This is a genomic window from Salinibacillus xinjiangensis (assembly GCF_009649735.1).
GTDB lineage: Bacteria > Bacillota > Bacilli > Bacillales > Alkalibacillaceae > Salinibacillus > Salinibacillus xinjiangensis.
This window is the reverse complement of the sequence record NZ_WJNH01000003.1, coordinates 228,834-286,504: the sequence shown is the minus strand read 5'-3', so window position 1 is coordinate 286,504 and position 57,671 is coordinate 228,834. Positions and strand designations below refer to the sequence as shown.

Annotated in this window: 60 protein-coding genes, 2 pseudogenes and 2 riboswitches (2 of these 64 cut by a window edge); of the genes and pseudogenes, 13 read left to right on the top strand and 49 right to left on the bottom strand. The window is 38.4% G+C overall.

Going from position 1 to position 57,671, the window contains the following annotated elements; all coding sequences use genetic code 11:
* On the top strand, positions 1-1,957 hold the 3' portion of the coding sequence (locus tag GH754_RS07060) for a beta-propeller domain-containing protein (RefSeq protein ID WP_153728009.1). Its footprint begins 281 nt before the window's first position; only the last 1,957 of its 2,238 coding nucleotides appear in the window; the start codon falls outside the window, past its left edge; the stop codon is at positions 1,955-1,957.
* Between the two features lie 43 nt (positions 1,958-2,000).
* Here the strand turns inward: GH754_RS07060 and GH754_RS07055 are convergent, their stop codons facing one another.
* Complete coding sequence (locus GH754_RS07055; protein ID WP_153728008.1) at positions 2,001-2,342, bottom strand: zinc ribbon domain-containing protein YjdM; 342 nt, start codon at positions 2,340-2,342, stop codon at positions 2,001-2,003.
* A gap of 120 nt (positions 2,343-2,462) precedes the next feature.
* Here GH754_RS07055 and GH754_RS07050 point away from each other — a divergent pair, with 120 nt between their 5' ends.
* The 3 genes from GH754_RS07050 (at position 2,463) to GH754_RS07040 (ending at position 6,333) form a co-directional block, all read left to right on the top strand.
* A complete protein-coding gene (locus GH754_RS07050; protein ID WP_153728007.1) occupies positions 2,463-4,019 on the top strand; it encodes an ABC-F family ATP-binding cassette domain-containing protein in 1,557 nt (518 codons plus the stop codon).
* Between the two features lie 77 nt (positions 4,020-4,096).
* The gene (locus GH754_RS07045; RefSeq protein WP_153728006.1) at positions 4,097-4,537 is read left to right on the top strand and encodes a S1 domain-containing RNA-binding protein; all 441 of its coding nucleotides are present in this window, start codon (positions 4,097-4,099) and stop codon (positions 4,535-4,537) included.
* Between the two features lie 329 nt (positions 4,538-4,866).
* Positions 4,867-6,333 carry an MFS transporter gene (locus GH754_RS07040; protein ID WP_153728005.1) on the top strand — a complete coding sequence of 489 codons (1,467 nt, stop codon included), beginning with the start codon at positions 4,867-4,869 and terminating at the stop codon, positions 6,331-6,333.
* 40 nt (positions 6,334-6,373) lie between these two features.
* Here the strand turns inward: GH754_RS07040 and GH754_RS07035 are convergent, their stop codons facing one another.
* On the bottom strand, positions 6,374-7,228 hold the full coding sequence (locus GH754_RS07035; RefSeq protein ID WP_153728004.1) for a DegV family protein: 855 nt from the start codon (positions 7,226-7,228) through the stop codon (positions 6,374-6,376).
* A gap of 164 nt (positions 7,229-7,392) precedes the next feature.
* Here GH754_RS07035 and GH754_RS07030 point away from each other — a divergent pair, with 164 nt between their 5' ends.
* The gene (locus GH754_RS07030; RefSeq protein WP_153728003.1) at positions 7,393-8,055 is read left to right on the top strand and encodes an HAD family hydrolase; all 663 of its coding nucleotides are present in this window, start codon (positions 7,393-7,395) and stop codon (positions 8,053-8,055) included.
* 37 nt (positions 8,056-8,092) lie between these two features.
* On the opposite strand, the gene GH754_RS07025 is transcribed toward GH754_RS07030, so the two are convergent.
* Genes GH754_RS07025 through GH754_RS07000 form a run of 6 tightly spaced genes read right to left on the bottom strand, consistent with a single transcriptional unit; the run spans position 8,093 to position 12,930 of the window.
* Complete coding sequence (locus GH754_RS07025) at positions 8,093-8,557, bottom strand: GyrI-like domain-containing protein (protein ID WP_153728002.1); 465 nt, start codon at positions 8,555-8,557, stop codon at positions 8,093-8,095.
* A gap of 7 nt (positions 8,558-8,564) precedes the next feature.
* Positions 8,565-9,320: a DUF5694 domain-containing protein gene (locus GH754_RS07020; RefSeq protein ID WP_153728001.1), complete on the bottom strand. Its 756-nt coding sequence runs from the start codon at positions 9,318-9,320 to the stop codon at positions 8,565-8,567.
* Positions 9,321-9,328: 8 nt separating this feature from the next.
* The gene (locus GH754_RS07015) at positions 9,329-10,951 is read right to left on the bottom strand and encodes an ABC1 kinase family protein (protein WP_323741891.1); all 1,623 of its coding nucleotides are present in this window, start codon (positions 10,949-10,951) and stop codon (positions 9,329-9,331) included.
* Positions 10,952-11,002: 51 nt separating this feature from the next.
* A complete protein-coding gene (locus GH754_RS07010; RefSeq protein ID WP_153727999.1) occupies positions 11,003-11,311 on the bottom strand; it encodes a hypothetical protein in 309 nt (102 codons plus the stop codon).
* A gap of 12 nt (positions 11,312-11,323) precedes the next feature.
* Positions 11,324-12,364 carry a serine hydrolase domain-containing protein gene (locus GH754_RS07005; protein ID WP_153727998.1) on the bottom strand — a complete coding sequence of 347 codons (1,041 nt, stop codon included), beginning with the start codon at positions 12,362-12,364 and terminating at the stop codon, positions 11,324-11,326.
* A 17-nt stretch (positions 12,365-12,381) separates the two neighbouring features.
* On the bottom strand, positions 12,382-12,930 hold the full coding sequence (locus tag GH754_RS07000) for a GNAT family N-acetyltransferase (protein ID WP_323741890.1): 549 nt from the start codon (positions 12,928-12,930) through the stop codon (positions 12,382-12,384).
* A 484-nt stretch (positions 12,931-13,414) separates the two neighbouring features.
* Between GH754_RS07000 and GH754_RS06995 the strand changes: the two genes are divergently transcribed.
* Positions 13,415-14,650, top strand: coding sequence for an MFS transporter (locus tag GH754_RS06995; RefSeq protein WP_228550178.1), 1,236 nt, complete (start codon positions 13,415-13,417; stop codon positions 14,648-14,650).
* On the opposite strand, the gene GH754_RS06990 is transcribed toward GH754_RS06995, so the two are convergent.
* The 6 genes from GH754_RS06990 to GH754_RS06970 all read right to left on the bottom strand — a co-directional run bounded on the left by GH754_RS06990 (position 14,588) and on the right by GH754_RS06970 (position 18,617).
* Entirely contained in the window at positions 14,588-15,397 is an 810-nt protein-coding gene (locus tag GH754_RS06990) for a helix-turn-helix transcriptional regulator (RefSeq protein ID WP_228550177.1), read from the bottom strand. The two genes, GH754_RS06995 and GH754_RS06990, sit on opposite strands and share 63 nt — an antisense overlap.
* Positions 15,398-15,429: 32 nt before the next feature.
* Positions 15,430-15,846, bottom strand: a complete 417-nt coding sequence (locus tag GH754_RS06985; protein ID WP_153727996.1) for a flavoprotein — start codon at positions 15,844-15,846, stop codon at positions 15,430-15,432.
* 396 nt (positions 15,847-16,242) lie between these two features.
* Entirely contained in the window at positions 16,243-16,770 is a 528-nt protein-coding gene (locus GH754_RS06980; protein WP_153727995.1) for a hypothetical protein, read from the bottom strand.
* A gap of 309 nt (positions 16,771-17,079) precedes the next feature.
* Positions 17,080-17,511 (bottom strand): S41 family peptidase, encoded by a 432-nt coding sequence (locus tag GH754_RS19640; protein ID WP_228550176.1) that lies wholly within the window; start codon positions 17,509-17,511, stop codon positions 17,080-17,082.
* Positions 17,512-17,537: 26 nt separating this feature from the next.
* A complete protein-coding gene (locus GH754_RS19635; protein ID WP_228550175.1) occupies positions 17,538-18,065 on the bottom strand; it encodes a hypothetical protein in 528 nt (175 codons plus the stop codon).
* A 54-nt stretch (positions 18,066-18,119) separates the two neighbouring features.
* On the bottom strand, positions 18,120-18,617 hold the full coding sequence (locus GH754_RS06970) for a GNAT family N-acetyltransferase (RefSeq protein WP_153727994.1): 498 nt from the start codon (positions 18,615-18,617) through the stop codon (positions 18,120-18,122).
* Positions 18,618-18,769: 152 nt separating this feature from the next.
* On the opposite strand from GH754_RS06970, the gene GH754_RS06965 reads away from it, so the two are divergent.
* The gene (locus GH754_RS06965; protein WP_153727993.1) at positions 18,770-19,546 is read left to right on the top strand and encodes an ArsR/SmtB family transcription factor; all 777 of its coding nucleotides are present in this window, start codon (positions 18,770-18,772) and stop codon (positions 19,544-19,546) included.
* A gap of 13 nt (positions 19,547-19,559) precedes the next feature.
* Positions 19,560-20,065 (top strand): annotated as a pseudogene (locus GH754_RS06960) (ATP-binding cassette domain-containing protein).
* Positions 20,066-20,270: 205 nt separating this feature from the next.
* On the opposite strand, the gene GH754_RS06955 reads toward GH754_RS06960, so the two are convergent.
* The 14 genes and pseudogenes from GH754_RS06955 to gdhA form a co-directional block, all read right to left on the bottom strand.
* The gene (locus GH754_RS06955; protein ID WP_153727992.1) at positions 20,271-20,915 is read right to left on the bottom strand and encodes an NADPH-dependent FMN reductase; all 645 of its coding nucleotides are present in this window, start codon (positions 20,913-20,915) and stop codon (positions 20,271-20,273) included.
* A pseudogene (gene sfnG, locus GH754_RS06950) lies at positions 20,912-22,000 on the bottom strand (dimethylsulfone monooxygenase SfnG). Before sfnG ends, GH754_RS06955 begins: the two are co-directional and overlap by 4 nt.
* A 93-nt stretch (positions 22,001-22,093) precedes the next feature.
* A riboswitch (SAM riboswitch) is annotated at positions 22,094-22,200 on the bottom strand.
* 90 nt (positions 22,201-22,290) lie between these two features.
* A riboswitch (SAM riboswitch) is annotated at positions 22,291-22,395 on the bottom strand.
* Positions 22,396-22,497: 102 nt separating this feature from the next.
* Entirely contained in the window at positions 22,498-23,637 is a 1,140-nt protein-coding gene (locus tag GH754_RS06945; RefSeq protein WP_153727991.1) for a mannitol-1-phosphate 5-dehydrogenase, read from the bottom strand.
* Positions 23,638-23,642: 5 nt separating this feature from the next.
* Positions 23,643-25,730 (bottom strand): BglG family transcription antiterminator, encoded by a 2,088-nt coding sequence (locus GH754_RS06940; RefSeq protein WP_153727990.1) that lies wholly within the window; start codon positions 25,728-25,730, stop codon positions 23,643-23,645.
* A 77-nt stretch (positions 25,731-25,807) separates the two neighbouring features.
* Positions 25,808-27,721: a PTS mannitol transporter subunit IICBA gene (locus GH754_RS06935; RefSeq protein WP_153727989.1), complete on the bottom strand. Its 1,914-nt coding sequence runs from the start codon at positions 27,719-27,721 to the stop codon at positions 25,808-25,810.
* A 623-nt stretch (positions 27,722-28,344) separates the two neighbouring features.
* Entirely contained in the window at positions 28,345-28,728 is a 384-nt protein-coding gene (locus GH754_RS06930; protein WP_228550173.1) for a hypothetical protein, read from the bottom strand.
* A gap of 16 nt (positions 28,729-28,744) precedes the next feature.
* Positions 28,745-29,203, bottom strand: a complete 459-nt coding sequence (locus tag GH754_RS06925) for an NUDIX hydrolase (RefSeq protein ID WP_153727988.1) — start codon at positions 29,201-29,203, stop codon at positions 28,745-28,747.
* A gap of 15 nt (positions 29,204-29,218) precedes the next feature.
* Positions 29,219-30,136, bottom strand: coding sequence for a hypothetical protein (locus tag GH754_RS06920; RefSeq protein ID WP_153727987.1), 918 nt, complete (start codon positions 30,134-30,136; stop codon positions 29,219-29,221).
* The gene (locus tag GH754_RS06915) at positions 30,133-30,945 is read right to left on the bottom strand and encodes an MBL fold metallo-hydrolase (RefSeq protein WP_153727986.1); all 813 of its coding nucleotides are present in this window, start codon (positions 30,943-30,945) and stop codon (positions 30,133-30,135) included. The genes GH754_RS06920 and GH754_RS06915 overlap by 4 nt, the downstream gene beginning before the upstream one ends.
* Entirely contained in the window at positions 30,942-31,211 is a 270-nt protein-coding gene (locus GH754_RS06910; protein ID WP_153727985.1) for a hypothetical protein, read from the bottom strand. The genes GH754_RS06915 and GH754_RS06910 overlap by 4 nt, the downstream gene beginning before the upstream one ends.
* Before the next feature lie 120 nt (positions 31,212-31,331).
* On the bottom strand, positions 31,332-31,721 hold the full coding sequence (locus tag GH754_RS06905) for an NUDIX hydrolase (protein ID WP_323741889.1): 390 nt from the start codon (positions 31,719-31,721) through the stop codon (positions 31,332-31,334).
* 3 nt (positions 31,722-31,724) lie between these two features.
* Positions 31,725-32,225, bottom strand: a complete 501-nt coding sequence (locus tag GH754_RS06900; RefSeq protein ID WP_323741899.1) for a GNAT family N-acetyltransferase — start codon at positions 32,223-32,225, stop codon at positions 31,725-31,727.
* A 346-nt stretch (positions 32,226-32,571) separates the two neighbouring features.
* Positions 32,572-34,224: an AMP-binding protein gene (locus GH754_RS06895; RefSeq protein ID WP_153727983.1), complete on the bottom strand. Its 1,653-nt coding sequence runs from the start codon at positions 34,222-34,224 to the stop codon at positions 32,572-32,574.
* A gap of 302 nt (positions 34,225-34,526) precedes the next feature.
* Positions 34,527-35,909, bottom strand: a complete 1,383-nt coding sequence (gene gdhA / locus GH754_RS06890) for an NADP-specific glutamate dehydrogenase (RefSeq protein ID WP_153727982.1) — start codon at positions 35,907-35,909, stop codon at positions 34,527-34,529.
* A 146-nt stretch (positions 35,910-36,055) separates the two neighbouring features.
* On the opposite strand from gdhA, the gene GH754_RS06885 reads away from it, so the two are divergent.
* On the top strand, positions 36,056-36,967 hold the full coding sequence (locus GH754_RS06885) for a LysR family transcriptional regulator (protein WP_153727981.1): 912 nt from the start codon (positions 36,056-36,058) through the stop codon (positions 36,965-36,967).
* Here GH754_RS06885 and GH754_RS06880 read toward each other — a convergent pair.
* The 15 genes from GH754_RS06880 to GH754_RS06810 form a co-directional block, all read right to left on the bottom strand.
* Positions 36,940-37,440 (bottom strand): hypothetical protein, encoded by a 501-nt coding sequence (locus tag GH754_RS06880; RefSeq protein ID WP_153727980.1) that lies wholly within the window; start codon positions 37,438-37,440, stop codon positions 36,940-36,942. The two genes, GH754_RS06885 and GH754_RS06880, sit on opposite strands and share 28 nt — an antisense overlap.
* Positions 37,441-37,468: 28 nt before the next feature.
* Positions 37,469-38,023 (bottom strand): NUDIX hydrolase, encoded by a 555-nt coding sequence (locus tag GH754_RS06875; RefSeq protein WP_153727979.1) that lies wholly within the window; start codon positions 38,021-38,023, stop codon positions 37,469-37,471.
* 100 nt (positions 38,024-38,123) lie between these two features.
* Positions 38,124-39,590, bottom strand: coding sequence for a sodium/pantothenate symporter (gene panF / locus GH754_RS06870; RefSeq protein WP_153727978.1), 1,467 nt, complete (start codon positions 39,588-39,590; stop codon positions 38,124-38,126).
* Positions 39,587-39,880, bottom strand: a complete 294-nt coding sequence (locus tag GH754_RS06865) for a YhdT family protein (protein ID WP_323741888.1) — start codon at positions 39,878-39,880, stop codon at positions 39,587-39,589. Before GH754_RS06865 ends, panF begins: the two co-directional genes overlap by 4 nt.
* 174 nt (positions 39,881-40,054) lie before the next feature.
* A complete protein-coding gene (locus GH754_RS06860) occupies positions 40,055-40,618 on the bottom strand; it encodes a GNAT family N-acetyltransferase (protein WP_153727977.1) in 564 nt (187 codons plus the stop codon).
* Positions 40,619-40,631: 13 nt separating this feature from the next.
* Positions 40,632-41,531 carry an aminoglycoside phosphotransferase family protein gene (locus GH754_RS06855; protein ID WP_153727976.1) on the bottom strand — a complete coding sequence of 300 codons (900 nt, stop codon included), beginning with the start codon at positions 41,529-41,531 and terminating at the stop codon, positions 40,632-40,634.
* A gap of 90 nt (positions 41,532-41,621) precedes the next feature.
* Positions 41,622-41,939 (bottom strand): hypothetical protein, encoded by a 318-nt coding sequence (locus tag GH754_RS06850; protein ID WP_323741887.1) that lies wholly within the window; start codon positions 41,937-41,939, stop codon positions 41,622-41,624.
* 44 nt (positions 41,940-41,983) lie between these two features.
* Positions 41,984-42,835: an aminoglycoside phosphotransferase family protein gene (locus GH754_RS06845; RefSeq protein WP_228550172.1), complete on the bottom strand. Its 852-nt coding sequence runs from the start codon at positions 42,833-42,835 to the stop codon at positions 41,984-41,986.
* A gap of 325 nt (positions 42,836-43,160) precedes the next feature.
* Positions 43,161-43,370, bottom strand: coding sequence for a hypothetical protein (locus tag GH754_RS06840; RefSeq protein WP_153727973.1), 210 nt, complete (start codon positions 43,368-43,370; stop codon positions 43,161-43,163).
* Positions 43,371-44,038: 668 nt separating this feature from the next.
* Positions 44,039-44,254, bottom strand: coding sequence for a hypothetical protein (locus tag GH754_RS06835; protein WP_153727972.1), 216 nt, complete (start codon positions 44,252-44,254; stop codon positions 44,039-44,041).
* A gap of 49 nt (positions 44,255-44,303) precedes the next feature.
* On the bottom strand, positions 44,304-45,251 hold the full coding sequence (locus GH754_RS06830) for a DMT family transporter (protein ID WP_153727971.1): 948 nt from the start codon (positions 45,249-45,251) through the stop codon (positions 44,304-44,306).
* A 385-nt stretch (positions 45,252-45,636) separates the two neighbouring features.
* Positions 45,637-47,997: a polyprenyl synthetase family protein gene (locus GH754_RS06825; protein ID WP_153727970.1), complete on the bottom strand. Its 2,361-nt coding sequence runs from the start codon at positions 47,995-47,997 to the stop codon at positions 45,637-45,639.
* Between the two features lie 72 nt (positions 47,998-48,069).
* On the bottom strand, positions 48,070-48,738 hold the full coding sequence (locus GH754_RS06820; protein WP_153727969.1) for a VOC family protein: 669 nt from the start codon (positions 48,736-48,738) through the stop codon (positions 48,070-48,072).
* Entirely contained in the window at positions 48,728-49,186 is a 459-nt protein-coding gene (locus tag GH754_RS06815) for a VOC family protein (protein WP_153727968.1), read from the bottom strand. Before GH754_RS06815 ends, GH754_RS06820 begins: the two co-directional genes overlap by 11 nt.
* A gap of 277 nt (positions 49,187-49,463) precedes the next feature.
* A complete protein-coding gene (locus GH754_RS06810; protein WP_153727967.1) occupies positions 49,464-49,997 on the bottom strand; it encodes a flavodoxin family protein in 534 nt (177 codons plus the stop codon).
* Between the two features lie 128 nt (positions 49,998-50,125).
* Between GH754_RS06810 and GH754_RS06805 the strand changes: the two genes are divergently transcribed.
* Together GH754_RS06805 and GH754_RS06800 are read left to right on the top strand one after the other, a co-directional pair.
* On the top strand, positions 50,126-51,028 hold the full coding sequence (locus GH754_RS06805; RefSeq protein WP_153727966.1) for a LysR family transcriptional regulator: 903 nt from the start codon (positions 50,126-50,128) through the stop codon (positions 51,026-51,028).
* Between the two features lie 426 nt (positions 51,029-51,454).
* Positions 51,455-51,892, top strand: a complete 438-nt coding sequence (locus GH754_RS06800; protein WP_153727965.1) for a cell wall hydrolase — start codon at positions 51,455-51,457, stop codon at positions 51,890-51,892.
* 408 nt (positions 51,893-52,300) lie between these two features.
* Here GH754_RS06800 and GH754_RS06795 read toward each other — a convergent pair whose 3' ends face one another.
* The 3 genes from GH754_RS06795 to GH754_RS06785 all read right to left on the bottom strand — a co-directional run bounded on the left by GH754_RS06795 (position 52,301) and on the right by GH754_RS06785 (position 54,323).
* On the bottom strand, positions 52,301-52,714 hold the full coding sequence (locus GH754_RS06795) for a hypothetical protein (RefSeq protein ID WP_153727964.1): 414 nt from the start codon (positions 52,712-52,714) through the stop codon (positions 52,301-52,303).
* Between the two features lie 123 nt (positions 52,715-52,837).
* Entirely contained in the window at positions 52,838-53,569 is a 732-nt protein-coding gene (locus GH754_RS06790) for an aspartate/glutamate racemase family protein (protein ID WP_153727963.1), read from the bottom strand.
* Complete coding sequence (locus tag GH754_RS06785; RefSeq protein ID WP_153727962.1) at positions 53,553-54,323, bottom strand: maleate cis-trans isomerase family protein; 771 nt, start codon at positions 54,321-54,323, stop codon at positions 53,553-53,555. Before GH754_RS06785 ends, GH754_RS06790 begins: the two co-directional genes overlap by 17 nt.
* Positions 54,324-54,521: 198 nt before the next feature.
* On the opposite strand from GH754_RS06785, the gene GH754_RS06780 reads away from it, so the two are divergent.
* Both GH754_RS06780 and GH754_RS06775 read left to right on the top strand, forming a co-directional pair.
* On the top strand, positions 54,522-56,174 hold the full coding sequence (locus GH754_RS06780; RefSeq protein ID WP_194841302.1) for an FAD-dependent oxidoreductase: 1,653 nt from the start codon (positions 54,522-54,524) through the stop codon (positions 56,172-56,174).
* Complete coding sequence (locus tag GH754_RS06775) at positions 56,174-56,479, top strand: 2Fe-2S iron-sulfur cluster-binding protein (protein WP_153727960.1); 306 nt, start codon at positions 56,174-56,176, stop codon at positions 56,477-56,479. Before GH754_RS06780 ends, GH754_RS06775 begins: the two co-directional genes overlap by 1 nt.
* Here the strand turns inward: GH754_RS06775 and GH754_RS06770 are convergent.
* The 3 genes from GH754_RS06770 to GH754_RS19625 form a co-directional block, all read right to left on the bottom strand.
* On the bottom strand, positions 56,472-57,242 hold the full coding sequence (locus tag GH754_RS06770; protein ID WP_153727959.1) for a class I SAM-dependent methyltransferase: 771 nt from the start codon (positions 57,240-57,242) through the stop codon (positions 56,472-56,474). The genes GH754_RS06775 and GH754_RS06770 overlap by 8 nt on opposite strands.
* Before the next feature lie 136 nt (positions 57,243-57,378).
* On the bottom strand, positions 57,379-57,540 hold the full coding sequence (locus GH754_RS19630; protein WP_228550171.1) for a hypothetical protein: 162 nt from the start codon (positions 57,538-57,540) through the stop codon (positions 57,379-57,381).
* 65 nt (positions 57,541-57,605) lie between these two features.
* A protein-coding gene (locus tag GH754_RS19625) for a hypothetical protein (protein WP_228550170.1) crosses the window boundary here: on the bottom strand, positions 57,606-57,671 show its 3' portion. Its footprint extends 174 nt past the window's final position; 66 of the gene's 240 nt are visible here — the last part of the coding sequence; the start codon falls outside the window, past its right edge; its stop codon occupies positions 57,606-57,608.

Genomic DNA, 57,671 nt, shown 5'->3' with positions numbered 1-57,671 from the left:
TCAGTTGGATGAAAGCTACCGCATAAACATTTCAGAACGGGTAGAGACAACAAAGGGCGACCAACTTTCTCAAGAATTTACCCATGTATTTCAAGCTGTTGAAGATCTACCAAAGATTGCAGGTGAAAGTCAACTTCTTACTTTGTTAGAGGAACGCATGGAAAAACGTCGACAACAATATGACGGAGTAGTGATGGAAAATGCAGAAGCCGATACTGCTACAGAAGAAAGTTCAGCAAGTGGTGAAGCGGGCAATAATGCTCCCACCTCAGATACCAACGTACAAGTAGATGGGATTGATGAAGGAGATACCATTAAAACAGACGGGGATTATATTTATTTTGCACGAGAAAATGACATTGTGATTGCTGCAGCCAAGGGAAAGAACAGCACTGTGGTCAGTAAAATTGACGAGGATCATTTCCACACCCAAGAGCTTTATTTGCATAAAAATCTTTTAATTAGCATCGGAATTACCGAGAAATCCATTCGTCCTGAAAAAGCACCTAACCGCTCGTTGCCGAACGCAGATACAGCCATTTATCCACCCGTTCATGCTCCCCAAACAACTGCTTACATTTACGATATTTCTGACAAGAAAAATCCGAAACGAGTCAGAGAATTTACTATGGAGGGGGCACTCATGGCCTCGCGAAAAATGGATGGATTCCTATACCTAGTTGGAAATAATCATCCTCCCTATCATATAATGAGCGATAAACAAGGCAACAAAGATGTAGAGGTTCGACCCTTTATTAAGGATACAGCCGTAAGTGAACAAGGTGAACCAGTTGATTATGAGGATATGTACTTTTTCCCTGAAAGCCATGATGAGCGTTTTATGCTACTCACCTCCCTTGATTTAAGTGACATGGAAAAGGAAGCGAATGTTGAGACCTATTTAGGGGCATCCAATCAGATGTATATGTCTAAAAATCATATATATACAGCCGTTAATAAATATCCAGTTAGCACCAATAACAATCAAAACAGTACAGCAGAAATTGCCATTGCACGTCCAGCTGATACAAAAATTATTCAGTTTAAAATTGACCAAGAAGACATTACGTACCATGCATCAACCATTGTAAAAGGCACCTTAATCAATCAGTTTGCCATGGACGAACGAAATGAAACATTCCGAGTGGCCACGACGAAGGGTTTAGCCTGGCAGGAGGAACAACCCTCCACTAATAATTTGTATACCTTTGACCTAGATTTAAAACCACTTGGTAAGGTGGAAGGTCTAGCTGAAGGAGAGCGAATATATAGTGTTAGATTTATGGATCATGTAGCTTATATGGTGACCTTTAAACAGGTTGATCCCCTATTTGTAATTGATTTACAGGATGCTAAAAATCCAAAAGTATTAGGCAAACTGAAAATTCCAGGCTTTAGTAATTACCTACATCCACTAGATGATCACCACGTCATTGGCTTTGGTCAGCACACAGAATTAAGGGATGTAGAATGGGATGATGAACCTCAAGTACAACAAGCTGGACTGAAAATATCAGTTTTTGATGTTAGTGATCCAACAAAGCCAAAGGAGAAATACAGTGAAATACTAGGTCAACGAGGCTCTCATTCGGAGATTAACTATAACCATAAATCACTGTATAAACATCCCGAGAAGAACTTATTTGGTTTTCCTGCGCAGCTATCTGAAACAAAGGTGATTCATAAGGGGGATGCCACCTATGAGGATATGTCTTTTGTTTACGAAGGAGCATTTTTATACGAAATTACACCTGAAAAAGGAATTGAACTAAAGGACACGATTACGCATCAGAAAAAAGATATACCGCATCCAAGATGGGAATCACAAATAAAGCGTATGGTTTCAGTTGGGGATATTCTTTATACCTTTTCCTTTGAACATATGAAGGTTTATAACATTAAGGAGGAAAATGTCATTAAATCTGTTGAACTGCCAGACTTAAAACGTCCTTATTGACCAGAAAAAGATAAGCTGAAACAACAGCTTATCTTTTTTCCATTTAAATCTTTTTCACAAATTTAGACTTTAATTGCATGGCACCCAATCCGTCAATCTTGCAGTCAATATCATGGTCGCCATCAATAAGTCGAATATTTTTCACCTTCGTCCCTCGTTTAACGACAGATGAAGTACCTTTTACTTTCAAATCCTTAATAACGGTGACAGTATCCCCATCTTGCAATACATTGCCGTTTGAGTCCTTATAAACCGTTTCGCTATCTTCCTGCTCTCCCTCTGATTCTAACGTCCATTCATGTGCACACACAGGGCACACGAAAAGATTCCCATCCTCATATGTATATTCGGATTGGCATTCTGGACAATTTGGTAGTTCACTCATTATGTACATCCCCCCTAGTGGATATTCTACCATACGAACTTGTAAAACACCCTATCGCTTTTCTAAAATAACCTTTATAATGGATAAACATGAGTTTTTATAAGAAAAGGTGTTTTGAACATGAGTTTATTAACTGTTAAGAACCTAAGTCATGGCTTCGGTGACCGAGCAATCTTTGATGACGTATCCTTTCGTCTATTACAAGGAGAGCATATCGGTCTTATCGGCGCAAATGGTGAAGGAAAATCTACATTTATGAATATGATTACCGGTAAATTAGAACCGGACGCAGGAACCATCTCTTGGTCCAAGCATACGCGAGTTGGCTATTTAGACCAGCATGCTGATTTAAAGCAGGGAATGACGATTCGGGATACACTCAGAACAGCGTTTCAATATTTGTTTGATATGGAAGAGGAAATGAATCGTCTGTTTGCGAAAATGGGTGAAGTGGGGCCAGATGAGTTAGAGCAACTACTTGAAGAAACAGGTCGTATACAGGATTCGCTAACCAATAATGACTTTTATACAATAGATGCGAAGGTCGAGGAAATTGCTAATGGACTTGGTCTGGATGAGTATGGTTTAGAACGTGATGTCCATGACTTAAGTGGTGGTCAACGTACAAAAGTGTTACTTGCTAAACTGCTGCTGGAAAAACCAGATATTTTGTTACTGGATGAACCAACGAACTACCTTGATGTGGAGCATATTGAGTGGTTGAAAACCTATCTACAGGAATACGACCATGCCTTTATTCTGATTTCGCATGATATTCCGTTTTTAAATAGTGTCATTAACTTGATCTATCATATGGAAAACCAGCAGCTCACTCGCTACCTTGGGGATTACGATGAATTCCTACGTGTATATGAAATGAAAAAACAACAGCTTGAAGCCGCATATAAAAAACAGCAAAAGGAAATTGCTAATCTTAAAGATTTTGTCGCTCGAAACAAAGCCAATGCCGCAACAAGTAAAATGGCCATGTCTCGTCAGAAAAAGTTAGATAAGATGGATATTATTGAGCTGGATTCGGAAAAACCGAAACCAAAATTCCGTTTCAAACAGGCCCGTACGCCAGGAAAATATTTATTTGAAACAAACCAATTGGTGATCGGCTATAAGGAACCCTTATCAAGACCTCTTGATTTAATGATGGAACGTGGACAAAAAATAGCTTTATCCGGTGCAAACGGCATCGGAAAAACGACTTTACTACGTAGCATTCTTGGTGAAATCGAACCCATCTCAGGCAGCGTTCAATTAGGAGAGCATTTGCATATCGGTTATTTTGAGCAGGAAATCAAACAGGAAAATCAAAACACCTGTATCGAAGAGGTGTGGGAGGAATTTCGTCACTTCACTCAATATGAAGTTCGTTCTGCCTTAGCCAAGTGTGGACTGACTCAAAAGCATATCGAAAGTAAGGTTCATGTCCTTAGTGGCGGAGAAAAAGCAAAGGTGCGTTTGTGTAAATTAATCAATAAAGAAACCAATTTACTCGTGTTAGACGAGCCGACAAACCATTTAGACCAAGATGCGAAGAATGAACTTAAACGGGCCTTGCAAGAATATAAAGGTAGTGTCATGTTAATCTCACACGAACCTGAGTTTTACCAAGACATTGTCACAGAGGTTTGGCATTGTGAGGATTGGACCACTAAAGTATTTTAAGTGACATAGTGGTTTGAATTTACGTATGTTATTTGTTATAATAAGTTGCTTTTAAAATTTCTGAGGGGGAAACTTTTTTGTCAATTGAAGTAGGTAGTAAGGTACAAGGAAAAGTCACGGGCATCACAAATTTTGGAGCTTTTGTTGAAATCGCAGAAGGCAAAACAGGATTAGTTCATATCAGTGAAGTAGCTGATAGTTATGTTAAGGATGTAAATGACCATCTATCAGTCGGTGACCAAATTGAAGTCAAGGTCATTAGTGAAAAGGACGGAAAAATTGCCTTGTCCATCAAAAAGGCCATTGATAAACCAGAAGGACAAAACTCTTATTCCAAGCGCCCGCGCCAAGGAAGAGATCATCGGAATTCTAAAGGTGGCCGTTCAAGAAACTACAAGCCAAAGGAATCCTTTGAGGATAAACTATCTAAGTTTTTAAAGACAAGTGAAGAAAATTTATCCACTATTCGCAGCAACACAGAGTCAAAACGTGGCGGTAGAGGCGGAAGACGCGGATAAACTTCTTTTCACTCATCATAAAGTTCAAGGCAAGCCTTTAAAGGCTTGCCTTTTTTGCTGACTAATTTAACTTCGTCTTCCTCTTATGCTGCATCTTAGATAAAGGAGTTTCATTCAGCTCTTTTTTGCTTTTGTTTTTTGTTTTTTTATGATCTTTAGACATTTAATCTCCCTCCTCTATTTTAGGTTTTCTCAAATGTAATAATTTATTGATCATAATAAGTTTACATAATTTACTTATCGTCAACTTACATCATTTTCTTTTTAAAACACGAAGTCTGACATAAAATTACATAAAACGTCCATATTACAAATAGGAGGTGACGAATTTGGCTGGAAAAGAAAAAAGAAGTAAGAGAAAAAGACAGAAATTACAAAAAGATGATATTACCGTGGTTGATTCAGACGCAGCCAAAAAAGCCGTTGTCGCTACAGCTATTGGAAATGGGATGGAATGGTTTGATTTTGGCATTTATTCGTATTTGGCAGTAACGATTGGGAAAGTATTTTTCCCAGATATAGAGGGACCCATGCAACTGGTCTATTCCTTTGCTACATTTGCCATTGCCTTTCTTGTCCGTCCTATTGGAGGAATTTTCTTCGGTATGTTAGGAGACCGAATTGGTCGTAAAAAAGTACTAGCCATAACATTGATTATGATGGCTGTTGCTACACTTAGTATTGGTTTAATCCCAAGCTACGCATCCATTGGGACAACAGCTACTGTCCTGTTACTCGTAGCCAGATTAGTTCAAGGATTTTCCACTGGTGGCGAATATGCAGGGGCTATGACGTTTATCGCTGAGTCTACTCCTGATAAAAGGCGAGGTTTTATGGCGAGTGGTTTAGAAGTAGGAACCTTAGTGGGATATATTTGTGGAGCAGGACTCGTAACTTTACTCACCTACATATTAGGTTCTGAAACGATGGTGGCATGGGGCTGGAGAATTCCGTTCTTTGTTGCTGCACCAATTGGTTTTATTGGTTTTTATTTACGTAGTCGTTTAGAGGAAACGCCGGCATTCCAAGCAATGGAAAAGGATAACAGCGACGTAGATGAACAAGCATCCGTGAAAGACATTTTGATCTATCATAAAAAACCTTTACTTATTGGGATGATTGTCGTTTTCTTTTACAATGTGGTCAATTACACCGTCCTCTCCTATATGCCATCTCACCTCTCAGCCGTATTAGGGTATGGTGAAACGGAAGGCTTGCTTTTAATCGTTATTGTTATGATTATTATGGTTCCAATGGTTTTGGTGATGGGCTTCTTTAGTGACCGGATCGGGGCCAAGCGTATCATACAGGGAGGGTTAATTGGATTAGTGCTATTATCGATTCCTACCTTCATGTTAATCGGAAGTGGGAATACATGGCTAGTCTTTTTCGGGTTATTAATTTTAGCCCTATTTTCTTCTTCCTTTCAAGGAACAATGCCAGCACTCCTCCCTTCCTTGTTTTTTACCCGAGTAAGAAACGGAGCGCTTGCTATTACCTATAATATATCCGCATCATTGTTTGGAGGGACAACTCCTTTAGTTGTTTCTTGGCTGATTAATCAGACGGATAATAGAATGATTCCTGCCTATTATGTCATTTTTGCATCCATTATAGGTATCATCGTCGTATCTTACTTTGTTAAAGAAGTGGCAGGCAAGCCACTTCGCGGTTCTCCACCCGCTGTCACCGAAAAAAGTGAAATTAAGGACGTTTTGGAAGAGCCGGAAGAAGCATTATGGTGGCAGGATGAACGAAAAAAAATAGACGAAATGAAAGAAGATGACAAACAATAACAGAGAATGCGCTGTTCATATTGAACAGCGCATTTCCCATTTACTTTTCAGTATGCCAAAAAACCGCCAAAGATTCTTCACCCGCGTGTACTGCTAAGGATGAGCTAATTTCTCCAATAACAATTTCTACATTAGGGATCACAGCTTGAATTCGTTGCTTCAGCTTTTCCGCTTTTTCTAGTACATTGGCATGCATAATACCCAATTGCTTCACTCGTTTTTCCTCACAGGATTGTTTCAATAAGTCAATTAATTTCGTTACAGCCTTCTTCTCAGATCTTACTCGTTCTAATAAGCCAAGCTCTCCTTCAGAATTAATCGTTAGAATAGGCTTAATTTGAAGAACATTTCCAAGTAAAAAGCTTGCCCCTGACATTCTCCCACCTTTATATAATTGCTCTAAACTACCGAGTAAAATTAAATTTTTCGACCTAGTTTTTTCCTCTCTGAGCACATTGGCAATCTCTTTAACATCAACACCCTCATCAGCAAGCTGAAGCCCTTTACTGAGTAATTCTGTAATCGAAAAGGAAAGAGATTTCGAATCAATGACTTCCACATCGAATCCCACTTGGTCCTTAGCAGTCATTGAGCTCGACACTGTCCCGCTTAGTTTACCTGAAACATGAATGGCAATCGCGTGGTCATAGTTTTTTTGTAACTGTTGGTATACCTCTTGAAACCTCCCTACAGATGGCTGGGATGTCTTTGGCACCTCTTTGCTATTGCGAATAATGTTGTATAGTTCATCGGAGGTCAAATCTATTCCGTCCTCATATTCACGACCTTCTGAAATGACAACAATTGGCACAACATATACATCAGGATGCGAACGCAATTCCTCTGTTAAAAAAGCTGTACTATCCGTTACAAATGCCACTCTTTTCTCTGCCATAAAGCTATCTTCCTCCCAATCAAATCTGATACATTATTATAAGTATATGATACCAAACATTATGACTAGGTGCTAATTTTTCTTAAAAGTCGGATAATAAAAGTTTCGTTAATTTACATCTTTTCCACCTTCCTATATAATGACGTCAAATGAGGTGATTACGTATGGCAATTGTAACAGTCGACTTTGACGGTACCCTATATCAAGGAAACTCCTTTAAGGTTATGTTTCAAGCAGGCAAAAAGACGTTTGGCCTCAAACAATGGGGAGTTGTATTCACTGGTATGCTCAAATCTCTTTGGCTGGGGTTAATCAGAGGGAAAAACGCATTACGCCTTCAATTTTTCAAGGCATTTGCAAAGACATTTAAAGGAAAAACAACCGAAGAATTAGAAGATTTTTTTCAAGAACTTGTACATATAGGGAAAGAGGAGGTCAATCGAGGTCTTGTACAAACAATAAAAGAGCATCAAAGGAACGGGGATACTATCATTTTATTATCAGGTGCCCTTCACCCTTTCTTAGAAGCATTCGCAAAGGAATTACAGCTAGATGTCCATATTATCAGTACGGAACTGAAGCTAGATTCAAGTGGTCTTTGTACAGGTGAAGTTGGACAAATTATAAATGGGGATGAAAAAGTAAGACAAGTAGAGAAATGGCTAGAAAAGGCCGAACTTAATCATACCAATGAAATTTGGGCCTATGCAGATAGTGAAAGTGATATTCCGTTATTGAACTATGTGGAGCATCCCATTGTAGTAAATCCTAATCAGGATATGAAGTTGATTGCAAAGAAAAATAAGTGGCCGATCTTTGCGTCGTAAAAGAGGACGGCTTCTTGTCGTCCCCTTTTACGTTCACTTAAGCATGAATGGAGTCACATAATTCCACTTCTAATTGCGCAGAACCAGGGTCCACACTTTGATAAAATTCTAAATTCCAGCCTCTTAACGACCGTTTCATCCCGTGTTCAGCAATCCATTTATGTAGCGTCTCATAGCTTTGACCAATAAGGTGACTCGAATCCTTGTGCATAATCGCAGCATATTTTTGAGGCGGAATGGTTAACGTGACCATTCCTTCTGGGATTTGAGCAAACTCCTCAACTTGAACACAAACCCAATATCCTTCATCCTCTGGTGTTGTTTCTTCAACAACAAATGCACCAACTTGTTTTCCTGAGTTTAAAACGTGCTGAATTTCACTGGTTCTATCTTGGAGTCGTTTGGCTGCTTTTGGAATTTCATTTATGTATTGATCACCCTCACACACAACACGAAAACCAACTAACTTTAGTTCCTCTAACTTTTTAATATATTTATTCATCTGAATATTATCCTTTCGATTTATTTAGGTACTCATTAGGGGATATCACCTCAAAAAGACCACTTTCCACTAAAAACTGTGACACTAAATGAACATGAGCTGCACCAATAATTAACAAGGTCCGGTCACATGATGCGTTTGTGATCTCTGCAAGATTTTTGTAAATCGTTAAATTTCTTTGATACCACCAACGAAGCCAATCCATTCCAATATATTCGATTCCTTTACCAATGCGGGCAATTGCCATATACATCTCATGATCCAATTTAATTCTGGATTCCGAGTTACATTCTCTGACCAATTCATGAATACTATTACCCTTTATATCAAGTTGAAGTTTTGGACGGTAATATTCATGTATAAGGTTGTACATATCGGGTTGCTCTTCCTTGGCCCAGTCTAAAACCTGTCCAAGCCCCATGTTTCCCACAGTATCCATCCAATCAATCGCATAAACCTGACGATGATTTAACTCCGCTGCTGTTTGAAATCCGAATTGATGGATTTCATTAACCCCGAGTTTAAAAGTTCCATCTAAATATTGTTGAAACTCCTTATTTAATGAGTCATTATCCTCTTTAACAATTTCAAATGCTATTTTAGTTGGGTTGTATTCTTTTAAGGATTCGACAACCTTTCTGATCTCCTTTTGCCTTTGTTGCACGATGCTCTCATCTATGTCAATTCTCTTTAAATCAGGCGTATAACGCATATGAAAAGTCCCTAAGACCATCACTTTTGACTTCTTGGAAGACCTGCCCATGTATTCCCCTACCTCCGTTTTTCATGCATATATTTCATCCACTTTTTTTGTTGATAGCTTAAAAATAAATACCCAACTGTTGAAAGTAGACTACCCCCGATGGCAAACTGCATCAAAAACTGATGTGAGGAATATAATCCTACTCCAACACCACCAATACTTAATAAAGTTAATAAAAATAACTGCCTTTTACCATTTTCATAAATGGTAAATTGAAATTGTCTCCGTTGCTCCTTTTCCTTTAAATCCTCTAACTTTTGCGGTAATGTTAAAAATTCTTTAAAGGAATAGAATAGCTTGAATAATGGCTGTGACTGCAACCAATGCCATACAAATGACCAACCATGATTTCCCTGTTTTTTTATCCAATTCGTAAAAGCCGGCTTTAATATAACGATAAATTCTTCTTCTGGAGCAAGGTTGTATATCATTCCCTCCAAAGTGACAAAGGATCGTCCTAGAAATACAAATCGTGTTGGAACCTGTATGGGAAGTGCTTGTATGAGATTATTCATTTCTAATTTGAATTTAAAAAGGTCCATGTCTTGCCATTGGTTTACTTCAAATGACATCATTTCAGCAAGCAACTTTTCCATAGTTCTTTTGTCTGCTTCTGGAAGTAAAAATCCTAATTGGGTTAGACATTCCACTGCTTTTGAAAAGTTTTTGGAAAGCATACTCTCTATTAGACCCTGAAAATTCGCAGCGTCCCTTTTCGATATTTCCCCTATCATCCCGAAATCTAGTAAGATAATGTGTCCATCCTCAGAGATCAGTACATTGCCTGCGTGCGGATCAGCGTGAAATAACCCAGGCTCTAGCCATTGAGGAAGAAATATTTCAATGAGTCGCTTAGCCAATTCAGTTCGACTGATTTCAAGTTGATCTAACCGAGACTCATCGGTCACACGGATACCTTCCATCCACTCCATCACCAATACCTTAGAGGAACAATAGTCGGAATATACCTCAGGAATTTTGACAATATCTACATCCTTAAATCGTTTTTGAAACGACAACAGTGTATCTTTTTCCTTCGAAAAGTCAAGCTCCCGTTCTATGACCTGTTTTAACTCATCAAAGAGCACCTTAAAATTGATAAATCCCTTTGGAACGGGAACAAAATGGTCTGCTGCAAACCAAATAATCATTCGTAAAGTCCGGAAATCCGTTTGAACGATGGACTCTATTTCCGTGCGCTGAACTTTAATAGCTACCTCTTCACCGTTAATCAAAACACCTTTATAAACCTCTCCAATCGAAGCGGAAGCGACTGCCTTTTTTTCAATCCATTGGAGGTGCTCTTCAATTGGGCTTCCCCATTCCTGTTCGAGAATCTGTTCAATCTCCTTCCATTCAGAAGGAGGGACATGGTCTGTAAGGTCTTGGATTTGTTGAATAAAGGATTTTGGGAGCAGGTCAGCTCTAATACTTAGTAATTGACCAACCTTAATTAAGAGACCCTCTAATTCAAACAGCGTCTCACGAAATTTCTTCCCTATTTTTCCCCATAGTACTTCCCATTCAGCATCCGTTTTATTTCGAAGTTTGTACCAATAGATTTGAATAAAGATTACAAATGCTAAAGATAAGACTTTTGCCATTCGCCTTAATTTACTATTTGTCTTCACTACCGATTCGCTCATTTCGTTTTATAAGTTAACAGTCTTAACGAGTATAATTTACACTTCCCCGTAATACTCAGCAAAATAAAGAAATCCAACTTCTTTTACAATGAAATTCCTTAATTCACTCTGTGTAGCCTCCTCAATCGGTGGTTCTGTTAATGTATACACTTTTGCATCTAATTTTTTGAGTTGATTTTTATCCGTTTCATTATGATAGTTGTCCTGAATAAGTTCCGATGTAACCGCCGCAACTGGATGCCCCATAAATACAACATGGGTTCTTAATGCCAGTTTGGGAGATAGATGTAGCAAAATAAATAAAATAACGAGAACAATAGGTACCCATATTCTTTTCTTTTTCATGGAATGCCTCCCTTATAGCTTCATAGATTGATATATTTCACCAATAATCCCCTTCAATTGATGAACACCTAAATTTGTATTGGTCATAACTGTGAGACCCGTACCTTGATAGGGGAAACCGACCATCATGCATTGAAAGCCTTCCCCCCACCCAAGTGAAGATATTTCTACCTCTTCGTCAACTTCATCTAAAAACATTCCCAATCCAGCCCACGACTTATATCCTTGTGACTGAATCATTTCTTGAGCTAAGGATGCTGACAGGCCAATCTTACTTTGTCTTTTTAGTGAATTCATAAGTTCTATGACCAAAGTCGCTAAATCTGTAGAGGATGTCCATAATCCGGAACAGGCTGGATATGGGTATATGGGGTATCCTTCCTCCACTAAGGACCCCTCTTTATTGTGACCACAGCTTACTCCTTTTTCCTTGGCCTCTGCTTTAGACGAAATAAAACTACTTTTGCCCATTTTTAGCGGTTCTAATATTCTCTCTTGCATGATGTCTATAAAGGGTTGCTGCATGACATCTTCAATGACTTGTTGGATAAGACAAAACCCTGCGTCTGTATAGTGAAAGTCACTTCCAGGTTCATAGTTTACTTCAATGGGTTGCTTACAGTAATTAGTTCTTCCCTTTAATAGATCAAGAGCTGATGGAACCTCATCATTGGATTTCAGATCTAAAAAGCTGTCTTCAGGATCTATTATTCCTGATTGATGACAAAGCAGGTTGCGTAATGTGACTTTTCGTCTTCTGGTATGGCGGTGATGATCAGGAAGCTTCAATGAAATAAGGATTTCATTCACATCTTTGTCTAAATCTAGTAGGCCCTCTGATGCGAGGCACATCACTAACATTGAAGTTGAAAATTTACTAACCGAACACGCGTTAAAGACTGTGTTGCTATGAATGGATTGGTCTCTTCCAAATTCCTTCACACCATAATTTTGGGTTTTGCTAATTTGGCCGTCCTCGATTATGGCAAGACTTAAGCCAGCGACCTGATAATGATTCATTCGTTCTGCTATATTAATATTTTTTAGCTTCATACGTGCCTCCTACCTCTCTACTCAATCAATTGTCGATTAATTGTATATTCCATTAACCAACAATCACGATATTCACCCTCGTGATATTCACGGTTTGGGAGCTTCTTTACTCTTTTAAAACCACATTTTTCATAGCATCGTATAGCCCTGGTGTTTGTTAGTTGAGGGTCCATCACAATACGCTCTGCATGACGGTGCTTGATTAGAAATTCAAGCATCGATTGTACTAGTAATGTGCCGAGGCCCTTATTCCGAAATTCCTTTTCACCAATAAACTGATCTGTGCCGTATATATTTTCACCCGTGTACTCATACTCCTTTTTCGTTTCATCATCCAGTAGATAGAATTGGATATACCCTATTGCATGATCGTCATACTCCACCATACATCTAACATTCTCATCTTCTGAATCATAGAAGACCTCATTCACTCTGTCGACATCAAAAGGGTTATCTCTTCCTTCGTAAAATTCTAAAACAGATGGATCGGAAAGCCATTTGGCTATATGAGCCTTATCTTTTGGATCTAACTCTCGAACTTTTAACTTTTGATTTTGGAACAACACGATAATCTCCCCACTCCATTTTCTTTATTAGTGAAAACATTAGTATTTAAGACCTTTTTGTTCTATTGATTATTTCTAAAGATACAGCAATTATTAATGCCGTGGCCGATGTAATAGACAGAAAAATTATCATCACTATATCTGAAATCGCTTCATAGCCATTCGAAATAAATATCATCTTCAAATAAACCATTGCAATGCTAAGTATAGTAATTATAAATGGGATATATTTCAAAAGCCTGTTTGATTTATTTTTGCTTATTCTAAAAATAAATACTGACGTAAACACAATCAATAAAAGTCCAATTGAATATGCCATCAAAGCACTCATGATAAGTCATCACCTTTTACAAAATTCTAAAAATTCTCATCATAATATTATCATATTTTTCTCTTGGTTAGAAAATATTGCTCAAAAATTCAACAAGATTTAAACAGACTGACTACCTCATATACATTTATAGTGTCCATGAGGTGATTTCAGTTGTATAAACAGATGTGGAATAATCACAATATACGGTACTATTTGCTAGGAGGAGGAGTCTCAAGGTTAGGTGATGTTTTATCAGGGATGGCTTTCTTATTTATGGCTTATGACATTACCAATTCCAAAGGCCTCACGACAGGAATTGCCCTCGCGGAGACACTTCCTTATTTACTTTTTGGCTTAATTGGCGGTGTTGTTGCAGACTGGCTGCCTAAGAAAAAATGGTTAATCATTCTGGATCTCATTCGAATTCCTCTTATTTTTTCTGTTGTTTGTTTCTATTACTTTGAATTATTATCTTACTTTTATTTGCTTGTGGTCAGTTTCCTTATTCAAAGCATCGGGTGTTTTTTTAATCCAACACACCGAACCGTGCTACCCTTAGTATCCAGTACGGAAGAAAGAACAACAGCAAACAGCTTAAATGATACATTAGCCAGAGGAGTGACCGTTTTAAGTCCGTTTATATCCGTTTGGCTGTTGAATCAATATGGCGCGATTCATTTCTTTACCGTGGATGCTTTCACATACGCCATTAGTGCATATTGCATTTCAAAAGTAAACCTGAAAGAGACGCCACCAAAAATAGAAAAATCGATTAAATCAGTATTTCTATCTATCTACGAGTTTGCGACATGGGCGAAATCACATGTCGAGATTCGAAAGCTCTTTCTATTTACATTTATGATTGTATTTTTGAACACCTGGGTTTGGGAGGTTGGTCTTTTGCTTGCTTTAAGTGAAATGAGCTCAGAAAGTGAACAGCTATATAGTATGATGCAAGGGATATTTGGTGGTGTCGTCATTCTCACTAACATCGTCCTCCCCTTCTTTTTGAAAAGAATGTCACTTCGAATGTATCTGGTGGGTGCTCTAATCTGGGGGTTAGGGATTTCGTACTATGGTTTTTTATATGATATTCATCACTTCTTTATAGGCTGTGCGATCGTAGGGATTGGATTGCCGATTGCAGGTCAGGCAAGAGTTTACCTCATTCAAACCCTGGTACCTGAAGGAAAGCTTGGTAGAGCGTTTAGTTCAAATGCTTTTTTATTATATTTATCCAATACCATTTCATTAGCCATGTACGGTCTGCTTGTCTCATTTATTCCCATACAATGGCTAATGACATTTAGTGGTCTTCTGATTCTATTGACCGGTGGCTTTGGCTTATGGATAACGGTGAAGCGAACGAAAATGCGTTGGCGTTTTTCCATAAACTTTCTTAAATAGCTGATTATAGGAGGATACACTCGAAAACCCATGCTCTAAGGCAATACTCAAGATAGAATAATTGGTCTTTAACAGTGGTTCCTGGCTTCGGAACAAACGGTACAACTGGAGCCAGGAATACGGTGATCGGCCCACTTCCTCTTTAAAAAGATGGGCAAATTGATATTTTCCCATTCTAGCAATCTTAGCCATATCATCCAGGGTCCACTCATGTTGATAGCTCTGCTTTAATGCCTGAAGTACATCATTGATGATATCCCCACCACCAACTGTTGACAGATGATTTTGGTGTGAACCTGCGCCGTGTTGAAGGATTAAGATTGAAATTTGGGCTAAGCTGTTTTCTAGGAATAGTTGGTTAGAACCTGGTTGAATATCTTGGTTTGAGGTTAAGAAATCCCTGATAAATGATGTCCAACGTGAGACTAAGTTGTGCTTTAAAGTGAGTAAAGAAAATTCAGGTTCTATCATTTTAATCCCTAGCTGTTCGGCTGTGTCCTTGATTAAAGTTGGTTGAAGCTCAATTAAGAATTTCTCTTTAGTGGCCTTTAACTGCTTATGATCTGTTTTCGGATTTAATATCAAAAATTCATTGTGTTTGATGGTGATGTCCCCTTGATTGGTTTGATAATCCGTATCCCCATATGGAGAAAAAATAAGTTTGTAGGAATCATCACTTCTCCAATCCCGTTCATGCAAATAATCATGCCGCATGAGAAGAAGTCCCTTATGGTTGTTGACAATCATTCTGTTTTCTCCTCACTTCCCTTAGCTGGAGCTCAACTGAAACGCATTTCACTTATATTAGCATTAGGAACTCCAGCCTCGATATAACTTCTTACCAATTTCCATTCGTGATGGCTATTCTTTTTAAATGTTTGAAAAAATAGATTTGCTGTATCTAGATTCTTATCATCAATAACCATACTAGCTGCCAAAACGACTAACCTTTCATCTTCTCGTAAAGGAAAGATCGAAATTTCATTAAGGATCCACTCGGCATTGTTTTCCTTCACAAAGTTAAAGCCTTGCTCCCAGCCTAGTATGGATTCTTCATATCCAAAATCAACAATCTCACCCCTAGAAATTTCTCTAGCTTTAAAATCCGTTGAGATGATTTTCTTTAAGTCAATTAAAGACGAAGCTTTCCAAACACTCATATAATAATCGAGAAAATCTCGAAATGTGTTATCCATACATGGACCCCCTATTGAATAAATAAACTAATCGTTCCTTAGTTCATTTGTGACTAATCCTATTTTAACATTAATTGCCAAAATATTCTTGAAGAATTTTAATTTACCCTAAACTCAACAGCCAATGAAATTTCACTTCCTTGTGTCGTTAAAGTTTTGGGAGAGTAATATCATTGGTTGAAGACTCTATTTCCTGCATCGGGACAGGCCCAGCTGAAAGATTTAATGATTAACTTGACTGACAGGTGCTAAGGAAAAGAAGAGAAATGGTAATGAAACCTGACACAAACAGATGCTTGGTGAACATAGGTCAGCCCTCCTAGGTTCCAGTTACCTTAAGTATAATAAGAAAGAAGTGCTAAAACATTGACTTTTATCAACGATTCAGCACTTTTTTCATTGATTGTTTTCAATCAGCTCTTCTACTGTTTTCAAATGTTTTGTCTCATTGATAATTTTGTATTGACCAAGGTAATCTTCATCCAAGCCAAAAGCGAGTTCTTCCATGATTAAGTGATCATCATCAACCTCATTAGTAACGAGGATTTCAATATAATACTCCCTAAAGACTGAGTGCACATCTTCTTCCTTTTTCAATTCCACTTCTTTAAAATCCTTTAAAATACGATCAATCTTTTTTTCGTCTTCTATTTCTATGGACTTTTCTCGTTTGGGTAGCCCTTCGGATAAATCTTGAGTGGTGATTGTAATACTTTCCACAATCGATTGTTCATCAAGCTTATCTGATACTAAGTCTTGAAATGTTGTGTATTTTAGTTGATCTTTTATAAAATAAATGCCAAAAATCACTATCAACAGAGCCACAAATAACGTCAATTTCTTTTTCACAAACAGGCTTAGTATGAAGGTAACGATAATGACTAAAGCACCTGTTAGGATGATATCTATAAGGGTGAGACTCATAAAGCCTGCCTCCTTCTGTCATTCATCTGAATTTCTCAGGAATTCAAGTGCTTTTTGCAAGTCCACATCCTTATGTATATGATTTGGTGTCCACGGGATATAGATATTAGGTTGAATTCCAATTCCACTCATTCCTTCACCTTCATCTATCCTAGATAGCTTTGACGTCGGATACCAGAGTTCGAATTTATTCTCCCACCCCATCACAGCAAGGTTGGCATAATCATTTAGTCCTTTTGTTGGCCTGCCAATAACCGTGACCTTTGATGAATGTTTGCAAAGTTCAACAAATGAATCTCCTGAACTACCTCAATAGACATCGGCTAAAAGAATAATATGCTCAGGGCCTGATTTCGTTGTTAATACTTGATGATCATCATCGTCAAGATTGAGTTCAACAAAGCCTTTCCCCTTATTTTCCTTTAATGCTCTCATATAGGACTGCACTTGTTCTTTTGTTGCCTCATCATCAATAGACGAAAGAAGCTTTTGCAAAAATTGAGTTCGCAATTCCACATTACGATCTGTACAATTCGTGAGCATTGTATCCGTTTGGAACTGCTTCAAATCTATTACGTCCCCCTCAAACAAATAGGGAAGAAGTTCAAAATAAGCGATATCACTTCCTCCTTTGTTGATTCGGACGTCGATAATTAAATTGTTGCAGCTTGTAAGCAGAGATGCGTTTTCCTGAATCATATTTTTAATAGTATCATAATGCATGAAGTCGGTTATTTTCATGTACAGTGTATCTTCTGTGAGTTTATTTAACCATACTCAGGTTCATGTGGAGACTTTTCATACTTTTGAAGTTTCAGCGTGAAGGCACTGCCAGATTCATCGATGATGTCAGCCCGGTCGTATTGAAGTAAAATCGGTCCCCAATCTTCCCTCTCTGCCTTCGATTCCATTAACTGTCTCTTATTGGACTGTACTAATTCAGCAATATCCACCCCATCTAGAGCAACAATCTTATAGCCTGGTTTCACTTTTTGTTCCTGATTATGTTCAACTACATATAAGATATCCCCATATCTTCTAACCGAAAATCCCACATCCTTCATGATTTGTTGCTGGCCTTGCACTAATTTAAAGCTCATATGTAAGTCTTTAAAATCGAGTAAATAATCTTGAATGATGTCTACAAATCTTTCATCGGTCATGTTGTCTTGTTTTTCCATACTTAAGATTTCACTCCGAAACGAGGCAGGATCATCCCATCCCATTTTATCCATGCAACCTGCATAATCATGATGTAGAATCGTTGTAATCTCATCAAAAATATTCGTGTACATGATTATAACTCCTATCCTTTAATTGAAAAAAAATGTGCTTCTAATAGATAACCTCTAGGCTAGCTGTCTAGCATATCGTAAAGACACTTGCTTTTCATTCGTTTCAGTTACCGTAATTTTCTTTTCTTGAAATTCGAATCCCCTCGCCTCGTAAAACGGAATCCCATATTGATTGCCTTCCTGTACGGACACCCATTGCTCCGAAATGCCAAGCTCTTTTTGTTCGGCTGTTACCATATCAAGTAGGCGTCTCCCTATTCCCTGATAACGGTATGTTTCATCGACATAAAGGACAAAAATCTCACCTTTCTCAGGACTAGTCATTCCACCGCCAATTACTCCTACCACCTTTGAATCAATGAGAGCAACGTATTGATAAACTCCGGCAAGAATATCCCGTTCTACCCGCTCATGGTTATACCAAAATTCAACATTTTTCCGTTGATATTCCTCGCTTAACATACCTTCAACGGTTTGCCTCCAGCCAGAGGCACAGATGCTAGCAACGGCTTCGGTATGTTCTGGGGTTAGTTTTGTAATGAAAACACTCAAACAATCCACCTCTCTTCTTTAATAACTATTCAACAAAGGATGACAAATTCCTATTGAAACAGACCTTTACATTTCAAAAAATTTATGTTACCTTTTAGTCACATTATAAAAAAGTTACTTATAGGTAACATGTAGGCAGGAGGGATTGTGGTTTGAGTAGTGAATCCATAAACAAAACCTTTCAAGCACTCGCAAATCCTGTTAGACGATCGATTGTCGATTTATTGGCAAAAGAGCCCTTATCAACGGGAGACATTTGCCAACATTTCGATGTATCTCGATATGCCATCATGAAGCATTTAAACATTTTAGAAGAAGCTAATCTTATACATAGCTGGAAATCCGGAAGAGAAAAAGTCAATTTTTTTAATGCAATTCCCTTGCAGGAGCTTTATCGTAGATGGTTGGACAGATTCCAGGCGGAAGATGCCAACTCGATGATCAATCTTAAAAATTTATTTTCTCAAAGGGAGGCGGAGAATGTCATGACAAATGTAAGTGAAAAGGAGTCATTTCAAATTGCTCAAGAAATCACCATCAAGGCAAGTAAAATGGAATTATACCAGGCCTTAACCCATGATATTGACAAATGGTGGTCGATTCGTCTTTTTCAACATTCCAAACTGAAAGTCGATCCCACGCTTGGTGGTCAGTTTTATGAAACCACAGAGGATGGAAAAAAAGCCTTATGGGGAACCCTTATCTTAATCAAACCAGATGAAGAACTACATTTTAATGGAGCTTTAGGGATGCCAAATGCCGTTAACAGCTATTACACGTATAAATTAAGAGAAGTCCGTCCTAATGAAACGGTATTAGAATTGAATCACACTGCTTTTGGATTTATGGACCCAAGCTGGGAAAAGGACTACCGAGAAGGCTGGAATAGTCTCCTCCAGGATTTAAAAGCATACGTAGAAAAATTATAAGGAGTATCAATCAATGATTACATTTGATAACGTCACCAAAACATTTTCAGATGGGACGACAGCAGTGGATTCCATTAGTTTCGACGTAAAACAAGGTGAGTTTTTGTACTAATTGGTCCCAGTGGGTGCGGCAAAACTCTAAAAATGATGAATCGGCTGATTCCTATATCTGACGGAACCATCATGATTGATAAACAAAAAATTAGTGACTATGACATTAATGAACTACGCTGGAATATAGGATATGTACTACAGCAAATCGCCCTCTTCCCTCACATGACAATTGAAGAGAACATTTCCATTGTTCCAGAGATGAAAAAATGGAGTCAGGAGAACATTAAAAATCGCGTGACGGAATTATTGGAAAATGGTCGGACTCTAAAAGAAATCCTAAATCAACTGGGCGGAAAAATAACGGATGAAGAAATGAGGGAAATGAACTATCAAGTAGCTGTAGAAGGGAAAAGTGCTTCCGAGGTTGCCAGGTCTTATCTTATGAAGGAAGATTTGCTTGAATAATAATGAAAAAATGTCCTTCATAACTTTGATGAAGGACATTTTTCATTTTATTAAGCTGTGCTTTGTCCTTCATAGTCTTAATGAAGGACATTAGCCCTACTTTTCTAACGTGTTTTGTCCCTCATACCCTCGATGAAGGACATCTACCCTGTTTAATCCCTAAAAATTCCCTCACTCACAGGTGCTAATCCGTACGAAATTACTCCTACCTGCTCGTTAAACTTTTCCTTGGAATATGTGGCTCTTTCGCAATTGCATGACGATCATGCAGCCTGTAATGTAAATCAATAACAGAGTAAGACAAAACCCGCAGCCGCTCTAAAATTTCAGCAGATGCGATTCCCTTTTCATCATAATGTTCGTTATGAGCGTAAACTCCACCAGGTACAACATGAGCTGAAAAGTAACCAGCTAGAGGATGTAACTGATGCTCGATGGCTAAAAAGTGATGATACGTCCCACCTGTAGCAACAAAGCCGATTACCTTACCCTTTAAACAGTCATTTGGAATCAGGTCAAACACATTTTTTAAAGCCCCACTCATGGAACCACGGTAAACGGGTGAACCAATAATCAATGCATCAGCTTCAATAATTTTATCAATGAGTTCCTTTGTATCACCTTCATAGTCGAATGGATTCCGCCCATCACAAAACTGCAAGTGATAATCATGTAAACTGATGACTTCCTGATCAAGTGAAGCTTGATCAAACCGATCAGTATCGAGTTTTTGCTTCAACCCCTCCTTTACCTCACTAAATTGTTCTTCGGCAAATTGTAAAGCGTTTTCCACGGCTATATACGTTTTGGATGGCTTTGATAGACTCCCAGAAATTCCTAATATTTTCATACTCTCATTCCTTCTTTCTTAAGTTCTTTTTCTTTTTGACGTACGAGTGGAATAACCTCTTCCCCAAATCGTCTTAAATCCTCTTCATAGTGGAAATGCCCGGTTAGAATTAAATCCGCCCCAATTTTTTTCAATTCAATAATTTTATTTGCGACTTGTTCAGGTGTTCCAATTAGACCAGTCTTAAACCCATCGTTATACTGGACCAGGTCTTCTTTAGTTGAATTCGCCCACATGCCCTGCTTTTCTTTGGTAGATTGTCCGGCTTCCTTAACGGCTTCCTGGAATCCTTTTACTGCTTCGTCGTCTGCATGGTTGACAATATCTCTTAATAATTGAACGGCCTCTTCCTCTGTATCGCGTACAATGGCAAAGCCATTCACCCCAAATTTCACCTCATGCTCACGACCTTGAGTTGCTGCCTTTGTTTTCACATCCTCGATTTGTTCCTTAAACCCTTCTAGCGTGTTTCCGTTCATAAAGTAATAGTCTGACACTCGGGATGCCATATGACGAGCCGCTTGGGAATTCCCACCTTGAAAGATAGGTATGTCACTTACCGGCTTTGGTTTTAGTGGCGCATCGTTAATTTGATAATAATCTCCTTGAAAATTAGCCTTTTCAGCCGTCCACATTTCCCGTAACACGCGAATAAACTCTTCTGAACGTTTATATCGGTCCCCATGCGCTAACCATGGTTCCCCATAGCCATCAAATTCCCCTCGAAACCATCCACTAACTACGTTTACTGCTGTACGTCCGTTACTAATATGGTCAAGTGAAGCAAGCATTTTTGCATAAACACCTGGGTGCCAAAATCCAGGTAGAACAGCCGAAATTAAGTTTAATTTATTCGTTACACTTGCCAAAGCCGACGCCAATGTCATGGCTTCTAGTTGATATTCGGCTCCATAACTAGCAAAAAAACGGGTTTGTAATAGAGCATATTCAAATCCAACCTCTTCAGCGATTTGTGCATAACGCTTATTCGCTTCAAAGCTCTAGTCTGTTTTCTGAGGGAGCTTTGAAACGACGAGTCCCCCACTCACATTTGGTACCCAATACGCAAATTTTAATTGACTCACAAAATTCCTCCTTCGTATTTAAAAACTATTTATATAAAAAAGCCCATCTCGTAAAAAGGTGAGATGGGCTGTATATGAAAAACCGTTACAGCACTCTCATCTTCGGAATTGTGATCCACTCTGAAATTGGCACCGTTGCATAAAATATGCCGGTTGCCGAGGCTTCTCAGGGTCAGTCCCTCCACCTCTCTGGATAAGAGATTATTTATTTTTTTTTAATGAATTCATGTAACCAAAAACGAAAACCCCCTTCACGAGGAAGGGGGTTCATAACCTTTTAACAATCCTTCCTCTCATCTCCAGAAGATCATAATCTTCTCAGGAATTAGCACCTTTCCAAAACTGGTGGTTGCCGGGCTTCATCGGGCCAGTCCCTCCGCCTCTCTTGATAAGAGATTAAATCGATATAAATTTTTTGAATACTGTAATTTACTTAAAAATTTGTATTAGTTAATAAGATAATGGATATTAAAATGACTGTCAACAGTTATAAAGACCTATTTAAGCGATTCATAGTGCTTTATAACTTCCTTAGTAATGCCACTATCCTCATCTAATCCACTTACTTCCTTCAAGACCTTCGCGACACCTTGTTCTTTGATCATACCCTGCAGCTTAACAGCCTCATCATCCTCTTGGAAATCAAATAGTAAGGCAGCCGCAATGGCCTTAGCTAAGTTTGTATAAGAAAGGCCAGCCTTCTTTGCTTCAGTAGCCGGGCGTACTAGACGATCCTCTGGTCCTAGCTTACGCATTGGTGCGCGTCCAACTCGTGTGACTCCATCATTTAAGTACGGATTTTTGAAACGGCCAATAATTTTTTCGATGTATTGCAAATGCTCTTCTCTGTTCAAACCATATTGCTGAATTAAGTAATCCCCAGTCTCCTTTAGTGTTTCTTGTACCTGGCTGGTGATTTCCTCATCAGCTAATGTTTGATCTATCGTGGATTTTCCGGCTATGTAACCGAAATAAGCAATAACTGCATGCCCTGTATTCACCGTAAAGAGCTTTCTTTCAATAAATGGAGCAAGCTCATCCACGATTGTCATTCCTTCAATTGAAGGAATATCTTCACTTGTTTCCACAACCCACTCAAAATATGGTTCAACCAATACATCTAGTGAACCTTGATTATCCTGGATAGGTACAATTCGATCAACTGCAGAATTAAAGAAATATACTCTTTCATCCAATTTTTCCTTAGTCGCTTCATCTAAATTTTCAAGAATGTGTTCCTTTAAAATATCTGTTGCACCAATTTGATTTTCACAGGCAATCACATATAACTTGTCATCCGTATTTTGAACCCGCTGAGAAATTCCACGCGCGATAAGGGGCGCAATCTTCGGCAAAATATTTGGTCCAATTGCTGTTGTTAAGTATGTTGCGTTTGTAATGGTTTCAATCACTTCTTGTTCCTGAGTCATGTTGTTAAGACCTGAAACGTTGTTTATTTCAGTTGTCTCCTGTTGATCGGTAGCAAGCTTGACATGATAGCTATGGTCTTCATTTAATTGATTGATGATTTGCTCAGCTAGATCAACAAAGGTAACGTGATAGCCGGACTGGGAAAATAGCGCCCCAATAAACCCTCTTCCAATGTTTCCTGCTCCAAAGTGTACGGCTTGTTTCATATTTATCATTCCTTTATCCATTTATTTTGAAGATATTCTAAGAAGATATTTTCCAATTTCCCTCTAATCATCGCTTCATTCGAGGATGAAAAAATCATCATGGCAATATCATTTTCAATCAAACTGGTGCTAATTAAACTTAATATTTCCTGCTCTCTCAAGCTTAGGTCTTCCGGTGAAAGCATGAGTAGCAGATTTTTCATCTGTACCTCCTGCCCATCCATCCCTTTAATAGAAAAGGTGTCATCTAAATGAGAAACCTGAAATACTAAGGACTCTATGCTGTCGTCACGACAATGATATAAGCCCATGTTCGTATTGGGGATTCCTAGTCCACCGACTTTTTCCCGGTCCATTAATTTTTGCAGTACCTGTGCAGAATCAGTGATGAGCTGCTCTTTTTGAAGCTCTTCAACCATTTCTTGTAGCACTTGAACATGATTTTCCACATTCGATTTCCGCTCAACACGAAAATGCTCCAGGATTGCCTCCATACTAGTTTGAACGTCCTTCATTTCCTTCAGTACATCTTGTAGAGTCGATTTTTCATTCCTAGTAGGCGCTTCCTCGTTCTTTCTCCACTCACCATATTGCTGTTTTCTCGTAATGTTTTCCAAGTTATTTTGTAGAAAACTTCGAATCATATCAATGTCATCGTCACTTAATAAAGGGGTTACCAATATATAGTCAATCTCATTAAATGGAAGCCTTACAGTAGAAATCACCACATCAAATTGATTCAACTTATTTCGATCAAAGTCTTTAATGGAGCTTATATCCACTGAACTAATTTCAGTAATCTCCTTTTGTATCCGACTGGCGAGCATTTTGGAAGTACCAATGCCTGTAGGACAAACAATCACCGCATGAATATCAGCTTTTTCTTCATTCATAAGGAGTGCCGAGCCAAAATGAAGGACAATAAACGCCACCTCATCATCCGGGAAAGTCATATCGGTAAACTCATACTCTAAGCTTTTTCGCACAGCCATAAATAACAAAGGATACTTTTGTTTAATATCCTCTGTTAAGGGATTAAATAGCCCCATTTGATGCTTTAACCGATAAATAGAAGGCTCCATATGTGCTAATAGGCCTTTAAATAACGAAAAATCTTCTGATAAATCTACATGTATTTGGGAAGATACCTGCTCAATCACGTTTTTGATCTTTTGTCCTAACAGGATACTGTCGTAGTCAATTTCAAGCTCATCCTGTAGCTTAGACCCTTTCAAAACGACCGCTAAGTAGTGAATGTCATTCGTACTTAATGGTATAGAAAGGTCTGATTGCAAACGAGCTCGTAAATGGTTCATTAACTCAAATTCCTTGGACTGATCCCCATCCTGTTCAACCTCATCACCCAAATGAAAGCCACTTTCTGACCGTCGAATGGTAGTACAAATATGGACAATTAATCCTAGATAGTCATGGTCAGCCAGCTTTGTTTCCCCATGAGTCAAGATATCCTGAACGAATTCATCTACCTTCAATAGATAATGGGAAGGAAAAAAACCTAGGATTGGCGCTTTGATTTCACTTCCCTGATGTAAGGCATACAAGTTTTCTAATAGATCTTCATGAAAGTGATACAAAAAATAAGACGCCAAAGCTTTTCGCTTGTTTGCCTCATCTCCATGCACCTCAATGCCAACACCTCTTTTACGGGTTACGGCCACCGAAAACTTTTTTAGCCATGTGGTTAGATCATCTAAATATGTAGCAAGTGTCGTACTACTAACCACTAATTCCTTAGCCAATACCTGTGCTTTGAAGGATGATCCCTCATGAAATAATTTGATTAAAAGCTGTAGCTTTTTTTCTTCCGGCGTATCGTCTGTCGGATGAACATTGGAAAGCTGCTGAATCAGTTTAAACATGTCTTCATTTTTACCTTCAATAACAAGACCGTCATTAGTCGTTCGTTGAAGGATCAAGTCAAATTGATTCAGTATTTTTTCCACAGCCTTCAAATCCCGTTGCACAGTCCGCACACTGACATTAAGGTAGCTGGCAAGCGATTGGGGTGTATGCTTGCCAGAGGTCTTGGCTACTAGATAAATTATGGATTTTTCCCTTGAGGTTATGAACATACGCTTCACTCGTTTCTAATTCGTTACACATAACAGAATAGAAAGACAGAATATCTGCCTTTCTACTCTTTAAATAATTACTGACTATTGATGATATCAAGTAATTCTTTTGCTGTTTTAGCTTGAACCATTTTTTCGATGTTTTCCTCTTCAGAACAAATCACAGCAATGCTTGATAAGATTTCGAGGTGTGTACCATCTTTTCCGGCAATAGCAAAAATTAATTTAGCTTTTTCACCGTCAAAATCAACACCATCTGGAACCTGCAGCACGGTAAATCCTGAACGTAATACGGCTTTCTTAGCTTCTTCAGTACCATGAGGAATAGCCACATTGTTCCCCATATATGTCGATGTCATTTCATCACGCTCAATCATTGCATCGACATAATCTTCTTTTACGTATCCAGCTTTCACTAATGCTTCCCCAGCAAATCGAATGGCTTCCTCTTTGGTTGAGAAACTTTGATTTAAGAAGATATTTTCTTCACGAAGTAAGTCATCGTCATCCTGATCATGATCGACACCAGTTACTTCTTCTTCTGTTTCTTCAACGAGTTCAGCCTGCTCTTCCGTCACGCCACTTTGTAAGCTATCAATCAGCTTATCGTACTCAGGACTTGATAGGAAGTTATCCACTGAAATATGGTAAGCATTTGGAAGTTTGTTTTTAGCACGTGAAGTCAATTCATCTTGTGTAATGACAACCTCCGCATCATCTGGCAAATTGCTAATCGCGGTATTGGTAACTTCCACATCCAATCCAGCCGCTTTAACTTTCTTCCTTAGAAGGGATGCACCCATCGCACTTGAACCCATACCGGCATCACAGGCGAAGACAATCTTGTCGACATTCTCTGGTAGTGTCCCTTGGTTAGAAGAAGAGATTGTGCCAGCTACGGAGCTCTTCTTCCCTTTCATGGCTTGCATTTTCTCTGTTGCTTCTTTAATATCCTCATCTTGTTGCTTACCTGTTTTTAATACAAGTGCTGAAATGACAAAAGAAACAATAGTAGCTACTGCAACCGCTGCAAAGTTTGCAAAATAAACACTACCTTGTGGTGGTGTAACGGCTCCGATTGCGATAATACTTCCCGGTGAAGCTGGCGCAGATAATCCTCCACCTAACAGTACTAATGTAAATACACCACTAATACCACCTAAAATAACGGCGAAGAACAGCATAGGACGCATTAATACATATGGGAAGTAAATTTCATGAATACCCCCGAAGAAGTGAATAATTCCGGCACCTGGAGCGGATTGCTTAGCAGTCCCTTTACCTAATAAAGTGAAGGCTAATAACACACCAAGTCCTGGACCAGGGTTTGCTTCTAACAAGAAGAGAATCGACTTACCTGCATCTTGTACTTGATCTAAACCAATTGGTGAAAGTACACCGTGGTTAATCGCGTTGTTTAAGAATAAAATTTTAGCAGGTTCAATTAAAATACTTGTTAATGGTAATAATCCAGTCGCAATTAACCAATCCACACCCGCAACCAGCAATTGAGTAAATCCGTCAACAGCTGGTCCAATAGCAAGGAATGATAAGATGGCAAGAATTCCACCTAGGATCCCTGCAGAAAAGTTATTGACTAGCATTTCAAAGCCAGTTCTAATTTTACCTTCAATCGCTTGGTCAAACTTTTTGATTACAAAACCAGCGAGTGGACCCATAATCATGGCACCCAAGAACATTGGGGTATCTGGTGCACCGATAATCACACCCATGGTAGCGATTGCACCAACCACACCACCTCGTTGATCATACACAAGCTTACCACCTGTATAACCAATTAATAATGGTAGTAGGTATTTCACCATTGGATCAACTAGTTTGGCAAGGTTTTCATTTGGAAAGAAACCTGATGGAATAAATAATGCGGTAATTAATCCCCACGCGATGAACGCACCAATGTTTGGCAGTACCATCGAGCTTAGAAAGTTACCAAACTTCTGTACTCCTACTTTTATATTGGATTGAGACATTAAAATTCTTCCTTTCGATGTATAAATTATAATGAATGTCTAGTTTTATCTTAAGGTAGTCGTGTAATACCCTTCAAGGTTTATGAAAACTAACTTTGTCGCGCAGGTTAAGACAAAAGTATTTTTTCCCTATTGGTTGGGGGTTATGCTGAGGATGAATAGTGGGTGAACGGGGATTTGGGAGGGGGCCGATGGGGATTTGCGTAGGGATTCGGTCAATTGAGAGGGTGAATCACGTCGAGAGATATGGCATAATTCTGTTAGCTTTTATAAGAATCACGTCTGAAGAGTCGTGGATTACGTCTTGTAAATTAGTGTGTGGGGGCATTCGGTCGGATTGTGGGATAATCCCGCCAGTTGTGCTGGGGATTCTGTTAGCATTGCTCTTAATCATGTCACCTCATAACCTAATCCAGTCTGATTTTAACATAATTCGATCAGCGCAAAATATTCCCGTGAGCTTAAGAATTAACCAAGTCAATTACATGAATAATCACGTCTGGCTAAACAAATCAAAAACGCTTGGGCAGACATTCTTACATCCATCCAAGCGTTGCGTATTTAATCCTTTTTATATGGTTTTAACAATCACACATATTCACTAAGTCTCTGAGTTCCTAAGTTTATGAAGCCAAATTCATTCGAGGAACACTCCAAAGAAAATAATGCTTTGAATATAATCTCGTTTCGATCAATCTTGTTTCATTATCTTTCACAAAAACAAGCCCTGACCCCAACTGCTCCTTGAAACCCCACCCATGATCCTCCATAAATTGTTTGATGACTAGATAATCTGAATCCGCGACGTTTTGGGAAATATAAGTAGATTCATTGGATGTTTCGGTAACCAGCTGATAATCACGGTTAGACAACTCAAGCTTAGCAATCGATGTAAGGATTGGAATTGGGTTTCCTTCCTGTGTTAAGGCACTTCCAAATCTTATGATTAGAAACCCAATCGATAATACCAGCACAATCATCAAAATTTTGAAAAGCTTTTTCAACAAGGTCACGTCCCCTACTCTATTCGTATCCTTTTATTTGTTTTATGTAAGGCTCCATATAACGGCGGTAAATTGGGGTTAATCCGTCTGGCAGCTCGTTAAGCTTAAAAAACTGTACATCAATGGATTCACGTTCATCGATCTCCAATTTCCCTTCTATCTCATGCGTTACATATACCGCCGTAACGGAATACAATTCATCACCATTTGCTACTTTAAAATAAAATTCAGGTCCTGAAAAAATATCTAATAATTTCAATTCCCCAATAGAAAGACCTGTCTCTTCTTTCACCTCACGTCTAGCCGTATCTTCAAGACTTTCACCTAATTCCATCAGGCCACCAGGTAATCCCCATCCACCATCAGTTCTGTGCTGCAATAACACCTCATTTTTCTGATTAACCACGATCACGACTGCTCCCGTCAAGATGAGAGGTCTATGACCCACAAGCTCTCGTATTTCCTTCACATAATCCAAAAAGATACCCCCTGACTAATCTATACGACCAAAACGACGCAGGGTTTCTAAAGTATCAAGTGTTAAAACCCCCGTCCACTCTTCCTTCGCCTGCTCCCATACATCAAGATTATCATTCCATTCCCAGTTAGGCTTCAATACCCCATTTGTTTCAAGCTGTTCAACTAAGTAGTTTAGGTTTTTGTTCACCTCTTCAAGAGGAATACCATAGGAATTGCCTCCAGGAGTGTGGACAAATTTCAATGGTGATGGTACATATTCCTTCCATTTTGAGCTTTCGTATTGGACGAGTGATGTTGCCGCTCGTTCTAATTGCTGTTTCACTTTCGCCGTTTCGTATTCTGGGCATAAATGGAATAAACGTATATAGCAATAAATTTCATGCTCTGACTCAAACTTTTCTAATGAAAGCAAATGGTTAATCGCTTGGTCCAGTAGCTTTTTTACATCTAATTGTTGTACCTTAGTTTGGTATTTTACTAGGTATCCAATAATCTCAGCACTCGGATTTCCCCAATTGTGGTCAATCCAGGACATGCCATCCTCATGAACAGTCCACCAAAAGGCGTGCGGATAGTCATTTACCGCTTCTGGAACAGCATACCAGCCTCCGCGCTTTTCATTATAGCTTTGTTCAAAATACTGAATGGCCTTCGTGATCATTTCGTCAGCCTTCTCAAGCTGACCGAAATGAATCAAGTGCTGCATCGCCACCGTGGTAGCAAGGGATGAAGAATCAGGCAAACGAAAATCCGCTTCCAGCCCATGCCCGAAGCCCCCATTTTCATTTTGATATTTTTCTAGAGCATTAAGTATCGACTCTGTTGTACCATCCATAAAAGAATGCTTGATTGTCGCTTGCTCCAACGGACGACCGTTTTTTAATATCCAGTTTGTAGCACCCTGAAATGCTTGTTTGGAAAGCTTTCTCATCCTTTTTCTATCCTTTCTCCATTAAGAATTGAGGAAATCACATGCAAGGAGTCCCATTCCCCTTCAGAAATTGTTGTAATCGGATACTTCTTAGGAAAAAGTTTTTGCTGGATTTCCTTTACCGTCATTCCATTGTTATATAGCTCGTGCACTTCTCCAGATAAATTCTCGAGATAATCCAGCTTTTGTTTTAACATTTTTCTCCCATTTGCAAAATATCCTGAGTGGCTGCAAAAGATCGATTGGAATTCATAGGTGAGGAGTTTGCGGATGGAGCTCATGATGACTGGAATGGATTCACTATCCATGATGACCTTCGTTTTTGGTGATACAAATAAATCTCCTGTAAACAGTCTTCCTGTTTCTCTATGTAAAAAAGAGACATGATCATCTGCATGGCCTGGTGTATAAATAACCTCCCACTCATGCTTTCTCGATTGAATAGTGCTTTCTAATTTCTTGGCATGAAAGGCGTCCCGTATTCCCCACCCGACCTGTCGATATTTCGGGTATGGACAATGTTTAGCACATATAGGAATACCATTTTCATGGACATAAATTGGTACCTCATGGTTTTCCTGAATCCACGGTGCAGGTCCCGAGTGATCTTCATGACTATGGGTTAGCGCGACAACATCAAAGGATTGCTTTTTATAAAACGGGATTAATTCTGATGCCAGACATTGAGGTCCTGCATCAATTAACATCCCATCCACCAAGTAAACGAATACTTTATTCCCCTTTAAAAGAGAATCATCAATTGTTGTTTCGACACATGTGACCTCTTCTTTTTTATAACTATGTATCATCGTCTGTTCACCTGCCTAAATCTAAGGCTTATGAGCACAATCGCCATAATGAAAGAAATCAAACCAAACACAAAAAAACCGATGGCGTAAGAATGGATAGATTCAGCGGGGACTCTATCATTTAGTTCCATGCCAAGAAAATGGACACCAACTCCATCCCCATCAACATGTGAACGAAGAAACCACAAATCTAGTCCCTTACTAAATAATAAAACACTAAACAAAATGAAGAGAGCGACAACTGACCACCGACTTAATTGTCTCATTAAATATCACCCTTTCTATTTAGTATTCGAGCATAATCAAGAATTTCCTGATAGAGCTCATGCCAGTTTTGGTAGTATCGAGAAACATCATCAGGGTTGATCCAAACTCTTTCAGTTGACTCAAATTCGGCTTGGAAGGAATATAGTTGAGTAATATCCAATATCCATACGGTAAAATACTTGGTATCCCACTTTTGGATATGGACTGTTTTCATCCCACATTCGATTTTCACTGTGGTTAACCTCTAATGAACCTAGTAAATGACATTCACCATCAACATAGGCTTCCTCCATCGCTTCACGCTTAAAACATTCCATTGGGGTTTCGTTTGTTTTCAAATGCCCGCCCGGAAAATCCCAGCCTCTGTCGATTAAGTTAATCATTAATAACTTTCCTTGCAGAAAACAAAAGCCGTGTACACTTGTGATTAGATTCTGTTGGGGCAGTTGATTATCACGTTGCCATGTTAATTTAACCCTTGATTCTCCCCAATTCACATAAACTGACATCCATTAATCCCCTCCAGCAATAGACCAATAGATTTCCTGTTCTTCCTTCCCAACCCGCTTGAATCCGGCTTTTTCCAACACTCTTATCGATGGAAGATTTGACTCATCACAGCTAGCTGTAATACGATTGACTCTTGGCTGCCGCAATCCCCATTCCACCATCGCCTTTGCCATTTCAGTTGCATAACCCTTCCCTTGATAGCTTGTAACAATACTATAGCCCAAATCCATCACACCTTCTGAATTCGGCCCACCTTTAAAGCCCATGTCTCCCATTATGGTTTGGCTATCGCGATGAATGATGATCCCTTCCCACTCCATTTCCTCGGGAAACTGTTGAAAACGATCAATTTTATAAGGAAGTAGCTGTTTATAATCCTCCATGGGATATTCATCATCTACATAATAGTTTGATATTTTTTCGAAAGCCTCCTTGCCTTGTAAAGAGGCGCACATCATATCGACTGTGAATGTTATTAGCTTAAGTCTGTCGGTTGTGATCACTGGCAATGTATTTCCTCCTTTAGATAAGATGTTCTACTATTATATTATCATAAAATTCAGTTATATTTTATAAACGCCGGGGTAATAGTTGTGCCATTTGTGAGAAATTGGGGGTGTCACGGACGGAGAAGTTCTTTTTAATGTTGCTAATGTCCATGAGAACGGCTGTGATGGACAAAAAACGCTTTTCTATAAACCTAAGTGGCCGTGTGAGCGACTATCACGGACAAAATGCCACTTTAATATACACCATTTGTCCGTCATTACCAACTTCTCGTACAAAGCTACTCACCAACACATCCGAAAAGTCCCTACCATTACTGAAACACAAAAAAAGCCCTCCTAATTAAAGGAAAGCCCCATCCTTCACTGCCTGCAAGGATTGCTCTCTTAGTTTAAATTTCTGAATCTTTCCGGATGCAGTCATTGGGTACTCATCCGTAATGAAAATATACTTCGGAATTTTATGTCGGGAGATTTTCCCCTCACAATATTCCTTAATTTCTTCAGGCGTAGCGGACTCCCCCTCCTTTAAAATGATCCAGGCATGAACCTCTTCTCCATATTTTTCATCTGGAACACCAACAATTTGCGCATCCATAATTTTAGGATGGGTATACAAAAATTCTTCAATTTCTCGCGGGTATATATTTTCGCCCCCACGAATAATCATATCCTTTAAGCGACCTGTTACCCGACAGTAGCCCTGTTCATCCATAACACCAAGGTCTCCTGTATGCAGCCAGCCATCCTCATCAATCGCTTCCTTAGTTGCCTCAGGATTATTATAATACCCCTTCATCACGAGGTAGCCGCGGGTACATAATTCTCCCTGCTCATGAAAAGGTACTTCTCGGTTGGTCCCTGGTTCCACAATTTTCACTTCTACATTCGGAAGTGCTCTCCCAACTGTTTCAACTCTTAGTTCGACTGGATCATCCGTACGAGTCTGTGTAATCACTGGAGAAGATTCGGTCTGACCATAACAAATCGTGATTTCCGTCATGTTCATTTTGTTCATCACGTTTTTCATAACCTCAATCGGGCAATTAGAGCCAGCCATAACACCCGTTCTGAGCGTGGAAAGATTATATTTTTCAAAGTTCGGGTGATTGAGCTCTGTCAAAAACATAGTTGGAACCCCATGTAGTGCTGTACATTTCTCTTGTTCGACCGTCTGGAGGACTTGCTCAGGATCAAACTCTTGAACAGGAATCATAGTAGCCCCTACACTCACAGCTGCGAGCGTTCCAATCACACAGCCAAAGCAATGGAAAAAAGGCACAGGAATACACAGGCGATCCTGATCGGTTAATTTCATACAATTAGCGATGTTGTAGCCATTGTTGGTTAGATTATAATGAGTTAGCATCACGCCTTTTGGAAAACCAGTTGTACCTGACGTATATTGCATATTGATGACGTCATCTGGTTCCATGGAGGCGGAACGAAAATCTAACTCTTCATCTGTTACATTGCTCGCCATCTCTAAAATATCGGACCAATTATAGGCACCTTTATATTTCTTCTTTTCACTTAACACCACAACATTTTTAAGGAGTGGGAGTTTTTCAGATTGTAGGTTTCCTGGTTCGCAGTTCTTAAGCTCAGGGCAAAGCTCATAAATCGTGTCAAAATACGAATTTCCCTTGTAATCTTCAATCAGGAACAGAGTTGTTGATTCAGATTGCTTTAATAAATACTCCAATTCCTTTGTTCGATAATTGGTGTTGACGGTTACGAGCACGGCTCCCATTTTCCCCGTAGCAAATTGCAAGGTCACCCATTCAGGTACATTGGATGCCCATACGGCGATATTTTCCCCTTTTTCAATACTTAAGGCCATCAAACCCTTTGCTACTTTTCTACATAATGCATCAAATTCACGATAGGTATACCTCAGCCCACGGTCTGGATAAATAAGTGCATCATGCTCAGGCATTTCCCCTGCACGATCAGCTAATAGATCTCCAACTGTTTTACGAATTAGCTCAGTCATTCCATCTCCTCCCTTTTAAAACAAGTATATAATTTTATTATGTAAACGATTACATTTATAGAATAATAAAACTGTCTTTTCCCTCCTTTCATATTCATTCTGTTCGTTAATAAGGATGAGTTGCGCATTGGTAGGAAGTTGCATGCGATGAGGTAAATAATGATGTTAGTAAGTACACAATGATGAATATATTAATTATACTACCATATTTTACTAGAAGCTTCAATTGAGATTTTTGAACTATTTTTATATTCAGACTCTTATTTGAAATAAAAAGACCGACAACAAAGTCGGCCTTTAATTTAAATAACGCCTTGATCAATCATGGCATCTGCCACTTTAATAAATCCAGCTATGTTAGCTCCTGCAACGAGATTGCCTGAAATGCCATACTCTTCTGATGCTTGCATGCTTTCGCGATAAATACTAGTCATAATCTCTTTTAATTTCGCGTCGACCTCCTCCTGGGTCCAAGTAAGTCTTGAGCTATTTTGAGCCATTTCAAGTGCTGACACGGCTACACCACCTGCATTTGCTGCCTTGGCCGGGGCAAATAAAACTCCCTTATCAAGAAAAGCGTCAATCGCCTCTAATGTAGAAGGCATATTGGCACCTTCCCCAACTGCCTTGATACCATTCGCGATTAAAAGGTTGGCTGACTCTTCATCTAGCTCATTTTGCGTTGCACATGGTAAAACAATGTCACATGGAATAGACCAAATACCTGTCGATCCCTTTTTAAAGCTAGCGTCTGGATGGTCCTTCACATATTCACGAATTCGTTTATTTTCAACATCTTTCAACTGTTTAACCGTATCCAAATTAATCCCATTTGGGTCATATATGTAGCCGTTAGAATCACTACATGCGACAACTTTAGCTCCGAGATCCATGGCCTTTTCCATCGCATAAATGGATACATTTCCTGAACCAGATACGACAACAGTGCTTTGGTTAAAGCTTAAGCCTTGATTGTTAAGCATTTCCTCCACAAAATAGACCGTACCATATCCGGTAGCTTCTTTTCTTCCTAAGCTTCCGCCGTATCCAATGCCTTTTCCAGTTAAAACTCCAGCTTCATAGGCACCCTTTAATTTTTTATATTGGCCAAACATATAGCCAATTTCCCTAGCGCCAACCCCGATATCACCAGCAGGAACATCAATATCCGGCCCAACATGCTTGCTCAGTTCCGTCATAAAGCTCTGACAAAAGCGCATAATTTCAAGATCCGATTTTCCTTTTGGATCAAAATCAGATCCACCTTTTCCGCCACCGATTGGTTGACCTGTAAATGAATTCTTTAAAATTTGCTCAAAGCCTAAAAATTTAATAATACTGGCGTTTACAGATGGATGAAATCGAAGTCCGCCTTTATAAGGACCTAGAGCACTATTATACTGAACGCGAAAGCCACGGTTTACTTTCACCTTTCCTTGATCGTTCACCCAAGGTACTCGAAAGGTAATCAACCGTTCAGGCTCTATCATTCTCTCTAAAACAGCATGCTGAATATATGTTGGTTTTTTCACGAGCACAGGCACTAAAGAGTCCAACACTTCTTTAACAGCCTGATGAAATTCCTTTTCGTTCGGATTACGTTTTTCAATGATTTTAGATAAGTGTTTGACATATTCTTTTACATTATAAGTTTCTGATTCTTTAACTTCCTCCATTACTTTCATAACATCGCCCCTATAAAAAGTTAAAAACTTCGGTATATTCCTTTTATTTCTCGTGTTTTAATTTTATAATTTTATAAATGATAGTTTCAATATGAATAAACGATGAAATCAATGCACTGAACGCATCAATAAATGGAGTGACCTATATGGAAATTAGACAAATCAACTATTTTATGGAAGTTGCCAAGCGAGAGCATGTAACGGACGCTGCCGAAGTGTTGCATGTTGCCCAATCCTCTGTTAGTCGACAGATCTTCAATTTGGAGGAAGAATTAGGAGTTGAGCTTTTTATTCGTGAAGGACGAAGAGTAAAATTAACTCATATTGGAAGAAGGTTTTATGAGCGGATGATTCAAGTTATGAACATGGTGGATGAGGCGAAAAGAGAAGTAAATGAATCCTTAAATCCAGAAAAAGGTACCGTTCGAATTGCATTTCCAATCAGTATGGCTGCCCACACCTTACCATCTATAATCTATGCGTTTCGCAAAAGATACCCAGAAGCAAAATTTGAAATGAGTAATGCCCTTTACTATGATTTAATCGAAGGCGTTGTAAATGGCGATTACAACCTAGCCATGATGGCACCCATGCCAACCAAAGTAAAGGAAAATAAAATCAATGGAACAACATTATTTACAGAAAATTTAGTCGCACTCTTACCTGCAAACCACCCATTGGCTAACAAATCAAGCCTCATGCTGCGAGAACTTCATGAGGATTCATTTGTCGTACTTCCTGAAGGGTATGTATTTTACGAGCAGGTGGTAGACGCGTGTAAAAAAGCAGGCTTCTCACCCAAAATTGCATTTGAAGGAAAGGATATTGATGCACTAAAGGGGTTAGTCTCAGCTGGTTTAGGCGTCGCATTGATGCCGGAGATGACATTAATCGATAACACACCGAGGTCTACGGTGAAGATTCCCCTAACAGATATGGGCTTAACACGCACAGTTGGTGTTATTTTCCCAACCCAGCGAAAATTACTCCCAACGGAAACCTTGTTTTATGAGTTTTTACTGGAAACCTATCAAAGATTGAATGAGTTTAAAAAGTAAGCTGTATATACACGGCTTATATAGTTGAGTGTCGTGTACATTTGTAGCCACCCCTCGACCATGGCTTGATATACGAATAGCACATTATTATATTCTACTAATACAGTTACAGGAGCCTCACCTTTCGTGTAGGTCTTGCCCATTGTTGTGAAAATTTTTGTTCCTTTTGGTAGTTTTGAAGCATATAAATTTCCATACCACCAAGTAGTATTCGACGTTTGTTTTTTGATTTCACCAATTTTATCGCCTTTTGCATATTTAGTGTCTTGGATCCATTCTCTATTAGTGACATTTGAGTAAACAAATCCATCTAATTTTAGAATATCTGCTTCAGGATTATTTTTTAAAATATCCTTTGCCGTGGGATTGCCGACACTACCATAATTAGGAGGAAAATTACCGGAAGTAGCCATAAAGGTTAAAACAATGGCAGATATAACTATTCCAATGAATAGGATAATTCTTAACTTCAATTGAATGCTCCCTCCTAGTCCCTCTCTACTATTCAAGCTTTTCTGTTATATAATTTCTTGCCATAAAATAAGCATTTGCTGTAAATAGCTGTGTTTTAATTTCATTTGTAATGATTTGATCTCCAAAATTATTGAATTTAAACAGCTTAACCTTTATTTCTTCTGTATCATCTAAATCTTGCTCATAGGCTTTAAATGCTTCTAGTATTAGATAGGTTCTAACCTTATTATTTTGTGTTGCTGGATTCACCATAAATTCACCTAGGTATATAGGTTTTCTTAATGAAGTATAGCCAGTTTCTTCCTTTACTTCTCTCAATAAACCTTCCTCGTGTGTTTCATTATCTTCTTTTTTACCAGCAGGAACTTCTAAGAAAAAATCTTCGCCTGCATGACGATATTGTTCAACCAAAACCATTTGATTTTCTTTGGTTATTACAACAGCATTTACCCAATCAGAATATTCATTGACATAGTAGTCGTCAATCACGATTCCATTCGGAAGTTCACAGCTATCTTTTCTGATATTACCGAATGGACCTTTATGCAAATACTCTGATTTTAATGTTTTCCACTTCTCCATAGTTAGCCTCCAAAATTCTAAATCTTATTATTAATATTAACATATACTTCCATTCAACTGTTGTCATTTTCAAATAAAAAGACGACCCATTTAGGTCGCCTTATGCACTCCAAAGTCGTTCATAAATTTCTCTCTGCCCTTCAGCATTGATTTTTTGCGTAAGTAAACTACCCAATACATACCCGAGTAATGATAGGAAGACTGGTAATAGAACGGCATGCATGCCAAACGGCTCTGTGTCTATGCTATAGAGAATGATATAACTCGACACCCCAACAAGAATGGAAACAAGCGCCCCATAAGCATTGCCTTTTTTCCAATATAAGCCCAAAATGATTGGCCAAATAAACGCGGCTTCAAGACCTCCAAAGGCAAATAGGTTTAACCAAATTAAGAGACTTGGAGGATCAATGGCCATAAATAACACCAATATTCCAACCGCAGTTGTAACTGTTCCACTTAAGATGCGAATTCGTTTTTCATTTGCGTCAGGTTTTACGTAGTTCATGTAAACATCTTTAACAATTGACGAACTGACGACCAGGAGTAAGGAATCAACCGTAGACATGATGGCCGCTAGTGGTGCAGCCAAGAGAATGCCTGCAATCCAGTTCGGTAATACATCCATGGCAATTAGTGGAATAACCTTATCTGCTTCTTCGATTCCTGGAAGCACAGCCCGGGCAAATACACCTGTTAAATGCATCCCAAGCATGATCATTCCAACCGTTACCGTCCCAATAATGAGTGCCTTGTGCAATGATTTAGAATCTCGATAGGACATAGCCCGAACAGCTACTTGTGGCAAACCAACAACCCCTACACCCACTAAGATCCAGAAAGAGGATATATACAATGGTGTGAGCGAACCATCTGAACCATATGGAGTAAGTAGGTTAGGATTTTCTGCCGCAAGCTCTGACATTATGTTGGAAACTCCGCCCCCTGCCACAATCGTCGCAATTAAAATCACCAACGTACCGACAAACATAATAACACCTTGAATAGCATCAGTCATGACGACGGCTCGAAATCCTCCAAATATTACGTACAATAATAACGTGATAGAAAAAATAAATATGGCAGTTGTATAGGATAGACCTGTAATCGATTCAATCAGTCTTGCGCCACCAACCCATTGAGCAGCCATGGCCGAAAATAGGAAAATGACGATACTGAAAGCACTCAAAATAACAACCCATTTGCTACGATAACGCTCGCTCAAAAAGTCAATAAGAGTTACCGCCTTGATTTTTCTAGCCATAATCGCAAATTTTTTCCCTAGAATAGACAAGGTGAAATAACCCGTAACCAGTTGTGACATCGATAGCAATACCCAGGCTAGTCCAATTGAATAGGCAGCCCCAGGCCCACCTAAGAAGCTGCTTCCACTTCCATAGGTTGCAACCATTGTCATCGCCAGAATAAATCCACCTAGATTACGACTACCTAGAAAATATTCATGTAAATACGAGTGTGTAGTATTTAAATATCTTGACGCGTATAATCCAATAAAAATAATAATGACTAAAAAAATGAGTAAAGGGATAATGACCGGCCAGTTCATGATTCTTCGCTCTCTTTCTCATCATCTAAGGGAATATCCTTGAACCATTTCTTGACTGCAAATATGACAGCAACCGTGATGACAATGTATCCGACTACACAACTATAAAAGAACCACGCCGGTAAACCTAAAATATATGTATAATCCTCAACCGGCTTTGAACCCATACCAAAGGCAAAACCAAACCACCAAATAAAATTAATAACCGCAATCACACAACCAATGATGGCTTCTCGATTGGAAACTTTAAATCTCGGATCCTCTTTAAATTCTTTTGACTCATCCTGCACCTATATCACTCCAATGAAAATCTACATTAGCTTATAATATGACCCCTTCAAAGGTTCCTGTCAATACCTGTTTTCCCTTTTGGTTTGAACATAAGAAAGAGGAATCCGCTCGAATGTAATTTTACACCTACATGATGAGACATCTTGGATACTCCTAACTTATTTTTTGAAAAGTTACCTAGTAATCCCGTAAATACAGGTGTCGGTTAGCGTGCTGCCATCTGCAGATAAATCCTCATTTTTTAAAATTCCTTCTAATTCAAAACCAAGCTTTTCAGGAATTGAACGACTTTTTATGTTAGTAGATTCACACCGAATTTCAAGTCTATTGAACTGTAAATGATACAAAGCAATACTGATTAATTTCTCTACTGCTTCTGTCATATAGCCTTGGCCACTAAAGAGAGTATGAATCCAATACCCAATTTCACACTTTGGAATATCCCAATCAACACTCTCATAGCTAACTCTGCCAATATAATCAGAGGTGTTCTTGTGAAATATTAGAAAGCGGAAACTTTCTCTTTGTAAAAATCGAATGTGCGCTTTCCTTAAATTGACTTCTGTTTGCTCTACAGAAGGTACCTTTTGGGCAAATGGAAGCCAAGCTCTAAGTTCCTCAATAGAATCTCTTATTGCACGGTTCACTACTTTTCCGTCTCCATTTTGGTGTGGAGCTCGTAGAATAAGTCTATCTGTTTCTATCTGTAATGGGACATCAATTAATAATGTATTCAAATTTTTATTCCCCCTATTTATACCACTTAGGTACCTCACATCGAAACTGGTCATGATCTTCCATCACTTCAAGAGAACGTTCTAACATAAACGTATATTGATTTTGACTGATTCTCTTGCCCCAGACTAGAGCAGGTACAATATGTACAGCACTATAAAAATTGTATAGTCTCCAAAAGGATTCATCTATCCTTTTTCCTTCGTGATACCCATCAATAATTCCTTTGGTAAACTCGATGCTAACCTGCTTCGAAAAGAACCCAAGCTTTTGTAAATCATGAATAGGGTCTCCCCAGTCCATCCTCTGAAAATCAATGATACCTGAAAAACGTTTATTGTGAATGACAAGATTTGAGGGATGAAAATCATCGTGTTGAAATCTGTTGGGGCGACCTTTCATGAGTAACTCGTTTTCTCGGATGTAGGATATAATCGTTTCCTTTATGGATTTTGCTAAATCAAGATCCTTGAAGTCAGCTAAATATCGATCATTCTTTTTCTGCTTAACCGAGAACCAGGATGGATAATTTGGAGGAGCTTTTAATTGATGCAGATGTTTAAGCTCTTGTCCAGACGAATAACCAGCTGTATATTGCTCCTTCTCCGTCAAATCCTTTAAAGCCTCCTCCCCATCCTGCCCTGGAATATAGGTAAGAAGCATATAAGACCGATTGATGTCATGCAAGGTTCCAAATTGTATTCCTGCTGGCACAAAACTTGAATAAGTTGATAATGTCTTTATAGTTTCAAATTCTTCTTTTCTTTTATCTTGCTTCTCACTAGAAAACAACCGTAATAGATATTGTTGATCGATGACATATTTCTGGTCATGTGAAAAACCTTTATTAAGCTCAGAGATTTGCTCAGCATTTATCAGATACGGGATTTTCTCTTTTATATGTGATAGACACATACTCTGCCCCCTCTACCGAATCTCTTATAAAAACGGATGAACAATCTATCTAATGATTGACTCCTCATGCTTCAATAGAAACGGATTTTTCTACTTAGTTGTTCTGTCCCGGTATACATACAAAGTAGCTCCATTTAAAAGAATGGTAATAACTAGAAGAACTGCTGAGAAAAAAGCTACTGCACCCATTGTATCCATAAGTGCAGACCAGTCCTCGACCTTTACCTTATGATTAATATAGAAAATTTGAAAACATAATGAAAGAGCACAGGCACCGAGGCTCATAACAGAAAGGGCAACCCAATATCTCTTTTGCTTTTGTTTTTCATATCTAAAGAGATTCATAAATGGAAGAATCCAAGCGAGTAAACCAAGCACAAGACTACCAATATTCAGCAAACCAAACACACCTTTCCTATTTAAAAAAATTACAAAATAAATGAGAGATTAGTTTATTTTCTCATCCTTAGTTTCCGTTTTATTTCATTTCGTAATATTTGCTTTTCATCTTCAACAATACCATCTGAAGATAGCTTACGTGCCGCTATTGGAATAATCCAAGGATCAACTTCTTCATATGTAGTCCCTGTTAATCGTGTATATTCCTCCATAAATTCCTTAATTATTTTTTCTCTAATAAAATCAAATAGCTCCACTGCACTTGTTGGGATATTGGCTGGAAGAACCGCGTATCTGATCATAATGATAAATTCGGCTAAGTCCGCTTCAGGATTACCGTTAGTTGCGTTCATCCAATCAATCAGTACAGCTTCTTCATTACGGATAATTATATTGTTCGGATTCGCATCTCCATGGCAGATTTTATTTTTTTGCGGTAAACCATTTAAAATATCAAGGACATCTTTCTTTTCATCCTTGGTTAAATAATCTATGCTCAGTATTTGTTTTTTCAAAAATTCCCTTTGTTGGGAGGGGATTTCATTATGAGATAGGGAGTTGTTATGAACTTTTCCTAGGATATGAGCAGATAGCTGTACATCATTCAGGTCAAATGTAGTTAGATTCGTGTTTGTTGCTTGAATTAGATGTTCAAAAAAGCGTTCTCTTAACGTTTTTCCATAAATGCGTTCATAGACGATACCCAGACGATGATCCAGCTCTACAAGCTCATATGGCTGAGGAACAGGTAAACCCAGACTCCACATCGTAAGGTTATTCGTAAATTCTCTCTGTAAATCTGTTTCATTGATATTTGATTTTGCCAATTTTACTACTTTTACATCGTTCTCCCATTCAAACACCTCTGCGTTGGCACCTTCACCTATCTTCCGTCCTATTTTCATAGACATTCTCCCTATCTGTTTTATCAAAAACTTCTGTTATAATGGCCATAACTACTAACGAATGAGGTGGTAAATGATGAAAAAACTACTATATAAAGTAACAAGAGCTCTTTGTATAGCAATCTTAGCAATTATGGTTTTTCAAATTCTACTTACCCTAATCATCAATTTAATAAGCGACAACCAACACGAACAAGAACTGGGACAGAGGGACAGGTACATCGTCCCAGTTGATTGATTACAAAAATGGTTTTCTGCTCCAATTGCTCAGTGCTCCCTACACTTTTTTGCAAGCTAACACCAATAGATAATCTAATTATATTTATTAAATTAATGATTTTACCATTGTATAAAAACTACTACCAGGCGGGTAGTCTTTAATTTCACCTACAACATTGATAGGTTGTACAGATTCTGTTTTCCGGGCTTCCTTATGATGGTAGGAATGCTCATTATTAAATTCCTTTATTTTATTGTGTAAAAAGGATGAAAATTTTTCGTTATGCTCCAACACAGTTTTTATTTGATAGTTCATTCTCTTACTCCCCATTTGTTTTACCCGTCAATCTAGGTAAATCAGTTTTCTACTGAATCTTTTTATCATAATATTCCAATATCTTTAGTTAAAGGAATTGAACATTCTCCCTTTTAACTAGTTAACATAATAAATATAGTTACAACAAGATGTTAACATAATATTCCAATAACTACTAATAGAAAAAAATAAAACCAACAATAAGCCAACCAAACATAAAATCTTCCTAGTTACTTTGTTAGTTTTATTGTCATAAATTTTTAAGTCCCTTTAATTAGAAAAATATCCAGAATGTGAGCAATGAAAATACAGTTATTAGGATGACCTTACTTATAATAAATACTTTTCTACTAATTTCTAATTTCTTTTCAACATACCTTATATAACCGATGATCATAAGAAATCTGAATAATGAAAAGGCATAACCTTGAGAGTCGCGGAAAACTGTTAAATACTTCAGAGTTGCCAATCCAATTAGAAGAAGCCAATATACCCAATTGACATGTAGAAGTAGAGATTCTTTTTCTATTCATTCATATTAAGCTCCCCCTAAACTAAATAAAATTCAGTATCAAAAGGGTCGTATTTTGGTGCAATATCCATAATTCCCCAACTTATTAAACCTACATTATATTCTATTGGGCTGATTAGATCTTTCAAGGAGCTCTTTAATCCTGTTTGTTACTTAATACCTCTTCCATTTTCCTCTCTAACTCTTCCATTCTAGCTTCTTGTTTAATAAAAACTGTAATGATTACTGCAATTACGAAAGCAATCAAAATCATTAAGGCCCAAATGTTTTCAACAATTAGACCGAGGAAGAAAAATGAAAATAACCAACATATAACGATACAAGCTAAAAATGTCCCCATAAATTCTTTCAATTTCAAATACCTCTTTCATCATGTCATAATACTAAGTTAATATTCCTGATTAACGATCAACTTTTTTGAGGCTAGAAAGAACTTTCCGCCAATTGAAGCGTCCACCCTTAATTCTTATTTTTCTTCGTTTATGGAATACCGTAATAAAAGCCGAGGATATAACTAAAATAATGCCGAGGATCTGTAAAAGAGCGAGGGAATCCCCAAAAAGAATGACCCCGACTAAAACGGCAACAATCGGTTCCATAGCCCCTAAAATAGCTGCTTTACTAGATTCAATGTATGCCAAACCAAACGTATATAAGGTATAGGCAAGGATCGTTGATATGAGGGCAATACCCAGAACATTTACCCATACATCCACCGTCTGGAAGGCATGTACCTTTTGCCACAATCCACTCGTAGGGAAAATAAACAAGCTCCCCATGAATAGAGCATAAGCTGTGATGGTCAGGAAATTATAATGCCAGCTAATGAATTTTCCGATGATACTATAAAGGGCACAGAAAAAAGCAGATAATAATCCTAGGAAGATGCTGATCATAGGAATGGAGATATTACCTAGTGGGACTAATTGAATAACCAGAGCACACCCAATAACTGTACAGATCAATGAGACGGTTTTTCCTTTTGTAATCCGTTCATTAAAAATAAACTTGGACAAGATGGCAACAAAAACTGGAGATGTATAAAGTAAGACGACGGCTATCGATAACGAGGTTTGCTCCATTACGGTGAAATAACACCAGTTGAATATTACGATACTTACGACCCCTAAGCCGATGAAATGCGGGATGTGCTTTAATTTAATATGAAGATGCTTACGTGAAAATAGAAGCATAAATAAAAATAATATAATACTAGAACTAGTGAGCCGAATACTCACAATTTCCCATGCCGTAAAACCATGCTGGTTCAAGGATTCCACAAATAGCCCCGTTAGCCCCCAAAAGCTTGCTCCTAGAATGGTAATGAGGTACGCAACATAATTTTTCATACTTTCACCTTCATTTCTCTCTATATTCAAAGGCTTCTGTACTATGAGATTAAGTAATGGAATTATAGCACAATTCCAAATATAATCAAATCAGTGGGTCGGAGGGACAGGTTCATTGTCCCAGGTCCAAGTCCCTGATAACCCGATTTTTTCACGCAGATTGGCGCGCTCAAGGACAGCTGCATCATTTGTTTAAAAGGTAGTGTCCTTCAAAATGACTCTCAGGGACAATTTCATCACTATTTTAGATGGTTTTGGCCTTTATACTGACTCTCACGGACATTCATATGCTTTTTGAGATAATATGGTCCTTCATACTGGTATGGGTTCTCCTCCCCTTCACCACTTCACAGGGCGGGGGACAGGGGACCTTTCCCCCCCGTCCCTAATGATCTCGATTAATTAAGTAATCCAATAAATGCTTCATAAAAGCTGTGTTTTTCGGAATCCTTTCTAACGCGTCCGAAGCAAAACAATAATGCTCCCACATCGCTTTCCTTGCGCCTTCTCGACCTAGAATGGAGACAAACGTAGTATTTTGATTTTCTTCATCCTGACCAACAGGCTTTCCTAAGATAATCAAATTGCCCTCGACATCAAGCAAGTCATCCTTAATCTGAAAAGCAATGCCCGCATGATAGGCAAATGTTTTTAAAGCATTCATTTCATCTTCTTCTACATGCGCAAGTATGGCTGGCATAATCAAGGCAGCTTCGAAAGCCATCCCCGTTTTGTAATAAGACATCATATTCAACTGCTCAAGCGTTAATGGTTTCCCCTTGGAACCTAAATCCATTGCCTGCCCCTTACACATTTCCGCTGTGATTCTAGATGAATACTGAATCAAGCTCAGCACGGTTTTCGCATCAAACGCATCAAGAGTTGTCTGTTCCTCAACCGCTTTTTGGGTTAAAAACAGCCCTGTTAATTCTGCGATAGCCGTGTTATACACTTCATGCAGGGTTCGACGACCTCTCCGTATCGCTGCATCATCCTGAGAAGGCAGATCATCGAAAATAAGGGAGGCGTTATGCATATATTCTAAGGATTTTAGTAGAGGGGCGATGGCTGTTTTCTCCAGTCCATACTCATGAACCCCCATAACCCATGTGATGATCGGTCTTAACCTCTTCCCACCACCTTCTAAGCTGTAATTCGCCGCCTCACTTATCGGCTCGCTCATGACAGAATTGGTTTTTGCAATTGATAACAGCTCATTAATCTGCTCGCGTACATTTTCAATCGTATCTAAAAACTCCTGCCGCTCAATTCGTTCATTTTTCAAACCAGTTAGGATATGATCTCGTAGTAATTTATCAAAGAAATCTACATCCTCTGCTTTTCGTACCATCTTTTGTACGAATTTATTCAATTTCGAAATATTAGCTGTAAATAGGTTCATCAGTTCATTGTACATTTGGACGCCCATGCGTTCTTTAAATCTTTTCAACCCATTAATAGCACGATTCAAGATGACTTCACAGGTCTTCGGATCTGAATCATACACGTTATGGATTAAGTTAAAAATGACAGTCCAATACAATTCAAAGGGATTGATCAAGTCTTTGCGTTGATCATGGTATTTTAAAAAGTAAGTATAAGGCGTGACCCGTCCTTCTTTCATGTCATCAAACATATCCGCAAAATCATCAGCCAGTTGATTATAAATACCATAATAAAAGGTTCGACGGTCAAAGCCTTCATCCTCAGGGGCACTTATAACGGAGCGAACGATTAATCGTGAAGAAGAGGATTTGATAATGACTGGAATATAAAGTTCTTCATTGCTGTAATGAGCGTAGGATAAATCCTTGTCACGATCCACCTCCTGTGAATGAAAAAATACATATGCCTGCTCGAAAAAGCTAGTTCTCGTTTCCAGTCGCTGGTGTTTTTTTATATACGTAAATGCCTCTCGCAGCTCTGCGTGTACAAATTGCATCAGATCTTTATTTTCACCTTTCCACTCACCTAAATCTGGTACAGAGCCACTAACCAACGTTGTCCGTATTATATCAGAATACCTTTCCTCCTCTTGATCAGATAAAATATTTGCATCCAGTAAATCATCAATAAACGGATAGGTTAAACCATAAGAATAGCCTAATCTTATGGCAATATCTAATTTTCGAGCACGCTCTTCTGCCGAGACTTGATTACCCAACTCCTCTATTTGGTGCATGATGACCCCAGCAATAAGCTTAATGAGCTTACGTTTGGCTTCTTCAGCATCCATTTCCTTAGGGATTTGCTTGGACACCGTTTTTAGTTTATCAATTAACCAAAACAAAGAAGACTCCACGCCTTCCTTTTGGGCCCATCGATACAAACCGGCCATGCTAAATAGCTCCGACTGATGGTCTGCTTGTTTTAGATAATCTTTTAAACCATTGACTGCATTCTGAATTCTATGCTGTGTATCAGGGAAATTCAAATCTTTGCCCAAATCACGCATAAAAATATAGGAAATGCTCCGGTCTAAATATTGATCAAGTTTGCCGATGTAATCCAGCCATTGGATATAGTGATAATAGCCGCGAGAATTTGCATTGCTCTTCCCTCGTGTGAACCGGTTTAATAAGGAATGGTGTAAATGATCCTGTTTCCAGGTCTGAATATCATGAATCAGTCCTGGTACATAGTCCTTTTGTGTGAGTTTTTGAGAAAGGGAATGGAAATAATCCTTCGCCCTCTGTTCAGCCTGCCCATAACATCCGTCGGCATTTTGTCTTAATTCCTCATTCATTCGGCATAACCTCTACTTTATATTTTCTTCTACATTCTTATACGAGGGAAACTGATAAAATGTTTCAACTACCTAATAAACTTCCAATTTATTATCCCAGTTGATGATCATTTGATGGTTGTTTGCCAATGTAATTTGTAAAGGTTGGATAACGGCTTGTTTGTCTGAAAAAATCCACCTTCTTCCTGGTTGGGTAAGCAAAATATATGCCCCACCCTCCCCAATAAAATTAAGAGATTCGGAATCAATCGGCTCTTCATTACGTTCTGTTAAACCTATTTTATTCAACCTCTCGCCTGCTCCATCCACATCATCTATGACCAAACTCACTTCAGCTATATTCAATATACTAGATATTGAGAACGAGGCTGCACTCTTCCCAGATACTTTCTGTCTAGAAATAAACTCGACAATATTTCCCGCTGGATCATAAAAATATAACGCACGTGCAGATAGGAAATCAAAATGAGCCTCATCTTCACCATCCTCTTCATTTAGCGACACCCTATCCTTCGCCCAACTTTTCGCCTCGTCAAAACGATTGCTCGGAATATTAAACGCAAAATGATAAGTCGGATTTCCGTTCGCAGCTTTTGCAGTAAACTCTAACTCACTAGAGCCAATCGCAATCCGAAACCTATCCTCTTCTTCATTCACAAGCTCAAATCCCAAAACATTCATATAAAACCTTTTCATCTCCAGCAACTCCGCGGTATGTAAAACGACTGATTTAATATCCATTGGCTTCTTCCCATTCACTTAAATACATCTTTTCCTTAAGTCCATTTGGGTTATCGATCTTACAAATCAATTCTAAGCTATTTCCATCTGGGTCATTAAAATGAATTTTCGCATGGGTATAGCCTTCATGAGGTATGACAAACGGCTCAGTTGGCTCAAAACCAAACGCCTTTCGTGGGTGACAGCCCTTACTTTTTAGCCAAGATACAGATTCCTTAAGGTCATTAAACGTAACTTCAAAAGCTATATGTCGAATGGATGGGTGGTAGTCTAGATTTACTTCACTTGCCTCCCATAACCCCAACCAGCTTTTCCCCTTTTCAATCCACAAGAATGCCAACCGATCCGCAACACGATGATCAAACTCAAGACCAAGCCCAACATAAAATTCTATAGAACGTTGAAGATCACTTACAGGTAAATGCGCTTCGTATAATCCTTTAATCATTTTAAAACCTCCTTGAGTCAATCATAATAGAATAATAGTTGAAAGACGACAGAGATTGGTATGAGTTTTTCTACGACTTTAGGCTCAGGTAATCAAGAAAGCTATTTGTAAACATTCAGAAGAAAAGCTTTAACATATAGCCTAAGTAAAGGATTTTGTATAGGGATATATATTGGTAAAAGAAGAGGACCGCCAAAGATTTCATAACGGTCCTTCGCCACGCCTCCCTCCATAATTTTCTTGGAAATTTATAACTTCATCAATAATATTTGAAAAGTTAGTCATTCAAAAGTTTATTCGCAAAGTGTAATGCCTTCTTATCATTTAGTATTTCACCAGGTTTATTACCTTCTCCAAGTACATATCCTTCAAAAGAAATACCTGCAAAATCAAAGATATATTGAAATTGCTGGATCAAAGGTAGCCCTTTAATTTGTGGATTATCCCCACCTACAGCTATCAAGAAGGCACTTTTAGAACTCATCTGGTTCTTAAAGTTGGGAAATTTAGAATCCCTGAATGTTTGTGACCACCTATCAATAAAGTTTTTCATTTGTCCTGTCATGCCAAACCAATAAATGGGGGTAGAGAAAATTATAGTATCATGGGTTAATAATCGTTTGATGATTGAATTATAATTGTCATGAACTTCCTTAAAACCTTCTTGATCATGTCGTAAGTCTTCAATTGGAAGTATATTAAAATCCTTTAAATAAATCCTTTCAACTTGAAAACCCTTAATCGCATGTTCAGTTAGAATTTCGGTATTTCCATTTTCACGTGTTCCCCCGTAAATAACTGCTATACTCATTTTAAACACTCCTAATATTTTTATTTCCTTGATGAAAGGTTGTAATTATCATAAAATGAATACATCAATTAATAAAGATGAATAATTTGATTTAATCAATCGAAAATATCGATTACAGGAAGGTGAAAATGGATACAAAACAGTTACTCACTTTTAAAATAGCGGCAGAAAATTTAAACTTTACTCAAACAGCAAAAAACTTAAACTTTGCACAATCTACTGTCACGGCTAAAATTAAATCTCTTGAGGATGAACTTGATACAAAGTTATTTGAAAGATTAGGAAAGAAGTTATATTTAACGGATGCCGGAAAGCAATTCAAATCATATGCAGATAAGTTATTAACCTTATCTGAAGAAGCCAAATTAATAGCAACAGGAGGTAATGAACCATCTGGCACATTAATTATAGGGGCACAAGAAAGCCAATGTACATATAGGCTTCCTCCTTTACTTAAGGAATTTCAATACCAATTTCCCAATGTTAAATTAATATTTAAACCCGCACATTCAGATGAAATGGCGAAAGAACAATTGCTTAAGGGAAACCTAGATATTGCATTCATTATGGATGAAGTACGGTATAAGGATTCATTAGAAGTAGAACCTTTGGTAAAAGATGAAATGAAGATCGTGGCATCAATTAATCATCGATTAGCCAATAAACCCGAAGTGTATCCTCAAGATCTAAAAGATGAAACACTATTATTAACTGAAAGAGGCTGTTCATACCGTACAATTTTTGAAAATACACTACGTGAATCAGAAATATTTCCTTCCAATAAGATAGAATTTGTGAGTATAGAAGCGATAAAACAATGTGTCATAACGGGAATCGGTATAGCAAAATTACCCTCTTTGGTCGTGAAGGAGGAAATTCAGTCAGGTAGCTTAAAAGCTCTCAATTGGAAACGTAATACTCCTCCTATTTTTACACAAATTGCTTGGCACAAAGATAAATCAATGAGTATTCCCTTAGAATCATTTATAGACTTGTCACGTCAAATGTTAAAAGATAAAAATATATCTTAAGGTTAAAGGTCGATGACATACATAGAGAACTTAGATTATATTTCGCATAGAAAAAGGCATGGGAAAATTTCCCGTGCCTTTTGTTCTATTTCTGCCAAGCTCATTATTCTTTGTTCATCAATATTTACCTCCAACCATCTGCCGCATAAATCAATTACAAAGTATTTAGATCATTGTGTTATACACTAAAATAAAAAATTAGTAATTAACCATACGGCAACATTTATGAAAATGATAAAGAAATATTGTTAAAATATCTAGCTAGCTTTTAGTTCAATAAGCATAAGCTAAACTCCTTCTTGAAGAACTAGCCCAGTAACAGAAAAAGAATACCTTTAAAGAGGTACATGCCAAATCAAATAAAAATCACGATAATCTTACACTTATCTAATTTTTTTTCATAAAATCTTTATAGAGGTGATTAGATTGGCAAGAGTAGCGTATACCGAAAAGGACATTAATTTAATAGCAAGGATGATGAGAGCGGAAGCCGAGGCTGAAGGAAAACTGGGGATGCTCATGGTTGGGAATGTCATTGTAAATCGAACAAATGCTGATTGCTTAGATTTTAAGGATGTAAGATCCATACGTGATGTCATTTTTCAAGTCCAAGGTGGAAATTACTCTTTTGAAGCCGTGCAAAAAGGGAATTTATTTTATAACCCGGCAAGAGAAGTAGAGAAAAAATTAGCACGAAAAGTAGTGAAATTTTGGAGACAACACCCATCTAAATTTGCTTTATGGTACTTTAATCCTTATGGTCAATGTCCTCCAACATGGTACAGTCAACAATTAACGGGACAATATAAACAGCATTGCTATTACGAACCCGTAGCTAATACATGCCCAAGTGCTTATCGATAATAACAAACTCCCTCACACTTTGTGGGGGGATTTGTTTGGCAACATTTAATTATAATCTTCTCTAACTTATTGAACTATAGCACATGTTAGTATCAATTCCCTTGGAAAATCTTTTTCGACCAATAATATAATAGAATAAACAAGAACATCATAATACTTACCCCTATATTATCAACCCACTTAACCTCCTTATCAAAAATTAACTGCCAAATAAAAGATACTAAAAAAAATATTATAGGAAATCTGATACTTTTCCTAAACATATTAATCCACCCCATGCATACACGAAATATTTCTACGTAGTAATTGTTGCATTATCCTTTCTTTGTCTAACGGCACACGTTTAATAATTTCCTCCTTTATGAGGATTAATTAAGTTATTGTAATAGGTTTCAATAAAAGTAAACTTTACTCTTTTTTATGAGTTGTATAGTTATCCACCAAGGCATATACCAAACCAGCCCCCATAAAAACAAGCACTGAGCTTAATTCGCTAAGATTGTAATATTGAACGTGTTCATCCTGAAAACTCAATCTGAAAATCAATCTTCCCATGAAGTATCCAACGGTTAAATAAACCATCATTTTGATTAGCATATTATTAAAATACCTTTGCATGGTAAAGGTTAAAGGAAGCATGAATATCCCGAATACTACACTGCCGCCAATCCCACCATACAGGATTAAGACCAAACCAAAATCAATGTGTTCGGTTGTATGAATTTTACTTCCTTCCATCAACTCTACCAACCATGTCCCTATACCAAATAGGGTGGTAAAACAAATAAATAGAATCCAATAACGAGTATGTTTTGACTGCAAATAACCACTCCTATATTTATTTACTTTAAACAATTCAATCTATTTAAGTCTTATTTTACCATTAAAAAAACAGTCCAATAGCTTACTTGGACTGCTAGATGCCCCATTAATTGAGACAATCATTCACATAAAACCCGTAAATCTAGACTGAACAAGAGCAGACTGCACATAGTTGATCATGGTAACGAAATCAAACACGGGCAAGTTGACAGCTCGTTGAACAGATGCTGCATATGGGGGAAGACTGCTACATTCTAGTAGAATCAATTTAACGTTTGAATCCTCTTGAACCATTTCTTGAGCTACTTCCACAACTTCCTTTTCGATTAACTCAGGATTAAGGGTGCCGATTTCTTCGTGGGCCGCATTCACGAAATTTTCTTTACCTTCCATACCTTTAACGGCCAGTGGAATGTTAGGATTAATTCCGAGTTTTACGAGCAGTTCATCCTCAAAATCAGAAGCCTTACTACAAATAATGCCGATTTTTTCATCCATTCGTAACATCGATGAAAGAAAAGGTATTTGAAGCAGGCTTGACATGAATACAGGTACTTTTAGCTCATTGGCGATTTCCTGTTGATACATGGCCATGTACCCACAATCAGACGTGATCGCCTTCACTCCTTCATTTACGAGGTTCTGACCTGCCTCGAGAATAGGCTCCAACATGGATTCATCTTTCTCTAGTAATTTATCAAATGTAAACCCCTTAACCGTTTGGTATCTGACAGGAAACGAATAGGTGGTCGCATTCCCCACATCTCCTGGAATAAACGGGGTAAATGTATCTAGTAATAGAATTCCAATTGACTCACCGTAACTGACTTGCCCCTTGTTAGCTTTTAATAACATCCAGCTCTCCCTCTTTAGGTAATTCCTGTTTAAACAAGGTACCTAATCCTTTCTGTGGTGTAAATTGACCTGTTAAGCGTAAGGCTTCCCAAAAGCTCACCTGGTTCGCTGTAAGAACAGGCTTTTGTACGGCTTCTTCCAAATCCTCAATCCATTCAGCAGAATGCAGTGCTGTATCCGGAATAAATAAGGCATCCGCGTCTGGGCAATCATTTTCTACTGCTAGATTGCCTACCTCATCCTTTTGAAGCGTTCCAACCTCTGCTGCTGTGATAATTCCTTTACTGGCAAATTGAATTACTTCAATATCGAAGCTTTCCAAAAGTACCTTAAATAAGAGTGCCACATCTTCTGGATAAGTTGCCGCAAGTGCCACTCGTTTGGCACCTATCGCTTTGGCTGCACGAACAAAAGCTAATGCTGTAGTCGAAGCAGGCACATTTAATTGTTCCTCAAGTGTCGCGATTTGTTCTTTAATTCCCTCTAACCCTCGGACAAAACTGGCACTTGTTGAGGTCCATAGCACCGATTGAACACCTTTCCCAACTAAATGTTTCGTTCCGTCCACAATACGACGGTTACTCCCCATTTCGCTGAGTGCCTCGACTGTGTGAGCGTCTTCATTGAATTCCGTAATAATTAATTCCACATCAACATTCGGGTTAACCATCTTCCCTAAACGTGGATAATCATCCTCTGCTGCATAACCTGGATAAAGAAACCCTACCTTAGGTGAACTCATTTTTGGATTCATTCTACCTCTCCCTCGTGATTTTCTTAAGACTGTTTCAAATTAGCTTTTTTTATTCTAGGGGGTAGGTATAATCGGTGTCAATATGTTCTGAACATTTTAATTTTTATTTTACTTTTTCGTAAAATCATGTCATTATAAAAATCGTTTAGTCATTTTTTAATCGGACGGTATCGAATTCCCAGATAAGGGGTGATGTTCATGGAAACCATCAATACAGATGTACTCATCATTGGTTCTGGTGCTGCAGGTCTTGCAGCAACGGTTTACGCAGCCCAGTCTGGCCAAAACGTATTAGTGATTGACAAAGGTGCAGTTGGCAAAAGTGGTTCTACTACGGGAGCTGTCCAAATTGCTAGTTTAGGTGATTGGTCAGACCCAAGAGACAATGAAGACGCGTACAGAAACGATATAGAGGAAAGTGGACGTGGACTCAGTGATCCGAAACTGACGCAAACCCTTGCCCATGATATTTCGGAACGTTTACAAGACCTCATTAGCTGGGGCTTAAAGCTAGATGTTGATGAGCAAAAGGAAGTTGCGTTATCAGCCACCTCTGGACACAGTCTACCTCGATCCATAAGTGCTAGAAAAGGTAAAACAGGTCTAGGAATTCTTCAAACCCTTATTCGCCTAGTGAAAAAGTCCCGAAATGTAAAGACATGGAGCGATGTGATTACGCTTGAGCTCGTGAAATCTTCCGGTCGGATTTCAGGGGCTATTGTCTATGATTTACGAAACAATCTACCCTATTTCATTGAAAGTACAGCCGTCATTCTAGCAACGGGAGGCATCGGACAGTTATATCCAGTTACTAGTAACCCTGTCCAATCTACTAGCGACGGCTTTGCTCTTGGATTGGGTGTTGGGGCGAATCTAGTCGATATGGAACAGGTTCAATTTTACCCCGTTAGTATGGTTGCACCTCGCTCAATAGCTGGGTTTTGCATTAGTTTTTATCACTACTCAAAGCTTTACAACAGCCTTGGTGAGCGTTTTATGAAAAACTACGAACCCGAAAACATGGAGGATACAACGAGAGATAAGCTAGCCATTGCCATTGCGAATGAAGTGGTAGCTGGTCGCGGTACGCCAAATGGTGGTGTCTACCTCGATGGGACAGAAGCAATCACACAAATCAAAAAGGAATTTCCCCATGAATATGAACTATGTTTGGACCGTGGAATAGATTTAGCCAAACATCGTGCTGAGGTTGGACCTGCAGCTCACTTTATGATGGGCGGAATTCAAATTGACGAACATGCAGCCTCTTCTGTTCCAGGGTTATTTGTGGCGGGAGAAACAGCAGGTGGCCTACATGGCGGGAACCGTCTCGGAAACAACGCCCTATCTGAATGTGTGGTATTTGGGGCAAGAGCAGGAATGGGTGCTGCTGAAATGTCTTTAAAAGGTATGAACTCAGATCATACAGATTTAGAGGAATGGAAGGATAAATGGTCCCCTCTCTTTTCTACTACCAAAGGCAAAATAAGACCCTATCAGCTCAAACAACGCATACAAGAAATTTTAGGAGAGCATGTCGGTGTGATTCGTTCGGACAAAGGTCTTCAACAAGCCAAGGTGCAGCTGAAGGACGTTCAAGCACAGTTGGCTGAGGTTAATATCAAAAAAGATTTCATGTCACGAGAAATTCTTGATTATATTGAAGTTAGACATATGATTCAAACTGCCCAGGCCATTGTTGGTGCAGCATACATGAGAAAGGAAAGTCGAGGGGCACACTACAACACCGACTACCCTTCATTGGCAGCTGAAACACAAAAAACCAATGTTCAGTTTTCGAATGGTGAATTTACATTTCATACTTTCGCCCCTAAAGGAGGAGTTTCTTGATGGCGCAACTTCAAGTGAAAATTCAAAGGACAGAGACAAATACAAAAACTTATGACGTTACCCACAGCCCAGACATGACGGTGCTCGATGTTTTAGAGGAAATTTATCATCACCATGATGAGACCATCGCCTACCGTTTTTCCTGTCGCACGGGGCTGTGTGCCACCTGCATGATGATGATCAACGGAAAACCTAGCCTGAGCTGCATGACGATTGCAGAACCTAATGACGAGGGGTATCTTTTTGTATCTCCCCTTCCTAAAGGAAAAACGATTAAAGACCTTGTGAAGGTACCGGCTAATTAGCTTTATCACAAACAATTGAGAACATTCGATGGGGAACCTTTAAAACATCGCTCGAGTAATTTGTTTTTAATAGGCTTTCTAGCTCAAGATCAAATAAATGCACCTCTTCTGGAGATAAACTTCCCCCAATGGCTGCGTCTGTTCTCATGCGCCCTCTCCATTGTTCATGAGTAAATGTAATATCAATATCAAAAGAAAATGTTTCAACCTTTGAAAATCCAACTTCATAGATTTCTTTTACCCATTCAGGATAAATTCCAGTACGGTTTTGTTTTTTCCATTCAAAGTTAAAGTCAGAAACAAGTCTTTCGGTTTTAGATACGATATTTTCATTAACAGGGATTTGATCAAATTGGGCAATAATTAATTTCCCATCCTTTTTTAGTACACGAAATGCTTCACTACAGGCTTCATAAGTAGGAAGGACTTTCCAACAATGAACTGCTGTTACAAGGTTAAATGACATATCGTCAAAAGGTAGTCCTGATACATCTCCAACTAAATATTCTATATTTAGTTTCTCAACTTGATTTATTTCCTTTGCTTCATTTATAAGTTCTACAGAGTTGTCTAATCCTGTAACCACACAGTCTTGATATGCCAAGTCTCTAGCTGCCAATCCATTTGATGTAGCGATATCTAATACTCTTTGATTCTTTAAAGGAATATTATAATGTTCCTTGAGTTTTTTATAGAATTTGCTAGGATAACCCGAACGATATTTGTTGAAATCCATTGCGACGTTCCCATAGAGATTTTTCATTAATATTGCCTCTCTTTATTGATAGATTTTTACTTCTCGGTGTTATGACCACTTCATATGTTCTCGTTTCAACCCTTCCACTTTCATAACACCACCAACTTTTTTAAGAGTCTGTTTAATAAGGGATAATCTTGAATTACATATCTTTTAACACTTCTAAATTTCTAATAAACAGTATGGTTGTCCAATCCTTATATTCATCAGGAATTGAAACTTCATGTAAAATATTTACCCATTGTGTTGGATTGGAATACGAAAAGAATGATGGATGCATACCTACAAAAAGAAGGTCAGCCATAAAAATAATTTCATCTTCAGGTATATAAAGGAAAGAATCACAAGGTGAATGACCACCTCCAAATGTCAATAGCCTAGCAGTCCGTTTGGTTCCGAAAATAGAAATTTGTTGGAGTAGGTTATTTGCGGTAA

Coding starts and splice junctions, on each gene's coding strand:
- GH754_RS06945 (WP_153727991.1), bottom strand. CDS start 23,637: ATGAAACAAGCCGTACACTTTGGAGCAGGAAACATTGGAAGAGGGTTT.
- GH754_RS07050 (WP_153728007.1), top strand. CDS start 2,463: ATGAGTTTATTAACTGTTAAGAACCTAAGTCATGGCTTCGGTGACCGA.
- GH754_RS06895 (WP_153727983.1), bottom strand. CDS start 34,224: ATGACTGAGCTAATTCGTAAAACAGTTGGAGATCTATTAGCTGATCGT.
- GH754_RS19640 (WP_228550176.1), bottom strand. CDS start 17,511: ATGAAAATAACCGACTTCATGCATTATGATACTATTAAAAATATGATT.
- GH754_RS07005 (WP_153727998.1), bottom strand. CDS start 12,364: ATGAAGCTAAAAAATATTAATATAGCAGAACGAATGAATCATTATCAG.
- panF (WP_153727978.1), bottom strand. CDS start 39,590: ATGAACTGGCCGGTCATTATCCCTTTACTCATTTTTTTAGTCATTATT.
- GH754_RS06980 (WP_153727995.1), bottom strand. CDS start 16,770: ATGAGTCTCACCCTTATAGATATCATCCTAACAGGTGCTTTAGTCATT.
- GH754_RS06985 (WP_153727996.1), bottom strand. CDS start 15,846: ATGGATAACACATTTCGAGATTTTCTCGATTATTATATGAGTGTTTGG.
- GH754_RS06910 (WP_153727985.1), bottom strand. CDS start 31,211: ATGAGACAATTAAGTCGGTGGTCAGTTGTCGCTCTCTTCATTTTGTTT.
- gdhA (WP_153727982.1), bottom strand. CDS start 35,909: ATGAAAGTAATGGAGGAAGTTAAAGAATCAGAAACTTATAATGTAAAA.
- GH754_RS06915 (WP_153727986.1), bottom strand. CDS start 30,945: ATGATACATAGTTATAAAAAAGAAGAGGTCACATGTGTCGAAACAACA.
- GH754_RS06990 (WP_228550177.1), bottom strand. CDS start 15,397: ATGATTGTCAACAACCATAAGGGACTTCTTCTCATGCGGCATGATTAT.
- GH754_RS07055 (WP_153728008.1), bottom strand. CDS start 2,342: ATGAGTGAACTACCAAATTGTCCAGAATGCCAATCCGAATATACATAT.
- GH754_RS06815 (WP_153727968.1), bottom strand. CDS start 49,186: ATGATTAAAGGATTATACGAAGCGCATTTACCTGTAAGTGATCTTCAA.
- GH754_RS07020 (WP_153728001.1), bottom strand. CDS start 9,320: ATGGGCAGGTCTTCCAAGAAGTCAAAAGTGATGGTCTTAGGGACTTTT.
- GH754_RS06840 (WP_153727973.1), bottom strand. CDS start 43,370: ATGAACTATCAAATAAAAACTGTGTTGGAGCATAACGAAAAATTTTCA.
- GH754_RS06955 (WP_153727992.1), bottom strand. CDS start 20,915: ATGAAAATATTAGGAATTTCTGGGAGTCTATCAAAGCCATCCAAAACG.
- GH754_RS19635 (WP_228550175.1), bottom strand. CDS start 18,065: ATGTACACGAATATTTTTGATGAGATTACAACGATTCTACATCATGAT.
- GH754_RS07035 (WP_153728004.1), bottom strand. CDS start 7,228: ATGGCAGAGAAAAGAGTGGCATTTGTAACGGATAGTACAGCTTTTTTA.
- GH754_RS06905 (WP_323741889.1), bottom strand. CDS start 31,721: ATGTCAGTTTATGTGAATTGGGGAGAATCAAGGGTTAAATTAACATGG.
- GH754_RS06810 (WP_153727967.1), bottom strand. CDS start 49,997: ATGAGTATAGCAGTTATTTACGGGGGAACACGTGAAAATGGAAATACC.
- GH754_RS06775 (WP_153727960.1), top strand. CDS start 56,174: ATGGCGCAACTTCAAGTGAAAATTCAAAGGACAGAGACAAATACAAAA.
- GH754_RS06885 (WP_153727981.1), top strand. CDS start 36,056: ATGGAAATTAGACAAATCAACTATTTTATGGAAGTTGCCAAGCGAGAG.
- GH754_RS06830 (WP_153727971.1), bottom strand. CDS start 45,251: ATGAAAAATTATGTTGCGTACCTCATTACCATTCTAGGAGCAAGCTTT.
- GH754_RS06820 (WP_153727969.1), bottom strand. CDS start 48,738: ATGGATATTAAATCAGTCGTTTTACATACCGCGGAGTTGCTGGAGATG.
- GH754_RS07010 (WP_153727999.1), bottom strand. CDS start 11,311: ATGAAAAAGAAAAGAATATGGGTACCTATTGTTCTCGTTATTTTATTT.
- GH754_RS06785 (WP_153727962.1), bottom strand. CDS start 54,323: ATGAATCCAAAAATGAGTTCACCTAAGGTAGGGTTTCTTTATCCAGGT.
- GH754_RS06780 (WP_194841302.1), top strand. CDS start 54,522: ATGGAAACCATCAATACAGATGTACTCATCATTGGTTCTGGTGCTGCA.
- GH754_RS06845 (WP_228550172.1), bottom strand. CDS start 42,835: ATGAAAATAGGACGGAAGATAGGTGAAGGTGCCAACGCAGAGGTGTTT.
- GH754_RS06875 (WP_153727979.1), bottom strand. CDS start 38,023: ATGGAGAAGTGGAAAACATTAAAATCAGAGTATTTGCATAAAGGTCCA.
- GH754_RS07025 (WP_153728002.1), bottom strand. CDS start 8,557: ATGAATAAATATATTAAAAAGTTAGAGGAACTAAAGTTAGTTGGTTTT.
- GH754_RS19630 (WP_228550171.1), bottom strand. CDS start 57,540: ATGGCTGACCTTCTTTTTGTAGGTATGCATCCATCATTCTTTTCGTAT.
- GH754_RS06790 (WP_153727963.1), bottom strand. CDS start 53,569: ATGTTATTAAAAGCTAACAAGGGGCAAGTCAGTTACGGTGAGTCAATT.
- GH754_RS06940 (WP_153727990.1), bottom strand. CDS start 25,730: ATGTTCATAACCTCAAGGGAAAAATCCATAATTTATCTAGTAGCCAAG.
- GH754_RS06935 (WP_153727989.1), bottom strand. CDS start 27,721: ATGTCTCAATCCAATATAAAAGTAGGAGTACAGAAGTTTGGTAACTTT.
- GH754_RS06805 (WP_153727966.1), top strand. CDS start 50,126: ATGGATACAAAACAGTTACTCACTTTTAAAATAGCGGCAGAAAATTTA.
- GH754_RS06825 (WP_153727970.1), bottom strand. CDS start 47,997: ATGAATGAGGAATTAAGACAAAATGCCGACGGATGTTATGGGCAGGCT.
- GH754_RS06855 (WP_153727976.1), bottom strand. CDS start 41,531: ATGTGTCTATCACATATAAAAGAGAAAATCCCGTATCTGATAAATGCT.
- GH754_RS06770 (WP_153727959.1), bottom strand. CDS start 57,242: ATGAAAAATCTCTATGGGAACGTCGCAATGGATTTCAACAAATATCGT.
- GH754_RS06920 (WP_153727987.1), bottom strand. CDS start 30,136: ATGAGAAAGCTTTCCAAACAAGCATTTCAGGGTGCTACAAACTGGATA.
- GH754_RS07030 (WP_153728003.1), top strand. CDS start 7,393: ATGGCAATTGTAACAGTCGACTTTGACGGTACCCTATATCAAGGAAAC.